Genomic DNA, 56909 nt, shown 5'->3' with positions numbered 1-56909 from the left:
GAGCGTGACTTTTGTTTAAGCCTCATGGTTAACCATAGGTCACGCCAAGCGATCAGGTACGCCAAAACTTATACCAAAAAATAATATTGTACAGCTATTGGTGTCGGCGTAGCCTGTACCCAACGGTAAAACGAGGCCTCCCATGACTGTCCCCATCGCGATCATCGGCACCGGCATCGCCGGTCTCTCCGCCGCCCGAGCGTTACAAGACGCCGGGCACGTTGTACAACTCTTCGATAAAAGCCGCGGCAGCGGCGGCCGCATGTCCAGCAAGCGCAGCGACGCCGGCGCACTGGACCTGGGCGCCCAATACTTCACCGCCCGCGACCGACGCTTCGTCAACGAAGTGCAGCGCTGGCAAAGCAACGGCTGGGCCGAGCAATGGAAGCCGCAGCTGTACAACTTCAAGTCCGGCCAACTCACGCCCTCCCCCGATGAACAGATCCGCTGGGTCGGCACGCCACGCATGAGCGCAATCACCCGCGCCCTGCTCGATGACCTGCCGGTGGAGTTCGGTTGCCGTATCACCGAAGTGTTCCAAGGCAAGCAACACTGGAACCTGCTGGATGCCGACGGCGAAAACCACGGCCCCTTCAGCCACGTGATCATCGCCACGCCCGCCCCCCAGGCCACTGCGCTGCTGGCCGCCGCCCCCAAACTGGCGAGCGCCGCCGCCGGCGTGAAGATGGACCCGACCTGGGCCATCGCCCTGGCCTTCGACAAGCCCCTGGATACACCAATGGAAGGCTGCTTCGTGCAAGACAGCCCACTCGACTGGCTGGCGCGCAACCGCAGCAAGCCCGGGCGCGACAACACCCTCGACACCTGGGTGCTGCACGCCACCAGTACTTGGAGCAAGGCCCATCTGGACCTGTCCAAGGAGGCGGTGATCGAACACCTGCACGGTGCCTTCGCCGAATTGCTCCACAGCGCCATGCCCGCACCCTCCTTCAGCCTGGCGCACCGCTGGCTCTACGCACGACCGTCCAGCGCCCATGAATTCGGGGTGCTGGCCGACGCCGACCTGGGCCTGTACGTGTGTGGCGACTGGTGCCTCTCGGGCCGGGTGGAAGGGGCATGGCTCAGTGGCCAGGAAGCCGCGCGACGGTTGATCGAGCACCTGCAATGAACCGCATCAACCCCGCCAAACTGCTGCTGTCGAAGTGGACGGCAGCCCGGCCCCGCAACAAAGAAAAGCACTTCCTGGTGACCGAGCTGTTTCGTGACGAAGAAGGCACCGTGCTGGAAATCGAGCTGCAAGCCGTGATGACCAAGCGCACTGATCGCCTGGCCTGGCAAACCCTGCAAAATGCCGAGGATTGGCAAATCGGCTGGAAATAGCTCCCGAGCAAATACTTGTACAAATAATTTGACTTGTACAGCATCAAACCTATGATGAGATTTGGTTGTACAGATTTTATTTTTTGTACAGGAATCTTGCAGAGGTTTGGCCATGCCCACACCATCGTCCATCAAGCCGAAGATTGGCATCAGCGCCTGCCTGCTGGGCGAGAACGTGCGTTTCAATGGCGGTCACAAGCAATCCCAGCTATGCAGCGAAGTACTCGCCGAGTATTTCGACTTCGTGCCGCTGTGCCCGGAAGTGGCGATCGGCCTGGGTATCCCCCGTGAAACCATTCGCCTGGTGGGTGATGCCGAACAGCCCCAGGCCGTCGGCACCGTACACCGCGAGCTGAATGTCACCGCGCCGCTGGACGCATACGCCCGCAAAATGGCCGCCGAACACACCGACCTGTGCGGCTACATCTTCATGCAGAAGTCGCCATCCTGCGGTCTGGAACGCGTCAAGGTCTACCGTGAAAACGGTGCGCCGGTGGAGGGCGGCGGGCGTGGTATTTACGCCCAGGCGTTCTGCGCGCGTCACCCGAACCTGCCTGTGGAAGAAGATGGCCGCCTGAATGACCCGGTACTGCGGGAAAACTTCCTGACCCGCGTCTTCGTCTATGCCAGTTGGCAGCAACTGCTGGCCGAGGGCCTGACCCGCCACCGCTTGCTGGCTTTTCATTCGCGCTACAAGTATTTGCTGATGGCCCACAGCCTGATGCATTACAAGAGCCTGGGCCACCGCCTCGGCAGCATGACCAAGGACGTCGACCTCGACGAGTTGGGCGCCTGCTATTTCAGCGACTTGATGACCGGCCTGAAAAAGTGCGCCACCCGCGGCACCCACACCAACGTGCTGCAACACATCAGCGGCTACCTCAAGCAGGCCATCAGCGCCGAGGACAAACAGGAAATGCAGACGGTCATCAGCCAGTACCACCAGGGCATCGTGCCGCTGGTAGTGCCGTTGACCCTGCTCAAGCATCACTTTCGCCAACACCCGGACCGCTACATCGCGCAGCAGGCCTACTTGCAGCCGCACCCGGAAAATCTCAGCCTGCGTAATGCGATCTAAACCATGAAAAGCGTCATGACCGCTATCTTGCAAGACGAACCCGGCGCAGACATCGCCCAAGCCCTCGAAGACGGTTGGCTGCCGATCCGCGAAGTGGCGCGCCAGACCGGTGTCAACGCCGTGACCCTGCGCGCCTGGGAACGCCGTTATGGCCTGATCGTGCCCCAGCGCACGCCCAAGGGCCATCGGCTGTTCAATGCCGAGCATGTACAACGCATCCACACCATCCTCACCTGGCTCAATCGCGGCGTACCGGTCAGCCAGGTCAAAGGCCTGATCGATTCCGCTCAAGCCCTTCCAGATGCCGTAAAGAACGAGTGGCAAGCCTTGCGCCAGAACCTGGTGCAGGCCGTCAGCGAGCTGGCCGAACGCCGGGTGGACGATGTGTTCAACCAGGCCATGGCGCTGTACCCGCCGCGCACCCTGTGTGAGCAACTGCTGCTGCCGCTGCTGCAGGAGTTGGAGCAACGCTGGCAAGGCCAGTTTGGCGCACAGATGGAACGGGTGTTTTTCCTGTCCTGGCTGCGCAGCAAATTCGGTGCACGTATCTACCACAACAATCGCCAGTTGCACGGCGCGCCACTGTTGCTGGTCAACCACTCCGACCTGCCCCTGGAGCCGCACCTGTGGCTCAGCGCCTGGCTGGCCAGCAGCGCCGATTGCCCGGTGGAAGTCTTCGACTGGCCATTGCCCACCGGCGAATTGGCCCTGGCGGCGGAACACCTGCAACCGCGTGCCGTGCTCCTGTATTCGAGCAAGGCCCTGCAATTGCCCGCACTGACCAAGCTGCTGGGCGGAGTCAGTTGCGCAAAACTGCTCGTCGGACCCACGGTCTGCATCCACCAGGCCGAGCTGGCCGTATTAACCCAAGACACTCCTGAATTGTTCGTGGCCGAAGACCCGCTGTCGGCCCACCAGCTCCTGATCCAGCGTGGACTTATTTAAATGCACTTGATCTGGCTGCGCACCGACTTGCGCCTTCACGACAACACCGCCCTGGCCGCGGCCTGCCAGCGAGGCCCGGTGGCGGCCGTGTACCTGATCACGCCCGAGCAATGGCTGACCCATGACGATGCGCCGTGCAAAGTGGATTTCTGGCTGCGCAACCTGCAGCACTTGAGCCAGGCCCTGGGCGCACTGAACATTCCCTTGCTGATCCGCCACGCCGCCACCTGGGACCAGGCCCCCGCCGTATTGAGTCAACTGTGCCGGGAACTGGCCGTGGAGTCGGTGCACGTCAACGAGGAATACGGCATTCATGAAAGCCGTCGCGATGCTGCTGTCGCTGAGGCGCTGGAAGCCGGCGGCGTGACGTTCCACAGCTACCTGGACCAACTGCTTTTCCAACCCGGCAGCGTGCTGACCAAGACCGGCACCTACTTCCAGGTGTTCAGCCAGTTCCGCAAGGTCTGCTACGCTCGCCTGCACAGCGCCCTGCCGCGCTTGGTCGCGACGCCACAGGCCCAAAGCCCGATCCCCCTCAAGAGCGATCCGATTCCCGAACAGGTCGAAGGCTTTGAGCCACCCAGCGGGACCCTGCGCGCCCTCTGGCCCGCCGGCGAAGACGAAGCCCGCCGCCGCCTCGACGCCTTCGCCGACCGGCAGATCAGCTACTACAAAGACGAACGCGACTTTCCGGCCAAGCCCGGCACCAGCCAGCTCTCCGCCTACCTGGCCGCCGGCGTGGTTTCGCCGCGCCAATGCCTGCACGCCGCACTGCAAACCAATCAGGGCGAGTTCGAAAGCGGCGACATCGGCGCCATCACCTGGATCAATGAACTGCTGTGGCGTGAGTTCTACAAACATATTCTGGTCGGCTACCCACGGGTCTCCCGTCACCGCGCTTTCCGCCCCGAGACCGAAGCCCTGGCCTGGCGCGATGCACCCAAGGACCTCGCCGCCTGGCAGCAAGCCCGCACCGGCCTGCCGATCATCGATGCCGCGATGCGCCAATTGCTGGAAACCGGCTGGATGCACAACCGCCTGCGCATGGTGGTGGCGATGTTCCTGACCAAGAACCTGTTGATCGACTGGCGCGAAGGCGAGCGTTTCTTCATGCGCCACCTGATCGACGGCGACCTGGCGGCCAATAACGGCGGCTGGCAATGGAGCTCATCCACCGGCACCGACTCGGCGCCGTACTTTCGGATTTTCAGCCCGCTGAGCCAGTCGGAAAAATTCGACAGCGAAGGTGTGTTTATCAAGCACTGGCTGCCGGAACTGGCCACGCTGAACAAAAAGGAAGTACACAACCCGCAAACCGCCGGCGGTTTGTTTGGCGTGGCAGATTATCCGCGCTCGATTGTCGACCTGAAAAAATCCCGCGAACGCGCCCTGGCGGCCTTTCGCAACCTGCCTTCACGCCAGGAGGTCGCCGAACATGAGTGACTTCCTGCCCCGCTTCGCCCAGGCCTTCGCCTCGCTGGACAAGCACAACCTGCAGTTGCTCGACGGCCTCTACAGCAAGGACATCGCGTTCACTGACCCGCTGCATGAAATCCACGGTCTGACTGCGCTGCACACGTATTTCGCCGAGCTGTACAGCAACGTAAGCCAGCTGCGCTTCGACTTCCACGGTTTCGACCAAGTGGCCGAAGGCGAAGGTTACCTGCGCTGGAACATGAGTTTCTGCCACCCACGCCTGGGCAAGGGCAAGGTCATCCGCGTGGAGGGCTGCTCGCATTTGATGTGGCGTGACAAGGTGTACCGCCACCGCGATTACTTCGATGCCGGCGCCCTGTTGTACGAACACCTTCCCGTGCTGGGTGGGGTCGTCAGTTGGTTGAAAAGGAGAGTGGGATGAACGCACTGCCGCCCCGTCGTTATTGGCTGACCGGTGCCAGCAGTGGCATCGGGGCTTCCCTGGCCGTGGAGTTGCTCAACAGCGGCGCCCACGTGGCCCTCAGTTCGCGCACCAAAGGCCCGCTGGAAGCGCTCGCCCAACGTTACCCCGGCCAGGTGCTGGTGGTGGCCGGCGACCTGACCAATAGCCAGACCGTGCGCGAGATCGGTGAACACATCGGCGCGGCCTGGGGTTCGGTCGACACCGTAATCCTCAACGCCGGCACCTGTGAATATGTTGACGCCAGGCAATTCGATTCCTCGATTATCGAACACGTGGTGCGCACCAACCTGCTGGCCAGCAGTTACTGCATTGAAGCGGCGCTGCCGTTGTTGCGCGCCGGGCGCACGCCACACCTGGTGGGCGTCGCCAGCGCCGTGACCTACCTGCCGATGCCACGGGCCGAAGCGTATGGCGCATCCAAGGCTGGGCTGCGCTACCTGTTCGAATCCCTGCGCATCAGCCTGTCGCCCGAGAACATCGACGTCACGGTGATCAGCCCGGGCTTTGTCGACACCCCGCTCACCGAACGCAATGACTTCCCGATGCCCCTGAGCTGGTCCGCCGACAAGGCCGCGCGGCATATTTTCGCCAAGCTGGAGAAGCGCCCGCTGGAGATCGCCTTCCCTGCGCTGTTTATCGCCACGCTATGGCCGCTGTCGAAACTGCCGAACCGCGCGCAATTGATCATCGGCAAACGCATGTTGCGCAGCCCGCCCCCGAAGAAGGACGACCTGTGAAGATCGCCATTATCGGCAGCGGCATCGCCGGACTGACCAGCGCCTACCTGCTCAGCCGCCGTCACGACATCACGCTGTTCGAGGCGGGCGAGCGTATCGGTGGGCATACCCACACGGTCAACGTCACCGTCGAGGGCGAACCCTATGCGGTGGACACGGGCTTCATCGTGTTCAACGACTGGACCTACCCCAACTTCATTCGCCTGCTGGGGCAGATCGGCGTCACCTTCAAGCCCACCGAAATGAGCTTTTCGGTGTGCGACCAGAGCAACGGCTTCGAGTACAACGGCAACAACCTCAACAGCCTGTTTGCCCAGCGCCGCAATATCCTGTCGCCGGGCTTCTGGGGCATGCTGCGTGACATCCTGCGCTTCAATCGCCAGGCGCCACGGGACCTGCAAGAGCAGCGCATCAGCGCCGAGATGACCCTGGGCGACTACCTCGAAGCCGGCGGTTACGGGCCGCGATTTATCCGGCATTACATCGTCCCGATGGGCGCGGCGATCTGGTCGATGTCCCTGGCGGACATGCTGAACTTTCCGCTGCAGTTCTTTGTGCGCTTCTTCAAGAACCACGGCCTGCTCTCTGTGAACAACCGGCCGCAGTGGTGCGTGATCGAGGGCGGTTCCAGTCGTTATATCGAACCGCTGACCCGCAGCTTTCGTGAGCACATCCGCCTCAACTGCCCCGTGCACCTGGTCGAGCGTGACGCTGAGGGAGTGATTATCCACAGCGCCGCCGGCACCGAAGCTTTCGACAAGGTGGTGTTCGCCTGCCACAGCGACCAGGCACTCGCCTTGCTCAACGAGCCGAGCCAGGCCGAGCAGGAGATCCTCGGCGCCCTGCCCTATGCCGACAACGACGTGGTGCTGCACACCGACACGCGCCTGCTGCCCGACCGCCAACTGGCCTGGGCCAGTTGGAACTACCGGCTGAGCGGCCACGCGCAGACCCAGGCCGCTGTCACCTATGACATGAACATCCTGCAAGGCATCGACAGCGCCACCACCTTTTGCGTCAGCCTCAACCAGACGTTGCTGATCAACCCGCTGAAGATCCTCGCACGCTACACCTACGCCCACCCGCAATACAGCCTGGCCGCCGTGGCCGCGCAAGCGCGTTGGGAGGAACTGAACGGCACGCGACATACCTGGTATTGCGGCGCCTATTGGGCCAACGGTTTCCATGAAGACGGTGTGGTCAGCGCCTTGCGCGTGGCCGAAGCCTTTGGGGAAAGCCTGTGAACAGCGCCCTGTACAGCGGCTGGATCGCCCATCGGCGGTTCGCCCCCAAGGCCCACGCCTTTCGCTACCGCATCGGTCTGCTGTACCTGGACTTAAGTGAACAGGACGAAGTGCTCGGGCTATCGCCCCTGGCCGGCGCAAGTCGCCTGGCGCCCTTCGGTTTTCGCCAGCAGGACTACCTGCATGAATTAACGCGCCACGGCATGAGCTTGACCGATGCCGTGCGCCAGGAAGTCGGCAAGGCTCTGGGGCATACACCCCAGGGCGTTATCTGCCTGCTGACCCAGGCCCGCAGTTGGGGCCTGGCTTTTAATCCGGTGAGTTTCTTCTACTGCTTCGAGGCCGATGGGCAACTGGCCGCGATCCTGTGCGAAGTGACCAACACCCCATGGCGCGAGCGCTATCACTACGTGCTGCCGGCCCAGGCCCTTGGTGCGGAGGAGCACCAGCACTTCGCCGTGGCCAAGGCGTTTCACGTGTCGCCGTTTTTGCCGCGCGACCTGGAATACCGCATGAGCTTCAGCCCGCCCGCCGCCAAGCTCGGCGTGCACATGGCCGATTGGCAGGGCGAGGTGAAAGTCTTCGATGCCACCTTGAGCCTGCACAAAGAAACGCTGAACCGCGCCAGCCTGCACCGTTACCTGTGGCGCTTTCCGTGGATGACCGCCAAGACCTGCCTGGCCATTTATTGGCAGGCCCTGCGCCTGTTGCTCAAGCGCACACCGATTTTTTCCCATCAGGCCGCCGACGGCGCCTCTCGCACAGCTGTCGGGTACACCAAGGATCGACGCCATGAAATCCCCTAGCTTATCGGTCAAGACCAACCGCCTGAACGTCAACGGCATGACCAGTGCGCTGCTGCGCAAGGGCGTGCTGCGCCAACTCAGCCAACTGCGCCATGGCCAGTTGGTGGTGATCGAGGACGGCGAGCGCCAGGTATTCGGCGCACGGGAAGCGCACCTGCTGGGGGAAATCCAGATCCTCGATTCGGCGGTATGGGGGCTGGTGGCGGCCAACGGTTCCATCGGCGCCGGCGAAGCGTTTATCCATGGGTATTGGAGCAGCCCGGACCTGACCGCAGTGGTGCGGGTGATGGTGAGTAACCTGGATGTACTCGACGCGATGGAGGGTGGCCTGGCGAGACTGGCGCGGCCGTTCACCCAAGGCCTGCACTGGCTCAACCGCAATACGCGCAAGGGCTCGCAGAAAAACATCGCCGCCCACTACGACCTCGGCAACGACCTGTTCGAAGAATTCCTCGACCCGACCATGATGTATTCGGCCGCGCAGTTCCTGACGCCCGACGACACCCTGGAGCAAGCGCAACTGAACAAACTGGAACGCATCTGCCAGAAGCTCGCGCTCAAACCCACCGATCATCTGCTGGAAATCGGCACCGGCTGGGGCAGCATGGCGCTGTATGCGGCGCAGCATTATGGCTGCAAGGTCACCACCACGACCTTGTCCAAAGAGCAGTTCGCCTACACCGAAAAACGCATCGCGGCCCTGGGCCTGCAAGACCAGGTCACGTTGCTGCTGCAGGACTACCGCGACCTGACCGGCGAGTACGACAAGCTGGTGTCCATCGAGATGATCGAAGCGGTGGGCCATCGCTTCCTGCCAACCTACTTCAAACAGTGCGCGCACCTGCTCAAGCGCGATGGCCTGATGTTGCTGCAAGCCATCACCATCCGCGAGCAGCGCTTTGAGCAGGCGAAGAACAGCGTCGACTTTATCCAGCGCTATATCTTCCCCGGCGGCGCCCTGCCCAGTGTGCAGAACATGCTGCACATCGTCAGCCGCGACACCGACATGAACCTGTTGCACATGGAAGATTTCGGCCTGCACTACGCACGAACCCTGCGCCTGTGGCACGAGAACTTTCGCCACGCCCACGGCCGTCTGACGGAGTTGGGCTACGACGAATATTTCCTGCGGTTGTGGGAGTTTTACCTGTGCTACTGCGAGGGCGGCTTTATGGAGCGCAGCATTGGCACCGCGCAATTGCTGTTGGCCAAACCGTCGGCCATCAACCCACCGTTACTCGGGCGCTTCAGTGCTTAAACCACTGGCCAATGCCGTGCTGTTCCAGTGCGGGTGGTTTGCCTGTGTACTCGGTGGCGATAGCCCTTGGTTGCTGGTGGGGCTGGCGGTGCTGGCAATCCACCTGCTGTGGATAAGTTCGTGGGCCCAGGACGGCGCGCTGATTATCCGCGTGACGCTGCTCGGCACGGTACTGGATACGATGCTGCGCAGCCTGGGCGTCTTTCAATTTAGCGAGCCGGGACCACTGATTCCGTTGTGGCTCATCCTGCTGTGGGCAGTGCTGGCCACCACCCTGCGCCATTGCCTGGCCTGGAGTGCACGGCCCTCGTGGCGTGCGGCAGCATTGGGGGCGATCGGGGGGCCGCTGTCGTATTACGCCGGGAGCCAGTTGGCGGGCGTGCATTTTGGCTACGCAGTGCTACCCACCATGGCGGGGCTCGCGCTGCTTTGGGCAGTGGTGTTCGTCGGACTGCACCGGCTGGCGCGCTGACGCCTGTCAGACCTTTCACACCTGCGTCCCCCGCTTGCCTTACACTGCGCGCCTATGACCAACATCCCGCACACTCAAATCACCGAACCCGCCGTCACCTGCTCGACCTGCGCGGCCTGCTGCTGCCAGCTGGAAGTGATGCTGATCACCGACACCGGCGTGCCGGAGCGCTATATCGACACTGACGATTGGGGCGGTGAAGTGATGCTGCGCCTGGACGACGGCTGGTGCGCGGCACTGGATCGCGACACGATGATGTGCACGATCTACGAGCGTCGGCCGCTGATTTGCCGCGAGTTCGAGATGGGTGCACCGGAGTGCCTGACCGAACGCGAAGGAATCGCCACGGCCTACCGCTGATCTCAGGCCAGTGGAGACCCAAATGTGGGAGGGGGCTTGCTCCGATAGCGGAGTGTCAGTCGCAGAATTTGCCAACTGATCCATCGCCATCGGGGGCAAGCCCCCTCCCACACTGTTTTGCAGCGTTCCTGGGAATTACAGCGGCATGGTGTAGTGCAGCGAGTAACTTTCTACACCGTCGTTGTTGCTGCTGATCCCGGCATTGGAGTAGTGCGTGGCGCGAATGCCCACTTCATGCCCACCGGTGAAGCGCAGGCCGAAACCCAAGCGGTCTTCGAACTGAAAAGCCTGGCCGATGTTGTTGTCTTCCAGCTTGGTACGGGAAAACACCGCTACGCCGATCCCGGCTTCGATGTAGGGCTTGACCGACTGGCCGGCAAACTCATACACGAATACCGGCGAGAACGACAGGCTGCTGGCGCCTGCACGGTCATCACCTTCCCAATAGGTATAGGCGCCGCTCCAATAGCCGGTCAGGCGACCGACGTCACTCTGCATCCAGCTTTTGTCCCAATCCGAGGTCAGGCCCAGCCGATAGGTCAACGTCGAATCACTGGTGCTGCCAACCCCAAACTCCAGGCCTGCGGCCTGGGTCGAAACAGAGTGTCCCACCACTACAGCCGCAATCGCGGCCAAACAGAACAAGCGCTTCATAAGAAACAGTCCTTTGAAAACGAAGTTGTATGATTTTTTACAGGCCATCTCGCTATAGAAGCTGACGCACACTCAGAAGTTCAGCGACATTTCACGAAATTTTCACGACCCGAAGCTTCGCACAACTCCAGAATGTTTCCATAGTGTCGGTAGGATATTTCTTAGGTGATACACATCACCACTGGTCCAGAACTGTGTCGGCTCAGGATCGCCGAGGGCCAGCAGATCGCGTTCGCCCAGCAAACGCTTGAGCTGCCGCGCGACGGCAGCGCCGGTGTCGATGAGGATGATGCTGGCGGGCAGCATCTGCGCCAGAAGCGGCTTGAGGAAGGGATAGTGGGTGCAGCCGAGGATGATGGTGTCGCAGCCGGCGCTGAGCAGCGGGTCGATATAGGCCTGCAACAACTGACGCAGGGTCGGGCTATCCAGATCACCGGTTTCAATCAGCTCCACCAGGCCCGGGCACGGCTGGGTGATCACCCGCACATCGGTGGCAAACCGATCGAGCAGCGCGGCGAACTTGGCGCTTTGCAGGGTGCCGGTGGTAGCGAGCACCCCGACCACGCCACTGCGAGTGGCAGCAGCAGCGGGCTTGACTGCGGGCTCCATGCCCACCAGGGGCCAATCGGGGTAGTCCTGGCGCAAATCCGCAACGGCCGCGACGGTGGCGGTGTTGCAGGCGATCACAAAAGCCTTGGCACCCTGCTCGCGGAAAAACTCGGCAACCGACCGGGAGCGCTCAAGAATGAACGCGGGGGTTTTCTCACCGTAGGGGATATGTCCGCAATCGGCGACGTACAACAGTGACTCATGGGGCAGCAATTGCTGAATCTCATCCAGCACCGACAAGCCGCCGACGCCGGAATCGAACACACCGATCGGCGCGTCCTTACCCATGTCGCGTCCCGCAGACACTGCAACCGGGATCACGCTTGACCCGCAATTCGCGAAAGCGAGTGCTCAATGCGTCAATCAGCAGCAAGCGCCCCACCAGCGGCTCGCCGAAACCAGCCAGCAACTTCAAGGCCTCCAGGGCTTGCAGGCTACCGACCAGGCCCACCAGTGGGCCGACCACGCCCGCTTCGCTGCAGGTGAGTTCAGTGTCACTGCCGTGCCCGTATAAACAGTGGTAGCACGGGCTGTCGGCCCGACGTGGATCGAATACTGACAACTGCCCTTCAAGACGAATCGCCGCGCCGCTGATCAATGGCTTGCACGCCGCCACGCAGGCGGCATTGACCGCCTCGCGGGTGGAGAAATTGTCGCTGCAATCGAGTACCACGTCCACGGCCGCCACGGCCGCCGCCAAGGTATCGGCATCCAGCGCGATGCGATGGGCGACCAATTTGATTTCAGGGTTGAGGGCGCTCAGGCGATGGATGGCCGAGTCGACCTTGGCCTGCCCGACGCTGTCGGTGTCATGGATGATCTGGCGCTGCAGGTTGGTGAGGTCGACGGTGTCGAAATCCGCCAGGTGCAATTCGCCGACGCCGGCGGCGGCCAGGTACATCGCCACCGGGGCGCCCAGGCCACCGAGGCCGACAATCAACGCACGGGCGTTTTTCAGGCGCAATTGGCCGTCGATGTCGACATGCTGCAACAGAATCTGTCGGCTGTAGCGCAACAGCTCCTGATCGGTCAGCACGGCCAGCGTCCCAGGGAGATGCGTTCGTGACCGCCAAGGTCGATGCGGCTGTGCACCTGCTCGAAGCCTTGGCTCAGCAACAGGTCGCGCACCGCGGCGGCCTGGTCGTAACCGTGCTCCAGCAGCAGCCAGCCGGCGGCGTTCAGGTGGGCCGGGGCCTGGGCGGTGATCAGCCGCAGATCGTCCAAACCATCATGGCCCGCCACCAGGGCGCTGGCCGGTTCAAAACGCACATCGCCGGCCACCAGGTGCGGATCGTTGTCGGCGATGTAGGGCGGGTTGCTGATGATCAGGTCGTAAGTGTGGCCTGCCAGGGCGCTGAACCAATGGCTGTTGAGCACCGTGGCGTTATTAAGGTGCAGGCGCTGGCGATTGCGCTCGGCCAGGGCCACGGCTTCCAGCACGCGGTCGACGGCCGTGACGTGCCAGGCCGGACGCTCGCTGGCCAGGGCCAGGGCGATGGCGCCGCTGCCGGTGCCCAGGTCGAGGACCTTGACGGGGGTGGCCGGTAACAATTCCAGGGCCGCTTCCACCAGCAGCTCGGTGTCCGGACGCGGGATCAGCGTGTGGGGCGCTACCTCCAGGTCCAGCTTCCAGAAACCTTGCTGACCGAGGATATAGGCCACCGGCTCACCGGCGCGGCGGCGTTGCAGGTAGCCGGCAAAAGCCAGGGCGTGTTCGCTGCTGACGATTTTTTCCGGCCAGGTGTGCAGGTAGCTGCGGGACTTGCCCAAGGCAGCCGCCAACAACAGTTCGGCATCCAGGCGCGCCGTGGGCGAGTCGGGCAAGTCGGCGGCGCGCAGCAGGCTGGCGATAATGGTCATTTATTCACCTATCGCCGCCAGTTGATCGGCCTGGTATTCGGCGAGCAATGGCTCGATCACCGCATCCACGCCACCAGCGAGAATCTCGTCCAGCGAGTAAAGGGTGAGGTTGACCCGGTGGTCGGTGACCCGGCCCTGGGCAAAGTTGTAGGTACGGATGCGCTCGGAGCGGTCGCCCGAGCCCACCAGCAATTTGCGCTCGCTGGCAATCGCGTTGGCGGCGGCGCTGGTCTGCTGGTCATTGAGCTTGGCCGATAGCCAGGACATGGCCCGCGCACGGTTCTTATGCTGGGAGCGCTCTTCCTGGCACTCCACCACGATGCCCGATGGCAAGTGGGTGATACGGATCGCCGAGTCCGTCTTGTTGACGTGCTGACCACCGGCGCCCGACGAGCGGTAGGTGTCGACCCGCAGGTCGGCCGGGTTGATCTCGATAGCTTCCTGCTCGTCCGGCTCAGGCAACACGGCCACGGTGCAGGCCGAGGTGTGGATACGGCCCTGAGATTCCGTCGCCGGAACCCGCTGCACGCGATGGGCTCCGGACTCGAACTTCAGCTTGCCATAGACGTTGTCGCCTTCGACCCGCGCAATGACTTCTTTATAGCCGCCGTGCTCGCCCTCGTTCTCGGACAGGATCTCGACCCGCCAGCCGCGACGCTCGGCATAACGCGAATACATGCGGAACAGGTCGCCGGAGAAAATCGCCGCTTCGTCACCGCCGGTACCGGCACGGATCTCGAGAAACACGTTGCGCCCGTCATTGGGGTCCTTGGGCAGCAGCATGCGTTGCAGGTCGCCTTCCAGCTCGGCCAACTTTTCCTTGGCTTCGCGGACTTCTTCCACGGCCATTTCACGCATGTCCGGGTCGCTGTCCTTGAGCAGTGCCTGGGCACCTTCGAGGTCGGCCTGCACTTTGGTGAGGTTTTTGTAAGTAGCCACAATGGGCTCAACTTCGGCGTATTCCTTGGAATAGGCGCGGAATTTGGTCTGATCGGAGATGACCTCGCCATCGCCGAGCAAGGCGGTCAGTTCTTCGAAACGGTCCTGGAGGACGTCCAGTTTATTGAGCAGTGACGCTTTCATTGCGATTTTTTATCCGAAGAGCTGGGCGCGCCCTCACCGAGGGCAAAGAGTTCCTGGGCCATGGCCAGCGCATCGAGGCGGCCTTCGGCAGTCAGTTTTTTTAATTGTACGCTGGGCGCATGCAGCAGCTTGTTGGTCAGGCCGCGGGCCAGTTGCATCAGCACCTCCTCGGCGCTGCTGCCGTTGGCGAGCAGGCGCTGGGCCTTGATCAACTCTTCATCACGCAGGCGTTCGCCCTGCTGACGATACGCCTTGAGCACGTCCACCGCTGCCAGTTCACGCAGGCGCACCATGAACTCTTCGGCGCCGATGCTGACCATCTCCTCAGCAGCCTGGGCAGCGCCCTGGCGACTCTTGAGGTTTTCGGCCACCACTTCATGCAGATCGTCGACGCTGTAGAGGTAAACGTCGTCCAACTCGCCGACTTCGGGCTCGATATCCCGCGGAACGGCGATGTCGACCATGAAGATCGGCTTGTGCTTGCGCAGTTTCAGCGCGCTTTCCACCGCGCCCTTACCGAGAATCGGTAGCTGGCTGGCGGTGGAGCTGATGACGATATCGCTGCGCACCAGTTCGGCCGGGATGTCCGACAGCAGCACCGCGTGGGCGCCGAACTGCTCGGCGAGGATGCTGGCGCGCTCCAGGGTACGGTTGGCGACCACGATGCGCTTCACGCCCAGGTCATGCAGGTGGCGGGCAACCAGGGTGATGGTCTCGCCGGCGCCGATCAACAGCGCCTGGCTGCGCTGCAAGTCACTGAAGATCTGCTTGGCCAGGCTGACGGCGGCAAACGCCACGGACACCGGGTTTTCACCGATGGCAGTATCGGTACGCACCTGCTTGGCGGAATTGAAAGTAGCCTGGAACAGCCGGCCCAGCAGCGGACCGACGGTGCCGGCCTCGCGCGCCACGGCGTAGGCGGACTTCATCTGGCCCAGGATCTGCGGCTCGCCCAACACCAGCGAATCGAGACCGGATGCCACACGCATCATGTGACGAACTGCCGCATCGTCTTGGTGCACATAGGCGCTCGCGCGCAGGTCTTCGAGGCTTAAATGGTGATAATCGGCCAGCCAGCGCAGTACCACATCCGCTGAAAGATGTTCCTGCTCTATATAAAGCTCACTGCGATTGCAGGTCGAAAGGATCGCAGCTTCGCGGCTGTCGGTGAGACGGCAGAGCTGCTGCAAGGCCTCAACCAACTGCTCTGGCGTAAACGCCACGCGCTCGCGCACGTCTACGGAAGCAGTCTTGTGGTTAATACCGAGTGCGAGGAAGGCCATTCAATATCGCTGATGATGTCGGGAAGCCGACAATTGTCCTACTTCGAAAGATTCAGAACAACCACCGTCGTCTATTGTCCTAATGCCTTGTGTCTATAAACGCATCAATTGAGACTCGGTTATGTTTGACCGAAGGCTTGTGTCATGATGATCCGACCGCAGGTTAGTCGTCCTCTTCCTATATGAATAGATCCTCCGCGTTGCTCCTTGCTTTTGTCTTCCTCAGCGGCTGCCAGGCCATGGCACCCGTGTCGCCGGACGGTACACCGCCGGTGGAAGACAGCACCCCCGCCCCTGAAAAGCCCAAGGTTTATTCCTCGTTCAGTGAAGAAACGGTGTTCAGCCTGCTCAGTGCGGAACTGGCCGGCCAGCGCAATCGCTTCGATATTGCGCTGGATAATTACGTGACCCAGGCCATCAACACTCAGGATCCGGGGATTTCCGAGCGGGCGTTCCGTATTGCCGAGTACCTGGGGGCCGATCAGGCCGCACTGGATACCTCGCTGATCTGGGCAAAGAACGCGCCGGACGATCTGGAAGCCCAGCGGGCAGCGGCCATTCAACTGGCACGCGCCGGGCGCTATGACGACTCCATGGTCTATATGGAGAAAGTCCTGCAAGGCAAGGGTGACACCCACTTCGACTTCCTCGCGCTGTCGGCTGCCGACACCGACCAGGACACCCGCAACGGCCTGATGAAGAGCTTCGACCGCCTGCTGCAAAAACACCCGAAAAACAGTCAACTGGTGTTCGGCAAGGCCCTGCTGCTGCAACAGGATGATGAAGCCGAAGCCGCATTGAAGCTGCTGGAACAGAACCCGCCGGAAGACGGCGAGATCGCGCCGATTCTGCTGCGCGCGCGCCTGCTGCAGAACCTCAACCGCGGCAAGGAAGCGATTCCACTGCTGGAAAAAAGCATCAAGAAATATCCGGACGACAAGCGCCTGCGCCTGACTTACGCGCGCACGCTGGTGGAGCAGGACCGCATGGAGGACGCCAAAGTGCAGTTCGCCAACCTGCTCCAGCAATACCCGGATGACGATGAACTGCGTTACTCCCTGGCGCTGGTGTGCCTGGAAGCCAAGGCCTGGGACGAGGCCAAGGGTTATCTGGAAGAGCTGATCGAGCGCGAAAGTCATGTCGACTCGGCGCACCTGAACCTGGGCCGCATCGCTGAAGAGCGCAACGACCCCCAGGCCGCCCTGCTTGAATACGCACAAGTCGGCCCCGGCAACGACTACCTGCCGGCCCAACTGCGCCAGGCCGACATCCTGATGAGCAACGGGCGTACCGATGAGGCAGAAAAACGCCTGGCTGCTGCACGGGATGCCGAACCGGACTACGCGATCCAGCTTTACCTGATCCAGGCGGAGACCTTGTCAGCCAATAATCAGGGCGAGCGCGCCTGGAAGGTGCTGCAACAAGCCTTGCTGCAATTCCCCGACGATTTGAACCTGTTGTACACCCGCGCCATGCAGGCGGAAAAACGCAATGACCTGGCGCAGATGGAAAAAGACCTGCGCCTGATCATCAAGCGCGACCCGGACAACGCCATGGCCCTGAATGCCTTGGGCTACACCTTGTCCGACCGCACCACGCGTTACGACGAAGCCAAGGTATTGATCGAACAAGCGCACAAGCTCAACCCGGAAGACCCGGCTGTACTGGACAGCCTGGGCTGGGTGAACTATCGCCTGGGCAACCTCGACGAAGCCGAACGCTTGCTGCGCCAGGCGCTGGAGCGCTTCCCCGATCAGGAAGTCGCTGCACACCTGGGCGAGGTTCTGTGGGCCAATGGCAAGCAGCGCGAAGCCCGCCAAATCTGGGAAAAATTCCTCAAGGAACAACCCGAAAGCCCCATCCTGCGCGGCACCATCAAGCGCCTGACCGGATCCGAGACCCTTTAAGCTTATGTTCTTGCGCCACGTTATCGTTTTCAGCTTCATTGCCCTGCTCGCCGGTTGCGCGGGCTTCGGTGCCCGCGAATCCGTTGAGGGCCAGGGCAACCCGGCGCAATGGAAGCAGCACAAGGATCAGCTCGGCAGCATCGACGGCTGGCAGATCGAAGGCAAAGTGGGGGTGCGTGCGCCGAAAGACTCCGGCAGCGGCACCCTGTTCTGGCTGCAACGCCAGGACTACTACGACATTCGCTTGTCCGGCCCCTTGGGGCGCGGCGCCGCTCGCCTGACGGGTCGCCCAGGACAAGTCAGCCTCGAAGTCGCCAATCAGGGTCGCTATGAGGCCACATCGCCCGAAGCGCTGCTGGAAGAACAGATTGGCTGGAAACTGCCTGTCTCGCACCTGGTGTGGTGGGTCCGCGGCTTGCCCGCGCCGGACAGCAAGAGCCGCCTGAGCCTTAACGGTGACAGCCGCCTGGCCACCCTGGAACAAGATGGCTGGCAGGTCGAGTACCTCAGCTACGTGGAACAGGGCGGTTATTGGCTGCCCGAACGCATCAAGCTGCATGGCACCGACCTGGACGTCACACTGGTGATCAAGGACTGGCAACCGCGCAAGCTGGGGCAATAACGTGACCGTAGAAAGACTGACCCTCCCCTCACCGGCCAAACTCAATCTGATGCTGCACATTCTCGGTCGCCGTGAAGACGGCTATCACGAGTTGCAGACGCTGTTTCAATTTCTCGACTACGGCGATGAGCTCACCTTCGCCCTGCGCGACGATGGCGTGATCCAGTTGCACACTGAATTCGAAGGCGTGCCCCACGACAGCAATCTGATCGTGAGAGCCGCCAAAAAACTCCAGGAGCAGTCCAGCTGTTCCCAGGGCATCGATATCTGGATCGATAAAATTTTGCCCATGGGTGGCGGAATCGGTGGTGGCAGCTCGAATGCCGCGACCACACTGCTGGGACTGAACCACTTGTGGCAACTGGGCTGGGACCATGATCGCCTGGCTGCACTGGGCCTCACGCTAGGCGCCGACGTCCCGGTTTTCGTGCGTGGACACGCCGCTTTTGCTGAGGGCGTGGGGGAAAAACTCACCCCGGAATACCCCGAAGAGCCGTGGTATGTCGTGCTTGTCCCGCAAGTATCTGTAAGTACAGCAGAAATTTTTTCAGATCCGCTGTTGACACGTAACTCTCCTCCCATTAAAGTGCGCCCCGTTCCCAAGGGAAACAGTCGAAATGACTGCTTACCGGTTGTAGCAAGGCGTTATCCAGAGGTACGTAACGCTTTGAATTTGTTAGGTAAATTTACCGAAGCAAAATTAACCGGAACTGGAAGTTGTGTGTTTGGGGGCTTCCCAAGCAAAGCTGAAGCTGATAAAGTCTCGGCCCTTCTTACAGAGACCCTTACAGGGTTTGTAGCAAAGGGAAGCAACGTTTCGATGTTGCATCGCAAGCTGCAAAGTCTGCTCTAAAAGGAATCGAGTACTGGGTACTCGTTGCAACAGATACAGGGGCGTCGCCAAGCGGTAAGGCAGCAGGTTTTGATCCTGCCATGCGTTGGTTCGAATCCAGCCGCCCCTGCCATTTTCTAATACTCATCCAGGTTACCCTCAGCCTCTAGGTACTGCGCGTGTCCAAGATGATGGTCTTTACGGGGAACGCCAACCCCGATCTGGCTCGACGTGTCGTACGTCAGCTGCATATCCCTCTCGGTGACATCTCTGTCGGTAAATTTTCCGACGGCGAAATTACAGCCGAGATCAATGAAAACGTCCGCGGTAAAGACGTATTCATTATCCAGCCGACCTGCGCTCCGACCAACGATAACCTGATGGAACTCGTCGTGATGGCTGATGCCTTCCGCCGCTCCTCAGCGACTCGAATCACAGCTGTAATCCCTTACTTTGGTTATGCCCGCCAGGATCGCCGTCCGCGTTCCGCACGTGTGGCTATCAGCGCGAAAGTCGTTGCTGACATGCTGACCGTGGTAGGTATCGACCGTGTTCTCACGGTTGACCTGCACGCTGACCAAATCCAGGGGTTCTTCGATATTCCGGTAGATAACATCTACGGCTCCCCAGTATTGGTGGATGACATCGAAGACCAGCGCTTTGAAAACCTGATGATCGTGTCCCCGGACATTGGTGGCGTCGTGCGTGCACGGGCTGTTGCCAAATCCCTGGGCGTGGACCTCGGGATCATCGACAAACGCCGCGAGAAAGCCAATCACTCTGAAGTGATGCATATCATCGGTGATGTCGAAGGGCGTACCTGTATTCTGGTTGATGACATGGTCGACACCGCCGGCACCCTGTGCCACGCGGCCAAAGCCTTGAAAGAGCACGGTGCAGCTAAAGTCTTCGCCTACTGCACACACCCTGTGCTGTCGGGTCGAGCGATCGAGAACATCGAGAACTCCGTGCTGGACGAACTGGTGGTGACTAACACCATCCCGTTGTCCGCCGCTGCTCAAGCCTGTGCGCGTATCCGTCAACTGGATATCGCGCCGGTAGTTGCCGAAGCGGTTCGCCGCATCAGCAACGAAGAATCGATCAGCGCGATGTTCCGCTAAGGGTCAAACCTTCGGAACACCTCACTGACGAAAAGCGCCCCGCCCCAGCATACTGTTGGGGCGGGGCTTTTTTGCCCATATCGCCTTTAGCGCTGGTCGCAAACGCTGGGGCGAATGTGGTTATTTTGGAGATACAACATGAACGATTTTACTCTGAATGCTGAAGTGCGTTCCGACCTGGGGAAAGGTGCGAGCCGCCGCCTGCGTCGTCTCGCAAGCCTGGTTCCAGCTGTAGTTTACGGTGGCGACAAAGCCCCTGAATCCATCAGCATGCTGGCTAAAGAAGTTGCCAAACTGCTCGAAAACGATGCGGCCTACAGCCACATCATCGAGCTGAACGTTGGTGGCAAAAAGCAGAACGTCATCATCAAGGCCCTGCAACGTCACCCAGCTAAAGGCCACGTGCTGCACGCTGACTTCGTACGCGTCGTAGCGGGTCAGAAACTGACCGCTATCGTACCTGTGCACTTCGTGGGTGAAGAAGCTCCGGTCAAGAAAGGCGGCGAAGTCTCGCACGTTGTTGCTGAAATCGAAGTGACCTGCCTGCCGAAAGACCTGCCTGAGTTCATCGAAGTCGACCTGTCGGCTCTGGAAATCGGCGACATCATTCACCTGTCCGACCTCAAGGCCCCTAAAGGCGTTGAGTTCGTTGCACTGGCTCACGGTGATGACAAAGCTGTTGCAAACGTACACGCTCCACGCGTTGCTCCAGAAGCTGAAGAAGGCGCTGCAGAGTAATTCACTCTGTATTGCCGGAGCTTGAGGAAACATCGCGGACCGAAACGTAGCGAGAAAGCGGGCGATAACGCGAAGTTTATCTCTGGATAAGTTAGCTCCTGTCGTCCACTTTCGCCGCACTCAGGTCAGGCGATGTTATCCACAACTCCAAAGGAAGGGCCCCTGTCGTGACTGCCATTAAACTGATCGTTGGCCTGGGAAATCCAGGCGCCGAATACGAACAGACCCGGCATAACGCGGGGGCCCTTTTTGTTGAGCGCATCGCCCACGCCCAAGGTGTAAACCTGGTGGCCGATCGCAAATATTTTGGCCTGACCGGGCGCTTCTCGCACCTGGGTCAGGATATTCGTCTGTTGATTCCCACCACCTACATGAACCGCAGCGGCCAGGCTGTCGCGGCGCTTGCGGGCTTCTTCCGGATCAAACCCGAGGAAATCCTGGTGGCCCATGACGAACTGGACCTGCCACCCGGTGTTGCCAAGCTCAAGCAAGGCGGCGGGCATGGCGGGCACAATGGCCTGCGCGACATCATCGCGCAGTTGGGCAATCAGAATAATTTTTACCGCCTGCGGCTCGGCATAGGCCACCCAGGCGTCGCGAGTATGGTTTCAAATTTCGTCCTGGGTCGTGCGCCACGCGCCGAACAGGAAAAACTCGATGCCAGCATCGACTTTGCCCTCGGCGTGCTGCCGGATATCTTCGCCGGTGAATGGAACCGCGCGATGAAAAACCTGCACAGCCAGAAGGCCTGACTTTTTTCCGAGGGGAAACACCATGGGATTCAATTGCGGCATCGTCGGCCTGCCCAACGTCGGCAAATCCACCTTGTTCAACGCTTTGACCAAGTCCGGTATTGCGGCGGAGAACTTCCCCTTCTGCACCATCGAACCCAACAGCGGCATCGTGCCGATGCCCGATCCGCGCCTGGAAGCACTGGCGGCCATCGTCAATCCCAAGCGCATCCTGCCGACCACCATGGAGTTCGTCGACATCGCAGGCCTGGTAGCCGGCGCGTCGAAAGGTGAAGGCCTGGGCAACAAGTTCCTGGCCAACATCCGTGAAACCGATGCCATCGCCCATGTGGTCCGCTGCTTTGAAGACGAGAACGTGATTCACGTCTCCAACAGCGTCGACCCGAAACGCGACATCGAGATCATCGACCTGGAACTGATCTTCGCCGACCTCGACAGCTGCGAGAAGCAACTGCAGAAAGTCGCGCGCAACGCCAAAGGCGGCGACAAGGACGCAGTGGTCCAGAAAGGCCTGCTGGAACAGTTGATCGCGCACTTCACCCTGGGCAAGCCGGCACGCAGCCTGATGAAGACCATGGGCGCTGACGAGAAGGCCGTGGTCAAGGGCTTCCACCTGCTGACCACCAAGCCTGTGATGTACATCGCCAACGTCGCTGAAGATGGCTTCGAGAACAACCCTTTGCTCGACGTGGTCAAGGCCATCGCCGACGAAGAAGGCGCCATCGTGGTGCCGGTGTGCAACAAGATCGAAGCGGAAATCGCTGAGCTGGATGACGGCGAAGAGAAAGACATGTTCCTTGAGGCCCTGGGCCTGGAAGAACCTGGCCTGAACCGCGTGATCCGCGCCGGCTACGAAATGCTCAACCTGCAGACCTACTTCACCGCCGGTGTCGAAGAAGTCCGCGCCTGGACCGTAAAAGTCGGCGCCACTGCGCCACAGGCTGCCGGAGTGATCCACACCGACTTTGAAAAAGGCTTTATCCGCGCGGAAGTGATCGCCTACAACGACTTTATCCAGTTCAAGGGTGAGGCCGGTGCCAAGGAAGCGGGTAAATGGCGCTTGGAAGGTAAGGAATACATCGTGAAAGATGGCGATGTGATGCACTTCCGCTTTAACGTATAAACGTCACGCTTAATACACCAATAAAAAGCCGATGCATTGCATCGGCTTTTTTGTGGGCAAGTATTTAATTTTATCTAGCCTTCATATCCGAATATTAAATACTTTCAGACTTATCCTATTTGACTTGCTTATTCCTCGCACCCACCAAGAACAATGCGACTTCATCGCTACAACAGAAAGACACTTTCCTACAGCAATTGCCCGTCGCCCCCCCTTTAAGAATGAATGACAGCCCCTATAATCTACGCCACTGGTCATCGCGAGCATAACGTCCTTTTAACAATGAATTAATAGCAGGAAGGGAACATCTTTCAATGTCGACAACCTTCAACATGGAAAATGAAACGGCATTTTCACTCATCGAAGGCCCAGATATTGAAAACACACTAAACAACACGGCTACCCTCAACATTGACATTTTGTTACTGGGGGAAACCGGTACAGGCAAAGATACGCTAGCACAACGGATTCATCTTCTATCGGGACGGCGAGGTAATTTTGTTCCCGTGAACTGTGCAGCCATCCCGGAAAGCCTCGCGGAAAGCCAATTGTTCGGCGTCAACAGCGGCGCCTATACCGGGGCGATGCAATCCAGGGCAGGTTTCGTCGAGGCTGCCCACCTGGGCACGCTTTACCTTGATGAGATCGACAGCATGCCATTGAACCTGCAGGCCAAGCTGCTACGCGTGCTGGAATCACGCGGCGTGGAGCGACTGGGTTCGACCCGTTTCATCCCTGTGGACATGCGCGTCATTGCGTCTGCCCAGCACTCGCTGCACCAGATGGTCGAACACGGCACCTTCAGGCGTGACCTGTATTTTCGCCTGAACGTCGTGAATATTCAGCTCCCGGCACTGCGGGAGCGACGCGAGCGCATCATTCCGTTGTTCCTGGAAATAATCCGGCAAGAAGCAGACCACTTCAAATGCACCGCCCCGCCGCCTTCGGACGAGCTGCTGCAACAACTGCTACGCCACACCTGGCGCGGCAACGTGCGTGAACTACGGTCAACGGCCAAACGGTTCGTGTTGGGCTTGCCACCGCTCTCCCCCATGGTGAGCAGCCAACAAGAAGCCCAGGCAACCCTTAAGGAGCGCTTGCAACAAATTGAAAAGGCATTGATAGAGGAATCGCTGCACCGCCATCAGCACTGTGTAAATACAGTTGCGGTGGAGCTGGGAGTTGCCAAGCGCACGTTGTACTACCGGATGAAACAACTGGAGATATCGCAGGGGTAAAGCTAACTGCTTTCAAAAAGGCAATATTTTCCTGTAATAGTTATACATGCGCATCACGCATACGCTACGTCAATTGTTCAACCCCCTGAACACCAAAACATCTAGAAACATTTAACCCAATAATCAAATGGAACAACTTCCTCCCGGCATACCACTTATCCAATGCCGAGGTTAATTTGAAAGGAAACCTGCCCCCCCTCTCACCTCGACCGTCGGCCAATCAATGACCCTTGAATATTAATATCTGGAGCATTTTCATGAGCGGAATCGGAAATTCTTTTGCAACAGCCCCATATTACGGCGCTAGCAACACAACGCTTCCGAACACAAATAATGGTGCTAGTGCTGCTGAGGACAACTTTCAGATGGGTGAAGCAATCAGCGACTACACCACTAAAAAGCAACTCGAAGCCAGGCTAACATCTGGTATCAACCAGGCAGCCAAAAGCTTCCAATAAAGGCGACTTACCTCTCGGGAGTATCAGCCCGAGAGGTACCCTCAATTCAAATTTTAGCCTTCACTAATACACCTAATAAAAATCTCCTGCAGACGCTTATCCTACAGGTACTCTATGAAATTAGAAACATACGTAGATTCCACCAAAGATACCGCTGTCAATACCGCCCATGCAACACGAGATGAGTCAACATGCAGTAGAGATTCCTGCTTTTTTACCTCCATTCTCGAAGACGCGCCAGGGGCAAGCTCATCGCCCGCTGCCCGCTATATGTCTCCTGTGTTGACAGATGCCTTAGCGCACTTAAGAAACTCGAAAAAACACATGGCCAATCTACTGAAGTCAACCAGCAACGAATTAGACATAGAGAAATTCAGAAAATACCCAAGTCTTCTTTCCAATGTTCAACTGACGTCCCAACTGTTAGTAAAGTGCCTTGCCAAGACGACTCAAGGCATCGACAAAATATCGAACTTACAATGATATTCAATGAATAATTTTTTGTCTGTCGCACTACTTTTGGCTGTTGTACTTGTGTTGAACGGCTGCAGCGACCGTGTCGAACTTCATCGCCAACTCTCTGAGCAAGAAGCCAATGAGGTCATAGCAGAATTGGCAGATAAACACATTCGCGCACAAAAAAAACCGGCCAAAGATGGTGTTGTCGTGACGGTAAACACAAACGACATCGGACGCGCAGTACGAACATTGGAAGCCGTTGGCCTGCCTCGAGTGGCCAGAACGACGATGGGCGATACATTTCGCAAAGAGGGCGTTATCTCAACGCCATTGGAAGAGCGGGCACGCTACATCTATGCCCTGTCACAAGAGCTTGAAGCTACGCTTTCCAACATTGACGGTGTCATTGTTGCCCGAGTACACGTGGTGCTGCCGGAACGCATCGCGCCAGGTGAGCCGGTCCAGCCCGCATCCGCTTCGGTGTTCATAAAACATGACTCACGCATGGACCCAGATAACATCAACTCACGCGTTCGCAGGATGGTGGCAAGCAGTATTCCTGGCATGGCCACAGCGATGGATAACCCGCGGAAACTTACCGTTATATTTGTGCCCGCCACCACTTATAAGGAGCAGCAACGCCTGGTGTATTTCGGCCCTTTCCTGATACCTGGCGAGGATCTCGTTTTTTGGCAAAACAGCCTGATTGTTTCTATGCTCGGGGCCATGGCGACAGCGGTCGCAGCAGTATTCATTTACCGTCGACGTCATCGTTTTGGGCAAGAGTCACCTGTAGTCAGCCAATCAAGCGGACAGGCTCATGACGCTTAGGGTTGACCACTCAATGAGTGAGCAGTTGGCCTGGGCTCAATGGTGGGCATTCCCTTGGAAGTATGCCCATGAAGACTGGCGGAGCGGCCCACACGCTGCAATTGACGAACTTTGCCAGGGCAGACTGATGATGCCGGGTGACTTCTTGGGTGTGGCGGCCTGTTTACCTCCTCGCCCCCACCCAACCGCACTGCGACTGGCCCTTGCTTCAAATGAAGAAATCAACCTGGCGCTGACACTGGTTCACGACACCTTCAATCCTGAAACGACGTCCGCCTTGAGCGACAGCCATCACCTGTGGTGCGTACGTCTTTCCAAGGCTCTGCCCCCGGCCATGCTGGCGCCCGATGCGGATCCTTTACACCTGCTCCATAGCTGGCTTGCCCCCCCGATCTGGCAGCGCCTCAGGTTGCGCTTCTCCCGCGAACGGGCGCGCGGGGTTGAAAAGAGACATCTGCGTCTTGAGAACGCAAACAACCGACTAGATACGCTCTGGCAGGCAGTGGTCTGGCGTGCCACGTCATTATCAGGTGAGCCGATCCCCCCGACTCAAACGGACCAGGAGATCAGTAATGTTATGCCGACGCACCATTGAGCTGTTCAAGGATGCGCCTAGGTTGCCATGCAGCCTAATTCCACGGGAAGAACTTGCAAACTGGAAGCAGGCTGACCATCTATTGAAAAACGCGAGTGCTCAAGCCGAACAACTGCTGAGCCTGACAAGAAAAAAATGCGAAGCGTTGCATGAGGAGACTTCGCTGGAAATATGGCAACGCGCTGATGCCCAACTCAAACGGTGGGAGCGCGACCGTCAAGCCATGTGCGACAAACTCGAACAATATGCCAACTCGGTTACCAATGAGGCTATTCGTCACCTGCTTGATGAGACGGTCGCCTCCAGTAGACTGACGGCTCTTTTAAAGCAACTTCTAGCGATTCAAGTCCCGGAGGTCAGCGCAACCCTACTCTGCAACTCGCATGACTTCGAACAGATAAAAAAACATTTTGCCTCTCATGCAACCGCCGTCTGGAAACTTCATGCTGATGAGACGATTGCACCTCAAACACTGATATTAAAAACTGATGAGGGAGACTTTCGTATCAGTTGGAGCTCAATGCTTGGTACTTTTTTCAAACAAGGCGAAGCGTTTCGAATCGATGTCTAATATCTGCAGACTTAAAACTGTAAACGCTTAGCGGCAAAGCTCATCGCCCAACAAACACCTTAACAATGAAACTAAAGGAAACCCATGCACTCATCTAAATCGATTTCAGAGCAAGCCCTCAAATACGCAACGTCTTCCTATAAAGATTTTGACTCATTCCCTATCGATGGGACGAAGAGTGTCGAGGATGCAGAACGATTCTATAAGTTAGCCGAGCAAATGACAGTTTCCAACTCACTTTACATGGATAACCTTCGGGTTGAGCATCAGTGTTTAAAACACTGCTTTGATAGCTTTCAGTAAATGAAAGACTTGGTCTTTACTTGGTTAGACAGTCATGCAGAATCCCTCGCATTATTTGAGGGCGAGGACGAAATTACTTTAAGACGTCAAGGAGACTTCGTTTTATTGGGGGCTCAACTGACCGCTAGCCATTCAGACAACACGACCTTGCAAAATTGGTTGCGCCTAGGCGCAGCCAGCCTAGCTTTTTTTCAGGGCGTATTGAGTCAAAAAGCAGACAGTGGTGCGCTCTGGTTGATCCAGACCTTGCGAAGCGGGCAGGGAAAACAACACGTGCTCGATTGTCTCGAAACCCTGCTCAACCAACGAGACACATGGCGTGCCACGTTCGCCCGCACTGCTCGCCCCGCGCAAAACCTTAAATCCACCTCGCTACGTTCACTCTTGTACTAACCAGAGAACTCTCCATGAATAACAAGACCCACAAGCGCCGCAGCTTGGGCCAAGATTCGTCAGTTGTGTCGTCCCGACGAACATCTCGATACAGCATCGTCCTGCTTTCCTGCCTGCTGAGCCCAGTGGAAAATAGCTTCGCCGCCATCCCTCCCGAATGGAAAAACACCGCCTACGCCTATGAAGCCGAGTACAAACCCCTTCGGGAAGTACTCGAAGACTTCGCCCAGACCTTCGGCACACAACTTCAAGTCGAGGGCCTGCTGGAAGGCAACGTCAATGGCAAGATCCGCGCCAATACCCCGCAATCGATGCTCGACCGTCTCGGTGTAGAGCACCGTTTCCAGTGGTACCTGTACAACAACACCCTCTATGTCAGTACTTTGGACCAGCAGGAATCAGCGCGCCTGGAAGTCTCTTCCGAAACCATTGCCGACCTTAAGCAGGCGCTGACCGATATCGGCTTGCTCGACAGTCGTTTCGGCTGGGGTGAGTTGCCCGAAGATGGCGTAGTGCTCGTCTCCGGTCCTCGACGCTACATCGAGCAGATCAAGCAGTTCAGCAGTCAACGCCGTTCACCGGATGAAAAACAGAGTGTGCTGAGTTATCCGCTGAAGTTCGCAAATGCAGCGGACCGCCTGGTGGATTATCGCGGCGAGAAGCTCACCATCCCCGGGGTGGCCAGCATTTTGCGCGGCTTGTTGGAGCCGCGCTCCTCCTCAACGCTTGCGGGGCTGAGTCAACGTCCCACCTCACAACCCGCGCCGCTCACGCCCACCATTCCCCGGTTGGGCAACCCATTGCTGGGCCAGATGCTCGGTGATAAAACCAGCCCGGCACCACTGGACATCGGCCCCGCGCTCACCCCACGCGCCCCGGTCTCCAATAGTCGGATTCGCGTCGAAGCCGATGTGCGCAATAACGCGGTGCTGATTTATGACTTGCCGGAACGCCAGGCCATGTACCGCGAGCTGATCACCCAACTCGATGTGGCGCGCAAGCTGGTGGAAATCGACGCGATCATTCTCGATATCGAACGCACGCAGTTGCGTGAGTTCGGGGTGAACTGGGGTTTCCAGAACAGTCGTTTCCGCGGCGGTGCCAACGTGTCACCGGGCACCTCGTCGCAGCTGTCGATTGAAAATCGCGATCGCTTCTATGCCGATATACGCGCATTGGAAGCCAAGGGACTGGCAACCATGGTCTCCAACCCTTCGGTGCTCACGCTGGAAAACCAACCGGCGGTGATCGACTTCAACCGCACGCAATACCTGACGCCCGGTAGGGAGAACGCAACCATTTTGCCGGTCACCGTGGGCACCAGCTTCCAGGTAGTGCCACGCGTCATCACCAGCCGTGGCGGCCATCAGATCCACTTGGTGGTGGATATTGAAGACGGCAATTTCGACGAGACCAACCCCCTCCCCGGCAACCTTGACGTACGCCGAGGCAAAGTCAGCACCCAGGCTGTGATGGCGGAAAAACGTTCATTGGTGGTCGGCGGTTTCCACGTGACCGAAAACACTGACAAGCACAACAAAGTGCCTCTGCTGGGTGATATCCCCCTGCTGGGCAAGGCGCTGTTTTCCTCGACCGAACGGCAGAACAATCGGCGTGAACGCCTGTTCATTCTCACCCCGCGCGTCATCGGTGACCAGGCCGATCCGTCGCGCTACCTGCCACAGGACGACCAAGTCGAATTGCAGGCAGCCCTCGCGCCGTTGGCGCGGCGCTATAGCCCTCACCAACCGGTGATCAAGCGCAGCGATATCATCAGCACCCTGGCGCATTTGGTCAGCGGTGAAGTGCCCAAGGCGTTCAAGGCGGCACCGATGCCGCTGGGGCTGAATACCCTGTGCAACACCCGCGACTTGCTGGCGCTGAACACCGAACGCAGCCAGTGGTATGCAGGCCCTGAGTACAACGTAGCGGTGGTGGTGTTGCGCAACCAGTTCAAACGCAATGTGCGTATCGACGAAAAGGAGTGCAGTAACTCCCAGACCCTGGCCGTCAGCGTATGGCCGCGCGCCTGGCTCAAGCCGGGTGAAGAAGCCGAGGTATTTATCGCCATGCGCCCTGTGGTGAAGGATGAACACCTCAGTGTGCCCCGCCCCTCCTTGATCACTCCTGCTCAAAAGGCTACCCCATGAAACACCGCTTATTTTGCGTCACCCTGATTGGCACTGTACTGCTCGTCGCCGGCTGCACCCCCACCTGCAAGGGTGACTCGTGCTCTCGCCCGCAAGCGACCAAGGACAAAATGGTGATCTGGTGGCCACCGCAGATGCGTGTCGAGCCTGGCCCCGCCGGTGAGCGAAAAGACTACCAGACGGTATCTCTGGAACGATGAGCGTGAAGGAAATGCCCGACGCACAACGCCAGGTGTTTCTGGACAGTCTGGTGAGCGGCGCTGCCGCTCACCTGCCGCTCGCTCCCGGTATCAAGCTGTGCGCGCTGCAAGGCGGCAATCAGTCGGGGGTGGCCTTGCATATCGCCCGTGAAGCGCAACAAACCGGGCAACTGCAATGGGTACTGGAGCGACGCTTTGAGTACGCGTCGCTATACGATGGCTTTTTCATCTACCTCGATGCCCAGTATGCCCTGGTGATCTGGCACGCGCTGCCTGCAGCGCGTAACACGCTGGACAAGATTTTCAGCCGGATGTTATCGCTGGCCAACCTCGGCGCCCTGGACGCGCCTTCCAGTCGCTGATCAACGCCGCTCAAGCTCCGGCAATTCCAGGGTTTCGCGCTTGGCTTCGTCATCCAGCTCACGCAAGGTGCGATAGATCAGCGCAACGGCCTGCAAGGTTTCGCGAGGAATGCTTGCGCCGAGCGGTTTCGTATAGAGCGTGCGGGCCAGCCACACACACTGGATCACCGGCACCTTGGCGGCCTTGGCTCGTACGATCAACGTGCGGGCCTCGGCGTCGGTGCCTTTGCCGATCAGTAACGGCAGCGGCGTCTTACCGGGCCGGTAGTACAAGGCGACCGCAAAGTGCGTCGGGTTGACCACCAGCATATCGGCCTCCTCCAGTTTGGGCAGCTTGACCTTCGGCTCCTCCTGGGCCAACTGGTACGCCAACGAGCGGCGCTGGCCTTTCACATGGGGGTCGCCTTCCATGTCCTTGTACTCCTTGACGACCTCGACCTGGGTCATGCGCATGCGTTTGGCGAAGAAGTGTTTCTGCAAGGCCAGGTCAATCAGGGCCAGCACCAGCAGCAACCCAAGGCAGGCGTGCAGCAGATGGCGGAACAGGGCGATCAGCGCCAGCAGGTAACTTTGCAGATCGCTGTTTGCCAAATTGATCAACACTCCCAGCGAAGGCCAGACCACCAGGTACACAATCAGGCCGATAAGAAATGCCTTGGCGATGCTCATCAACAGACTCATCACCGACTGGGCAGAGAACATTTGCTTGATCTGGCTGACCGGGTTGAGGCGATTGAAATCGAGCTTCAGCGCTTCCGGGGCGAACAGCAATCCGAATTGCATCCAACTGCTGATCAGCTTCGCCGTGATCGCCACTGCGACCATCAACAGGGCAAACGAAGCAAACATGACCAGCCCTTCAACCAGCACCTCCTCCAACGCGCGTACAAACGGCTGGTTCAAGCGCGACATCGGCAACACCATCAATTGCTGGAAGCGCTGAAGACTGGTCTCGGCGGTTAACAAGGCGATCTCACTGATGGCGGTGAGCACCACTAACCTGGGAACATCCTGGCTCTGGGCGACCTGGCCTTTCTTGCGCTGGTCGCGCAGTTTCTTGGCTGAAGCCGGGTGTTTTTTTTCCCCCGAATCACTCATGGAACTGAGGCCTTGAAGAGAAGCCCCAGCGAGTGTTTCAGGTCACCCAACTGGAGCATGCGCCCGACAATCAGGTCCTGCAGCAGCGCAAAGTACAACAGCACAATACCAATACCTGCCAGGCTCTTGACCGGCGGCGCCAGCGTACTCACCTGTAATTGCTGGCTGTAGACCCCCAGCAACGCAATACCGAACTCCAGCAGCAACAGCACCGCAATGAAGGGCGCGGCGTACAGCATCATGTGCGTGAAGGTATCGCCCAGCAGGCCGACAAATACACTCATGCCATTGGGCGCAGGCAGCGGAAACCACACGGTGGGGGGCCAGATCAGGTAACTGTCCCAGATCACCTGCGTTACCGCGCCCAACCCCAGGCTGACCATCAGCAGAAAAATCGCCAGCTGCTTGAACAAGTGCCCGATGGGCGTGGCATCCGGCCCCAGCGAAGGGTTGAGCTGACCACCGGCAAGCGCACCGCGTTGGTTATCCAGCAATGCCCCCACTGCTTCGAACATCCAGAACGGCATCGCCAGCAACACTCCCAGCAACAACCCCAGCGCCACCTCCTTGAGCACCAACCCACCGAGCATGAGCGCCGAGTAATCCTGGCCCTCCAGCGCCGCATGGATACCAGGCGCGGGCAGCAATGCCATGACCATCACAATGGTGTGCCGAGGCATGCCGCGTATGTGCTGAAAACAAAACGCCGCCACCAGGATGGCACAGGGGTAGATACGCGCCATGCCGATCACCAGGCTGGGCAGGAATTCGAGATAGAGCAGCACAGGCGAGGCCTCAGTTCAGGGCCGAGCGGCCGATCATCTCGAAGGTGAGGTTGATCAGTTGGATCAACTCCACGCCAATCCAGCGCCCGGTCATGATCAGCGTGATACCCACCGCCACCAGCTTGATGCCAAAGGGCAGCGTCTGGTCCTGTATCTGCATCAGTGCCTGCACCAGGGACGTCAGCACACCCACCACCACGGCTACGATCAACGGTGGCGCCGACAACACCACCACCAGCAACATGCCCTGTTTGAACAGCACGATCGGTTCCATAAGCCACTCAGAGATAGGAGAGGAACAAGCTGTCGAGCAGCCGCGACCAGCCGGATACCAACACGAACAACAGCAGTTTGAGCGGGAGGGAAATGGTCATTGGCGAGACCATTTGCATACCCAGCGCCAGCAGCAGGTTGGAGACAATCAGGTCGATCACGATGAAGGGAATGTAGATCAGGAAGCCGATCTCGAACCCTGCCTGCAATTGCGACAGCACGAAGGCCGGAATCAACAGGATCAGGTCCTCGCGCTGCACCTCCTGCGCCATCTGTGCGGGCCACAGCCGCGCGGTATTTTCCAACAGATGCGTCAGCACATCCGGGTCCACGTTGCGCAGCATGAAGGCACGCAACGGCTTGATGGCTTCCCCACCCGTCTGCAGTACCGTTTGCACATTGCTCATGTCCAGGGGCGAAGCCTTGACGCTCTCGGCGATCTCGTAACCCACCGGCGCCATAATGAACAACGTCGCTGCCAACGCTATGCCGTTGATTGCCATGCTGGGCGGCACCTGCTGCACGCCGATGGCATTTCGGGTAATCATCAGCACAATCACGATTTTCAAAAACGATGTGCAGATGACCAACAGCAGGGGCATCAACGTCAATGCCCCAAGAAAAAGCGCGAGAACGAGGGGGTCGAGCCCCTGGAGTATCATCGGCCGAACAGCACACGAGATAACTGCAAGCCCAGGCGCCCGTCGACTTCCACCAACTGCCCCTGGCCAATAGGCCGATCACCGTAGTACAGACCGGCCATACCAGGGGCATAGCCGGTAATGCCCAGCACCGAGCCGGGTGCGAGATGACGTAGCTCACCCAGCGTAAGGTTCAGCGTTCCGCAGCGCACATTCAGCGCCATGCTCAACTCATCGAACGGCTCATGGCCAAACACATCCTCCACGGGCTCCCCCTCCTCATATTCCGAATAATGGGGCGCTGTAAAATCTTCGTCCATGGACGTGTCCTCGATAGAAGTAAGGGTCAGGCACAAAGGGCCAGTGACATCGTCAATGCAGCCATGCAGCCGCTGCTTGCCAGCCTGTATGTAGCCGCTGCCCTGGGCTTGAAAAAAGGTCTGTTCAAGCAACAGCACATCACCGGTACGCAGGCTACGAGCCTGTGCAATCGGCAACTGCAAACGCCCAAGGATCACGGCAATTGCCAGTTGGAACCGCGTCGGCATCGGCCCGGCAGTGGTGCGCCATAGCCCGGCATCGCACAACGCCAGGAAGGTTTCAGGGGCCAGCCACAGATAGCCCACAACGCGCGACGCCCCCAGGGTTACGCTGAGCCGGCACCCAAACCCCTTGGGCCGATCGGTCTCCAGCAATCGCATATAACCCAATAACGCACTTACCTGCGGGCTCAGGTGATGCTGGAACAACGCCCAGAACCAGGACTCCGGATCGTTGCCGGACGGGGCCAATGTCACCGGGCACTCGCCCAGCAGGCTGAGTAACGGCCCCGCTTCCGCGAGCGCCAGGACGCCACACGCGGTTTCGAAGCAGAACACTTCGGCCCCTAAAGGTGCTCGTCCAGGTTCCAGCCGCAGCTCGCCGTCCTCGCCGGCGACCTGAAACCCCAGGCGTAAGCCGCGCCCCAGTCGACGGCGTGCGGCAACCGTGTCGCTCTTGATCAAGGGAAAGGTCAAGTGCGGCACTCTCATGCGCAGCCGGTACTAGGCACAAGCAGGTTGACCGGCAACCCCAGCACTGCCGAGAACCGGTCCTCACACTGTTGCCGCACGCCGCTGAGCCAACGCGCCGTGGCGTCATGTTCCGCTTCCAGCTCGATGCTCCAGGCACTCTGCTCACGGCGAACGCTGGCGTTGATCCGCCCCAGCCGGGGCAAGTACAACACCGCCTGCAGCGGCCACTGGGAACCGGCCTGTACACGAGGGGCCAATTGTTCGGTGAGGGCCTCAACCATGGAGGCACCGGCCGACGCCTTGATTCCCGCTAAGGAAGCTCCCGATCCAGTGCCTTCATCGTTATCGGCAAACAGTTGAGCGAACAGTCGCCCTTGTTCCCAAGGCACTACGCTCGTAGCGCCCGGCTCCCGCTCCTCGCGCACTTCACGCGGACGTGGCCGCTCAAGGGGTTCATTTGAAACCTGGGTCATGTCGGCTCCTGAGCCAGAAGTAGGGATAACTCCTGAAGTTTCTCCACCTGCCGCAGACACTCGGTGACGTGCTTCTGAGCACTCCCGACGCGGCTTTCCTTTTCGTCCTGCTGGCCTTGTAATTGCGCCAGTTGGCCTTGGTCCCGCCGGGTACCGGCAGATAATGTTCGTTCCTGTGCGCCCCACGATTTCAAGGCCTTCAGGCTCAGCACCTGACCCTGATGCCGACTGAGCAATTCAGCACTTTGCCGAGCCTCCTCCTGCCGAGTCTGCTCAAGCGCATTCTTAGCCTGCTGGATATGTGCGAGCAGGGCCTGCTGGGCGCGCTTGGCCTCACGCAGGGCGCGCTCGGCGCGGTCAGCCCTGTGCCTGCGCAGGCGCCGCAGCGTCTCGACTTCGCCGAGAAGCACATCAGAATGGGACATGGGCGGTCAGATCCTTAAGTTGCTCCAGCGTCGTCAACATCGGCGTAGGCTCACGCAAGTCCTGGCGCAGGAACCCGTCGACCGCCTGACGGCTGTCCACCGCCAAATCGGTCAGGGCATCGCTGCCAGGTTGATACTCCCCCAGCTTGAGCATCAGCTCGATCTGTTGGTACGCCGACAACAACCGTCGCAATGCCGTACCCGCCTGGATGTCCTCCGGCTCTGCGACGTTGCTCAAGATCCGTGAAAGGCTTGCCAACACATCCACCGCCGGGTAGTGCCCACGCTCGGCAAGCTTGCGGGACAGCACGATATGCCCATCGAGCAGCGAGCGAACTTCATCGGCCACCGGATCGTTCATGGAGTCCTGCTCAATCAGCACTGTATAGATCGCGGTGATCACACCGTCACGCGTCAACCCGGCACGCTCCACCAGCCGTGGCAGCAGGCTGTATACCGAAGGAGGCAAACCTCCGCGCCCCAGGGGTTCGCCGGCAGCCAGGCCGATCTCACGCTGGGCCCGGGCGAAACGGGTCAAGGAGTCAATCAGCAGCAATACCCGTTGCCCCTTGCGCCGAAACCCTTCGGCCAATGCCGTGGCCGTGAACGCGGCCCGGGCGCGCTCCATGCTGGAACGATCGGAGGTGGCGCACACCAGTACCGCCTTGGCGCGCAACTGGTCATCGAGCTCATGGTCAAGAAATTCACGCAGCTCCCGCCCCCGCTCGCCGATCAGCCCGAATACGATGACATCGCACTCGACGTTACGCGCGATCTCGGCCAGCAAGGTGGTCTTGCCACAACCGGCCCCGGCGAACAGGCCTACACGCTGGCCCTCGCCAATCGTCATCAGGCCATCGATCGAGCGCACTCCGGTGGCCAGTGCACGGTTAATCCTCGGCCGCTCGGTGGGCAACGGCGCTTCACACAACACCGCACTGGTATCCGGTAAGTCAGCCTCGACAAACGCACTCACGCCCTGCCCCGTAATCGGCCGTCCGAAACCATCCAGCACCTGGCCCAACAGGGCCTCGCTGACCTGGACTCGATGGGATACCCCAAGGCGCTCCACGCCAGCACCTACCCGCACGCCTTCCAAATTACCCAAGGCACTGAGCACCGCGTCCTGCTGATCGAAGCCGATGATCTCGGCGAGCATATAGTCGCCCGGACTTTTTTCCACCTGGCACAAGTCACCGATACGCGCCTGGGGTAGCCGGCACTGCAGCAGCATGCCGTTGACGCGCTGGATTCGGCCACTCACCGTCACCGGCGCGAAGCTGCTCAATGACTGGGACTGGCGCTGCTGCCAGGCTTCAAGACGCGCCTGCAGATCCGCACTCACCAGCGCACCTCGTAACGCTGCGCACCCTCGAAGACCACCTTGCTGTTGTCGATCAGCACCAATCGCAGCCCTTCCACTTCGTCGCCCACAAACAGTCGGCCGCCCTCCTCCAAGACCACGTGACCGTTCGGCCCGCCGACGATCTGCACAATCCTAAATGGCAGTGTGCCATCACGCACACGCACACGGCTGATCACCGGCACCGAGCTGTCGAATTGCTCACCAAAACGGCTGAGCATGCGCGCTACCAGCTCAACGTCGTCCTGGGAGACATCTCCGCTGAGCGCCACCTGGTCATTGATCACTTGCAAGGTGACCCGCTGGCTCAATTCACGCTCGCTGAGCATCTTCATCAATTGCTGGCGTACTTCAAAAGACGAGGCCAATTCCTGCTTCTGAACCACGGGCTGCATCAGCGAAGCCTGTGCCTCACGCTCCCCTGTGGAGACCATGCCCACTGCCACGATAATTACCGTCACCACCAACACCAGGCTGATCAGGCGCTTTTGCTGCGAGTGCGAGATTGACGATAACTTCATCCCTTGCGCAGGCGCATTGGCCGGTAGCGGCGCTACCGTCGCAGGGGCTGTGGGTTGGGGCCAGGGCTGCTCGGCCAAGGTGACGCACAGGCGCACCCCTCCCACTGAAAACGGCACGTTCAGTTCCAGTTTGGCGATCTGCGCCAGTACCTGGCCTTCGGGGTCTCGCAACAGCCCGGCTTCGGCCTGCACCAACCAGTTGGCGTCGATAAACCGCAGGCGCGCATGCTGCTCGACGACCCCCGGGTCGTTCAGCATCAGGTCAGCGTCCGCGTGAGCGCCAATGCTCCACTGCTCCCCAAACAACGGTAACGCAGCGCCCTGACGCAACCCGTCAAGCACCCTTAACTCAAACATCAGCGAGACCTCCACGCTGGCCATGGCCAAATACTCATGCCACCGCACCACGCATCAGCTCGTCCTGGCCAAGGTCAATGCGCCCCAGCACTTTGACCTTGGAGGTGCTCCCCAACTCGGCGAATGAGAGCACCGGGACATGGTTGAACTCTTCCAGCAGCAAGGTACGCAAGGGACTACGCAGGTCCTGCGCCACCAACAGCACACTCTTGCTCTTGGCCCTTAAGGTAAAGGCCTGGGTGAGCAGGGTGATCAACACAGCGCTATGGTCGTCGTCAAGGGCGAAAAACACCCCGGTCTGGGTCTGGCGCAATGCCTCGCGCAGGATGTTTTCAGAGTGCGGTGAAAGCAGCCAGGCATGCAGGCCGTCGGCCTCGCTGTACTGGTGAAAAATCTGCGCCTTGAGCGCAATACGCGCGTAGTCGGCCAATGCTTCCGGCTCACGCTCATGCTGGCCATACTCGATCAGCGATTCGACAATCAATCGTACGGCCCGCAGCGGTACACCTTCGCTGGCCAGACGTTGCAGCACTGATGAAAACCGCGATAGCGGCATGATTCGCTGCAGTTCCTGCACCAGCTCCGGCTGGTTGTGCTCCAGCCAGCTGAGGATCGACTTGCTCTCCTGGATCCCCAGGAACTGCGGTCCACTGAGCATCATGGCCTGCTTCATGCGTTCGATGATCAGACTGGTCGCAGTAAAGCGTTCCAGTTGCGGGTCATCGAGCAGTGGATCATCCGGTGCCAGCCAGACCCAGTCCTGTTCATCACGCTCGGCCAGCCCGGGTATTCCATGCTCAGGCTCGACCGTCAAGGCGTTACGCTCGACGGCCAGATAGTTGACAACCGAGGCCTTGACCATCGGCACTTCATGCACACAGAAACGCATTTCGTCGGCGGCCAGCGAGTCATCGAGTTCGACTTCGAATGGCGGCAGGGTCAGGCCAATATTGGCAACCAGTGCATTTCGGGACTGGCGAATCCCATGAATAAGCTCCGCCACCTCAGGCGTCCCACGCAAAACCGGGGGGAACAGCAACAGGTAAGGGCGCGACGGATCGAACCCGCGCAAGTCCTCTTTTCCGTTCTCTTCAGGACGCACGGCTTCGGCGGCTGCGGCCGCAGGCTCTGCTTGTCGCTGACGCTGGCGCATCAGGTAATACCCCAGGGTGCCGGTTATCAGCGAAATAAGGATAAATACCCCGGTCGGCATACCGGGCACTATCGCAAACGCGAGCATGCCCACCGAAGCGATTATCCAGCTCTTGGGCTCGCTGGTCATTTGCCGGGCAATTTCGGCGCCCATGTTACTGACACCTTTGCGCCCCTCCGGCGCCACGCGGGTGATGATCATGCCGGCGGTCAGGGAGATCAGCAGCGCCGGAATTTGTGCAATCAGGCCATCGCCGATCGTCAGCACCGAATACAATGCCATTGAATCAGCAGCGCTCAAGCCGTGCTGGAACATGCCCGTAGAGAAGCCGCCCAACAGGTTGACCACGACGATGATCAACCCCGCGATAGCGTCGCCCTTGACGAACTTCATGGCCCCATCCATCGCGCCGAACAATTGGCTCTCACGGGACAATTGCTCACGTTTGTCCCGCGCTTGTGTGCCGTCAATCAGGCCGGCACGCAAGTCACTGTCGATGGACATCTGCTTGCCCGGCATCGCGTCCAGGCTGAACCGCGCCGCGACCTCGGCAACCCGTTCCGAGCCCTTGGTGATCACCAGGAAGTTAACCAGGGTCAGGATCAGGAAAATCACCATCCCCACTGCCAAGTTGCCCCCCACCACGAAATTACCGAAGGCCTCGACGATGTCACCCGCATCCTGCTCCAGCAGGATCAGACGCGTGGTTGCAATCGACAGGGCCAGTCGAAACATGGTGGTCAACAACAGGATCGACGGAAACGACGAAAACGCCAGGGGGCCCGGCAGGTAAAGCGCAAGCACGATCAACAGGCACGAAATGCAGATATTCAGGGCGATCAAAATGTCCACCAGCCAGGTGGGCAGCGGCACAATAAAGATGAATACGATGGCCATGACCACCACCGCGCCCAACACTTCGGCGCGCTGTGCCACTTTGAGCAATACACGGTTGATGGCCGACAGAGCGGTCACGTCATGGTCCTCGGCTCACCGGCAAATCGTGTAGGCCCGCGCAAATGCCGGTCCAGTTCATCCACCACCACCACAAGCCGAGCCAAGGTATCCCGTCGTACATGACTGTCAGACCACAAGGCCAAGGGCAACTGCTGGAGCAGCGGGTATAGCGTCTGGAGGGCTACCACTTGCCGGAGGGATGAGCTCCCTCCCAGATCATTCGCCAGTCGCAGGACCTCAGCAGCCTCAATGCCGCTGCCGGCGTAAGCCAGCAGACGCTGCAACAAGCCTACCGCGTCATGTTCGATGCCCAAGCGCCCGATCAACGCATTGCACCCGGCCAACACGGAGCTCAACTGCCCGCAGTCCCGCAGGCCCAGCAGCAAAGTGCGCAACAGGGGCGTGGGCATTGACGACACCTTGGCCGCAATGTCATCCGCCAAAGCCTCACACATCACCTTGAGCCCGACGTGGAACTGCTCACCGCCGTATACACCCAGCAAAGCCTGCATCATCGTCGACAGGGACTGGCGCGTGACCACACTGCCGTAGTAGAGCACACGCATTGCCTGGCGCTCCTGAGGGTCGAGCCCGGCAGACTGCAATGCCAAGGCGATGTTCAGGCCTGCCTGGATCTCCCCTTTGAAACGGGCTTCAAGCTTGGCAATGGCATCGCGCGCCAACGTAGCCTCGGACTGACGGTCCTCGCTGCCTGCGTTGGTCACCATATGCTTGAGCACCACGAACGCGCGCGCGGGGTCCCCGTCCGCAAGCTTCAGCAATTTTTCGAGAGTAGGTTTGTCCCGCAATTGCTGCCTGAAGAGTACTAAAAGTAAAGGCAGCTTCTTCTTGGCCGGATGGCCCAACTGATCATAAAGTTGCGCAAGCTGCGCGACTGGGGGCACGCGCACCGTCATCTTCCGCTCGCTCAGCGCTCGGCTGTTGAGCTCCACCTCCTGGCCGAACAGATGTGCAAGCTCATCGATGCCCTTCGCGGGTGCGGACACTGAGGCATGGCTGATAGCCGCCCGATCCAGGGGGCGGATTGTTTGCACATCGTTGTTGGATTCGACTTTCATGAACACGCCAGTACAGGAAGAGTGTTTCCCTGTGTGGCAATGTCTCCCCATGCAGTTCCATCGAAATCCTCTCCCAATACGAATTTGATAAAACTTGCAAAAGCCTTCAGCGCTCCGTGCAAATCATTGCAAAAAAAACCATTGATTCAGAATATTTATATATATAAATCATCAAGTTACGATTTTTTTCCGATTGGCACAGGGAGTGCTAAAGGGACCTGTCGACACCCGCTCGACTGCGTCTACCCTAAGGAAAAAAAACATGAATCTCCCCATTGAAGCTTTAGCTCACCTCGTTGGCAGCTCGCCTCAATTCATGCATCACCTGACAGACGACCAGCAGAAAAAGCTCAGGCGCTTCATTCACAAACGCGTACTCAACCCGGAAGATGCGGATGATCTTCTGCAACTGACGTACCTGGAAGCCTGGCGCAACCGCGAGCGTTTCTGCGGCAACGCCTCGCTCAGCACCTGGATGTGCGGCATCGCACAGAACCTGATTCGCAACCACTTCAGGCGCATGTATGCCAAACCCGTGCATTGCGAATTTGATGAGTCGTTGTGGCATGGACAGGAAGAAAACAACAACCTGGATTGGGAATTTGAGATCAACCGCCGCCTGGAGAACACCCTGAGCGCCATTGACCACCTGCCGACGGAAATGCGCAGGACGATGTACGCCTCGCTGGAAACCGACGGCAGCTACCAGGACACAGCCGACGTATTGGACATCCCTATCGGCACCGTTCGCTCACGACTGTCACGAGCACGCGAACAGCTCAAGCGCACCACCCAGAACCCGTTTCAATCGTAAATCCGGCTGACTGGCCAAGCGTTGGGCGACAGGGATATCTGCCCAACCGAATCAGACCTTTTTCGTGCGTGCCAGGAAGATCACCAATAGCCCTGACAGCGCCGCACTGATCCCGCCAAGACCGAACATCAGCCCAACTGCCAGCAGGGTCAACGAGCTGGTTTGCCCGGCAGTCGAGGAATTGCTTGACGTCATGGGGGTCGCTTCACAGCAGACGTGAATCAGCAACCACTCGTCGCCCAACTCGCGCGTTTCCGATAAACAATTGAAAGCGTAGATAAAAACTCAAAATAAATGCTTGACGCATTCCCGTTCTACGCGAATAATGCGCGCCACTTGGCTACATAGCTCAGTTGGTTAGAGCATAGCATTCATAATGCTGGGGTCCGGGGTTCAAGTCCCTGTGTAGCCACCAAGTACCGATCCATAGATGTCTACAGCAGTCTATGAATCACCTCAAGAAGCCCGCCTCGTGCGGGCTTTCTTGTTTCTGGCTGTTCACCTCTGTCTATCCCTATCCTTCCCCTCCGTGTATGCCCCCATGCATGCTTCAATAAAAATTGAACTGGAGGCCTACTTGGATGAACCGCAGCGCTATTAAACGCCGCCCTCTATCCGATACCGCACTAGTCAACCTCGCTTGAAAATCGCTGCCTCAGAGACTGCCTTTCTTACGTTCGGGTTTGTCCCAAACCGGCACATGAGACTCAATATCTTTTTGGACCACCATTTAGGTCAGCATCGGTGCGGTTCCATGTCCTCGATAACTTGACTGCCAGGGCTGCCAGTCGACAGCGTGGCAGCCTGCCAATAGGGTATCTCCCAACAGCTATCCGTAGAATTGTTCGTGGTTCGCGAACAGTTATTTCGCCGAGACCGGCCTTGTTGGGCCGTGGTGGCAATCGCTAATGTAGTGGTGTCCGAAAACAAAAAAAAAGGGGCACTTGCGATGAAAGTACAGACCATCTCCCGCGCGTTGCAAACTTCACTTCATGCTGTGGTGAACACTTGCAATAGCCCATCCGCATTGGCCAAAACCAACCGCCGACACTCCGCGACTTATACGTAGCAGGCAGCGATCCTTACGCCGTGAATCGCTACTTTTAATTAGCACATTTTCTATCTACGAACGCCTAGCAGAGTCGTGGCACATCTGGCACGCCTCATGAATTCGCGCACCTTGAAGTTACCAAGTGCGGCTGTTGATGCAATTTAAATTGCGCGTCCGTGCTGCCACCAATACAAGGAACACATGATGCCTCTGGATATTGAGTCAGCTGAATTGATCAACGCGCTGGCTGAACTTGGCCTAAAACCAATTCATCAGATGACGCCTGCTGAAGCGCGCGGTGTTATGGCATTTGCACGCTCGGTCACACAAGCCCCAACTATGCATCGCGTCGAAGATGTTCAGTTGGAAACTGCGCGTTTGCGTGTCTACACCCCCTTTAAAATGACACAGGGCGTGATCCTGTATCTGCACGGCGGCGGATGGGTATTAGGTGAGCTCGATGACTTCGATCATTTCGCCCGCCTGCTGGCGCAGAAGTCCGGATGCACTCTGGTATTGCTCGAGTACCGCCTGGCTCCCGAGTTTCCCTACCCCGCGGCCTTGTCGGACGTCGAACTCGCCCACCAATGGGTCAACGACCACCGCCATAGGCTGACCGGCTCAGATCAGGCGCCGCTGATCATTGCCGGAGACAGCGCCGGTGGCAACCTAGCTGCGGTTGCAACGCAACGGGCCTTGCACAGCCAGCTAGCCCGTTGGGATGCGCAGGTGCTCATCTACCCGGTCACCCAGTCGAACCTCGACCTGCCTGGCTACCACGACGCGGATCGCCAACTTCTGCTGTCCCGTGAGGACATGCGCTGGTTCTGGAACCATTACCTGAATGAACCCAACCAGCGCCCACATCCCAGCACTTCTCCTCTCAATACTGATGATCTGCAGGGGCTACCGCCAGCGATTGTGGTAACGGCCGAGTTTGATGTGTTGCGCGAAGAGGGCGAGGCGTATGTCGAGCGTCTGCGCGCGGCGGGTGTCCAGGTTAGTCACCGCCGTTTCGATGGGCAGATGCATGGATTCATGACGCTCATGACATTACGCGCCAGTGAGCAGGCCCTGGACTGGGTCGCCGATCAGATTGCCCAGCGTTTAAGAGTGCTTTGAAACACGCCTCACTTTTTTTGAAGCGCCACCTAACAATAAAACCAGGTACATCTATGAACACTTACAACCAAACGCTTTCGGCTATGGCTTTGGATGAGCCCACGCTCAGAACCCACCTGCGTGAGGCCGATATTCCGACACTGCTCATGTGCATCGCTCACCTGACCGGCGATCTGAAACTGCTCAAGCCCGAGTGGAGGCCAGTGTTGGTGATGGGCGATCCGAAAAGCAGCATGCCCCCCGAACAAGAGGAACAGGTTCGCGAGCTCTGCGTGGAGAAACTGATCGAGTTCAAAAACAGCGGTCGCTCGGTGCCAGGACGTCCCACAAAGGACGAGTTGATCACCATCACGACCTGGTTGATGGGCCCAGGCGTTGACGCCTATCTGCCGATATTGGCCGAAGAATTGGTCAGCGCCGACGACGATCCCCGCGCGCCGCGCTGGCACAAGGAGCATGTGGCCCCCGAGCGCGACTTCAAAGTAGTGATCATCGGTGCGGGCGAAAGTGGCATGGTTGCGGGGCTACGTCTGAAGCAGGCGGGCATTCCTTTCGTCATCTACGAAAAAGGCAGCGATGTCGGCGGTACCTGGCGGGAAAACACCTACCCAGGCTGCCGTGTAGACATCAACAGCTTCTCCTATAGTTTTTCTTTTGCGCGGGCCACTTGGGACGACCATTACAGCACCGCCCCGCAGGTATTCAGCTATCTACAGAATGTGGCTAGGCAGAATGGGCTGTACGAGCACATCGTGTTCAATGCCGAGGTGACTGACGCCCACTGGAACGAGAACACTCAGCACTGGAAAGTCAGCGTCAATCAAGCCAGCGCAACCCAGGACATCCATGCCAACGTAGTGGTCTTTGCTGTCGGCCAATTGAACCGTCCGTTGATTCCGGCGATACCAGGGATCGAAAGCTTCCAGGGGCAAACCTTCCATTCCGCCCAGTGGGATCATGATGCTGATTGGGCCGGAAAACGCGTAGCGGTCATCGGCACAGGCGCAAGCGCCGTGCAGTTCATTCCTCACCTGGCCAAAACCGCAGCGGACCTGAAAATCTTCGCACGCACCAACAATTGGCTGCTGCCCACGCCGAACCTGCACAGCCGCGTTGCCGACAGCGCCAAATGGCTGCTCGACAATCTTCCTAACTACAGCCTGTGGTTCCGGGCAACGGCAGTGCTGCCCCAAACCATCGGGTTTGTTCACGCCGTAACCGTAGATCCGACTTACCCGCCTACCGAGAAAGCTGTCTCGGCGATCAACGAGCAGTTACGTCAGGACCTGGGCGGCTGGATGGAAGCCCAAATTGCCGACCGACCGGACCTGCGTGATGTGGTGATCCCTGACTCCCCTGTTGGCGGCAAGCGCATCATCCGCGACAACGGCACTTGGATTTCAACGCTCAAGCGCGACAACGTTCGCCTTGTCCGCGAACCGATCGAATCGATCAATCCTAAAGGCATCTACTGTGTGGACGGCACTCACCATGAGTTCGATCTGATCGTCTACGGCACCGGTTTCCAGGCCTCGAAGTTCCTCATGCCCATCCGTGTCACTGGGCGCGATGGCTTAGATCTGCATACCGAATGGAAAGGCGACGACGCACGGGCCTACCTGGGGGCGACTGTTCCTGGCTTCCCGAACATGTTCTGCATGTACGGCCCCAATACGGGGCTGGTGGTCAGCAGCACGATCATTCAGTTCTCGGAATTCACCGCGACCTACATCACCGATGCAGTTCGCCTGTTACTGGAGGGCGGGCACACGAGCATGGAAGTAAGGCCGCATGCTTGCGAGGCCTACAACCAGCGAGTCGATCAAGGGAACAGCCTACGGGCATGGGGTTTTTCCAAAGTCAACAGTTGGTACAAGAACAGCAAAGGCCGCGTAACTCAGAACTTCCCTTTCGATGCGGCGGAGTTCTGGCGGCGCACCCATGAAGTTGACCCCAGCGACTACTTCCTTTCCTGAGCACATGCACTAACGCCAGTGCTGTAGATACACCTGAACTGTTGGCGCCGATGTTCCATGGGCGCCACTTATCACAGTGCGTGATGGTCAAGCTTTTAGCGGGGTACACAGATGAACAGTAAAGTTGAGCGTTCTGCGCTCGATGCAATCAGTGCAAAAGCTCGCCACTTTATCGAGTCGTCCAAAGGGCACTACATCAATGGCCACTGGCTGCGCGCAGGGGCAACGTTTGAAGTTATCGACCCAGCGACCGAACTGCCACTTGGCGAGCTCTATGAAGCGGATGCCGATATCGTTGGTCTGGCGGTAGATGCAGCCCGCTATGCCTTCGAGGAAGGCTCCGCGTGGCGCACCATGGGCCCCAGCGAGCGCGAACGCATCCTGCATAGCCTCGCCGATGCGATCGAAGCTGATAGCGATGTGCTGGCTGATCTGATTGCCGCTGAACTGGGGCTACCAAGAGGGGCCGCGCTCGCCTTCGAAGTTGCGAAAGTCATTGATGTGTTTCGTTATTACGCCGGCTTTCCCAGCAAGCTCACCGGCGACACCATCGAGATTGACCGGGCAACGGACGATGCAGAATTCTTTGCCTATACGACACATGAGCCGGTTGGCGTTGTAGGGGCGATCCTGCCGTGGAATGCACCGCTGCTGGTGGGCTCCTGGAAAATCGCACCGGCCCTCGCCGCTGGATGCACGCTGGTCGTCAAGCCTGCCGAGGATGTGTCGCTGGTGATCCTGCGGATCGCCGAACTGGCGAGCAAAGCCGGCTTGCCGAACGGCGTGCTCAACGTGGTGACTGGCCGTGGCGCGGTAACCGGCCAGGCATTGATCGAGCATAGAGGGATCGACAAGTTCGCGTTCACCGGCTCAACGGACATCGGAAAGCGCATCTACAGGGCCGCCGCTGACCGCCTGGTTCGCGTCAGCCTGGAGCTCGGCGGCAAAAATCCCGTCATCGTGCTGGCCGATGCCGACGTCAATGCCATTGCCCCGGCATTGTGTATGGCTGCGTTCGCCAACTCGGGACAAATTTGTGTGTCCGGCTCGAAGGTCATGGCACATGCCTCGATCGCGAACGAGCTACTTGAGGCGATGGCTTCATTCGCCAAGACACTGGTGCCGGGCTCGCCCTTTGATCCCGAGACGGTCATTGGTCCAGTGTGTTCGAAAAAGCAGTTCGATCGGGTAATGGCCTATATCAGGCAAGGTGAAAGAGAAGGAACTGTAATCGTCGGGCAACAGCAGTCGACATCTCCCGGCTTTTTCATCAACCCGACGATCATCACCGATCTCCCCGCGCAATCGACGTTGCTGAGTGAAGAGATATTCGGCCCGGTCATCACGATTGAAACCTGGACGGATGAGCAAGACGTGATCGATCTGACGAATCGCTCTGTCTACGGGCTGTGCGCCACGATCTGGGGCAGCAATCACGGCCATATCCAGCGCTTGGCGAAAAGGCTGCGTACCGGCACCGTTTTTATCAATTCCCCTGCCTTCCCACCGGCCAACATTCCTACAGGAGGTTTCCGTCAGTCCGGCGTTGGACGTGACCTGGGTAAAAAAGGTCTCGAAGGCTTTCTCGAACCCAAGTCCGTTATCGCGCGTATCAACTAAGGAGTTTCTGTCATGTCCATGCTCGCAGAAAAAGATCGTGATGTTGAAATGGCTCTCGATCAAAAGTTTCTCTCCTTGAGTGCAGGAAGAACAGCGCCTCCGGGTGGTTTCCTGTACTCACAAGCATACAACGCCAAAGCCGGCAACGACCTGCGGAAAGCGTTCAAGATGGTCACAGGCGTCAGTGCCGGTTATGACGAGAAGCAGGCGTTCAAGATTGCCATGTCGGGCTGGGTTGGAGATCCGTTATCGGATGTCGCCATCCTCAAGATCCGTCGAGAAGGCCGCGACGTCCACGCCGTCATGCAGAGCTTTCTGAATGAGGGCATCAAGGGCGTCAGCAATGCCCCCGAAGAGCTCGAGCAAATCTGGCAGCAGGTCAGCGCGCCACCACCATGGGTGGACTGGAAGCGTATCGAGAACGGCGCGAAAATCTATCGCCGATTCGGTGTGGAGGGCCATAGGTATCAGGGCATCAGTTCGCTGGACATGTACCGCGTGCTGTCGATTGCCAGAACGCTGATGTCGACCGGTCAGTACGCCGACGACACCGCCTACAAGCGCTTTCTTCTGACCTGCAATTTTTGGACGCAGATCTCCGAGCCCAATGGCATGAAGATCTTTAATGAAGGCTGGAAGGTCACACTGAGGGTGCGTTTGCTGCACACACTGATTCGTCGGGCAGTGTTCGGTTCGCCCCGCTGGGAACACGAGCAGTTTGGCATGCCGATCAACCAGAGTGGAATGTTGACCGCCCCGCTCATCTCCTCGGTGATGATGTGCAAGTCCCTGCAGATACTGGGCTACAAGGTGACCGACGAGGAAGTCGAGGACGTGATTCACCTGTGGCAATACGTGGCCTATATCATGGGTTACCAGCAGGAAAATGTGTTCCCGTCCGACATCAAAGGCGCGGTGCAGGCTATGCACGATTCCTTGCTGCTCAATCCCCCCAGCGAAGACCCCGATTGCATTCGACTCGGACGATCCTTTCTCGACAGCTTCAAGCCCTCCAAAGATGCAGCGCTCATGCAGCGCGCCCGGCAATGGGTCGACTACAAGATCGGCATTGCCCACTCGGCATTTTTTGTCTCGCCCGATACTCGCCGGGCAATGGGCACGCCCAATCCTTGGCTTTGGGCGGCGCTGTATGCCTCCACTCAGTTTCCCAAAAACCGTATTCAGGATTTGCGTCGCCTGAGCAGCCCGAGTTATGCGGCAGCACTCGATGAAAAGGTGCGCGCGGCGAGAAATCACTGGTTGCAAACCCAGCTCACGGACGCAGACATGAACTACAGGCCAAAGTCGAAGTACTGAATAGCGCTATCCCATAGGGATAAACGGAATGTTGGGCCAGGCGTTTTATATGACAGCAGCTCAACGTGCTTAACCGTAAACAAGAGAATAATAAAAATGAAGCGTTCTACCTTCGTGCAAGTGTTTTTGTTCCTTTTCCCAGGCGCCGTTTATGCCGGCGGTTTTGACGGCCTGGCAATTGGTGTCCAGCCCATTTTTGAGTCGGGGAATTACGTCGAGCTGACTCATCACTGGCTCAGGCCCAACATCGAGGGAACCGACTCGGCGGGCAACGACACTGGAAACCTGGTCCGCAGACTGGACAGCACCAGCGGGGCCTTCAAGTTCGATGTCAGTGACAGTTTCTCCCTGGCACTTCTGACTGACGAGCCTTATGCGCGCAGCCCCTACTACCGAAAAGGGCCTGCCGAGGGGCTCAAGGCTTCCTATAAAAGTCGCGATTGGACGCTGGTCGGCCGCTATAAGCTGACACCTGAGTTGAGTGTCTATGGTGGGCCTTTCTCGCAGACCCTGGAAATTGCCGCCCACCAACCACAGCAACTGGCCGGGGTGGCCTACACCTTGAAAACCGACGGCGATACCCGTTATGGCTACACCTTGGGAGTGGCCTATGAACCCATGCCGTTTACCCGGGTATCCCTGACGTACCGCTCGAAGGTGCAGCACAAGGTAGAAGGCACCGAGAACGGAATGGATTCGACCATCCGTCAACGCACACCTGAGTCGCTGACACTGGATGCGCAAATCCCCATCAGCCAAAGCACGCTGCTGTTTGGCTCGGTTTTTTGGGCCAAGTGGACCGGTGTGAGCCTTGCTCCCCCGTTGTTTACCGCCACCTTCGGTATGCCGGTAAAGGTGTTCGAAAATGACACCATTCGTTATACGCTGGGTGCTGGATATCGCATCAATGAAACTGCAACATTAATCGGTGCTTTTATCTATGAAAAAGAGAAAGAAGAGTTCTCTCCACTTGCCCCCACCTCAGGGATCAAGGCATTGAGCGTTGGGTTGAAGTATGATGTGGGTCACGGATTCAATGTCACACCCATGGTGACCTATAGTAAGTTTGGAGACATGTCGAGTCCGGTATTTGGAGAGTATCGTGACAACACCATGACGATCTACTCGTTGAAAACCAGTTATAACTTCTAACTAGGTTCACTAGTGCTAGCGTGCTGTCTCACAAATAAATTGCCTCATGCCTGTGAGGCCATTGCCTCACAGGCCCGTTGTATCTTGTTCAAAATATCTTCCCCCTTAGCGCTCCAGACGTAGCGAGTCGGCTGCACATTTCGCAGTGCTGGGAACGTGGTGATCGAGCTTTCCAGTTCGCAAACCGAAACTGCCGTCACGCAGGTACACCGTGATATAGCGAAAGAAGCGTTCAACCTCTCAAGCCATGCCCTCACTTGGGATGCTGGTGCGTGGCATAGTTGTCGGCGATCAAATGCAACTGAAGATGCCTGGGCGTTTCGCGATTAATCCTTTATAGCTCAGGTTGGAAACTTTCGGAGACAGCACACTGATGCATCACGAATTATGATGCTATATGAGATGGCATGTTCTTTCACACCGTCACTCTTTGACGGAAGAGCCTCATGACGTGTCCTACTGAGGTTCACAGTTTTGTAGATGTACAACCTTGAATATGGTTTGCGAAAAACCTGGTACGTGTTTTCCGAAGAGTTCGGTATGAGTGAGCCTACCTCACTTACCCAATCAATCCTTTCGCTAGCAACGGTTGATCCCATTTAGGATTAGTACCGATGTTTTCCGCCAAAAAGTCAATTAACGTACCCACCTTTAGCGCTCGACGCTGTGCTTCAGGATAAACGGCCACGAAGTCCAGAGTCGGCAAGCGGTATTGGCTCAGTACTGGGGACAACCTACCGCTGATCAAGTCATCGCTGACGATCAGTGAGGGCAGACAGGTGATCCCTGCTCCGCTCAGTGCGTAGTCGCGTATCAGGTGAAGAGACGACGAGCGCAACTGACCGTGAAGAGTGATTTCAAGAGCCTCGGCTCCTCGATTGAATTGCCAGCGGTTTCGCGATGCATATCCACTGTACAGCGCAATGCGGTGGTCGTGCAGGTGCAAAGGGTGCTCCGGTGCGCCATGCTGTTCAAGGTATTCCGGAGCTGCGCAAAACAAGCGGTGAATAGTAAACAGCTTTCGCATCATAATCCGCTCGGTAGTTGCCGGCATTAGCTGAAAGGCCACGTCAAACCCTTCCTCGATCGGGCCAATGACACGGTCATTGACCACAACATCAAAATCGATATCCGGGTATTGCTTGGTGAACCCGGCCAGTAATGCACCAAGGTGCCCAATTGCAAATCCCTGCAGTACTTGCACACGTAACTGCCCAGTCAGATTCGAACGTTGATGGCGCATCTTTTCAGTCAAACCATGAAAGGAGGCAACGATGTCTGCACATTCTTGATAGTACGACTCGCCCACATCGGAAAGCTTTACTTGCCGGGTACTACGATGAAACAAGGGAGCGTTTATAAACTTCTCCAATTGTTGTACTCGAAGCGTGACAACTGAGCGGGTAACACCAAGTTGCTCGGCGGCCTTGGTGAAACTTCCCGCTTGTGCGACTCGTACGAAGGCTTCAGTGCTAAGCAGACGATCCATTATTATTCTCCTGAGTCGATGTATGTCGACTGGCTTCTGCGAAGGCTATCACAGCGCAGTGACGCGTGCAGATGGGTCTGCCTGAAGGTGGGGCTCCCGACATCCGCCATTAAGTTTTGGGCAAAAGGTTCAGAACTCGGATTTTACCTAGCAGCGTGCGACGGAGGTATTTTCATCCATCAATATTCGAGTGTTTTAGGAAAACCGACTTTTTCAACAGAATCGGCCGCTCTCTATCGTTCGCCACTACGGCGCCAAAATTGGCGCCCAGGCTTAGTCGGGGAGTACTTTCCTGTCGAACATGTACGAGACTGGATTAATCACTCTCCGGTTGGCGAGTGATGTTGGCGCTGATTGAAAACTGACCCACTCTGCCGATTGAAAAATGCCCTAGGACAAATTGCCGATTTATCATCAGCAGCCCTGTTCAGCATCAAAGAGATCGAAAGCCCAGCACACAGATATATAAAGAGGGCAATTTTCGGTCAGGATCAATGCGACTTCCCAGGGCGCCTCGCCTCCTCCCCCCCACACCATCGCTGCGCACTGGTATGCCGAACATTTATACCTGTCCTTTTTAACCAAACGGTTGTCCATTCGAGCCAAGCGCGCTTCATCTCCCCTAGATAATTTTCACTCCATGCCGTGTCCCTACAAACACAAATGACGAGGTGTCTCATGCATCTACGAGAACAGCAGCGACTATCCGATTCATCCTGGTTTTTACAGAGATGGGACATGGCCCCCGAAGAGTTTGCCACTTATCTATTGCAACTCGGGACCTTGGTGCTGCAACGCCGATGGAGTGGTACCAATCGTAAAACACCAACCTCCACGGGGATCTAGAACAGCGAACCGTCAGTTAGAGACAGAAATAAAGGAGCTCCCAGCCATGGGCAATATCTACTCCCATGGCCGCAAGAGCAGTTCCGATGTCGGCATTCTGCGTCGGCTGTAAGCACGGCTTTCTAAGCCGTTGTCCGTCTAGACCAAACGATTGTCCTTGCCAGCAAAGCGTGCACTCGACAGCAGATCTAATTTGGATCCGTCGCAAGCTCTCGTGCCCCTTATCAACCGCGCGGAACGCGACATTGAGCGAATAAGATCGTCCCCAGCCGAAACGGAGAAACCGCATCATGACCGACCAGCAACCCTCCATGGAACAACAGCCCTCCCTCTATACGCGTCTTGGGGGCTACGACGTTATTTATCAGTTCGCAGGTGCAGTTTTGAGGAAGACCATGGGGCATCCCGCTATCGGCCACATCTGGGCCCACATGTCCGAATCAACATTCCAGAAGGAACACATCAATTTTGTCGACTTCCTTTCTGAACACTGGGGTGGCAGCGCCAAATACAGAGGTAGGGACATGGTCACCGCGCATCGCGGAATGGGTCTTACCGAGGTGCACTGGCAAGCTGTGCTCGATTGTCTTGAGGAATGCTACAACGACTACGATCTGGCACCGGACCTGCGCAAAGAGGTCAATGACTTTCTAGTCAAGTTCAAACCAGCCGTGATCGGTAGCCCCTCCTACCGCGACGTTGTACTCGCACACCCCGAAATGGACCCCGCCAAAGGAATGAAAAGCGTTGGGGTAATTTGGCCGAAACGAGGGAAGTAACCTGCAAAAGAGCTGTCGGCAGAGAACACTTCTTGAAGATCATTATCAACCTGCCAAGACTGTCAGGAATCTTAATGAGCAAATTCAGGAACCCGCTTGCCGTCCTGGCCATGGCCCGCAGGGAGCGACCGGAGCAATTGCAATGACGACTCGAGGATTAACTTCAATGGTTGGCGGCCGATGTCACAAAAAACCGGGACCTCGACGCGCGGGCTTCATGTGCAGCATCGCTCGGCCCACTTGATTATCTGGCGCCGGATACCGGTATTGCTGCACTCGTCGAGGACCTGAATATTGAAGCCTTCAAGGTGCAGTGGCAGGTCAATGGTGTTGGTGCACTGAACACGCTTTCCACTCTGAGTCAGAAACAGATAGACGTTCCTTCTCAAGCAGGTAGCTGTCCTGCTCAAACAAGTAGTTGTCCTGTTCGACCAAGCAACGGCGTGGCCCCCCAATTAATTTAATTGCTCAGCACAATGACAGCGCCGCATTCGAGGCTTCTGTCGATTGGCGAACGCTGTAAGCCTGCTCCACCGCCGGCTCAAAAACGTTGTGCGTCGAACGTTGCTCTTCATCCGTATAAGCAGATCAGGAAACAACCGACGAGTGAACCGATATCCCTGGGATCGCTTTCGACGCATGGCGAACGGTTCTCCATCGGCAAGTAATGCAGGGAGCGATTTCATCAACTTCAGAGGGGGCAAAGACATGATCCATACGCACGAACATCATCATGATCACGACCACACTGAGCCACCGGAGGCCATAGCGCTACGCGTCAAAGCGCTCGAGTCCCTGCTGACGGAAAAGGGTCTGGTCGATCCCGTAGCCATGGATGCTTTGGTGGACACATACCAACACAAGGTCGGCCCGAGAAACGGCGCCCAGGTGATAGCGAAAGCCTGGTTCGACCCCCTGTACAAACACAGGCTGCTGGAAGATGGCACCGCAGCCATCGCCGAGCTGGGCTTTTCTGGTGTTCAGGGTGAAGACATGGTGGTAGTGGAGAACAGCCAGACCGTGCACAACGTGACGGTATGCACACTGTGCTCCTGCTACCCGTGGCCGACCCTGGGCCTGCCACCGGTCTGGTACAAGTCCGCCCCTTATCGCTCGAGGATAGTCATTGACCCGCGCGGCGTGCTGGCGGAGTTCGGTCTGACGATCCCTGATGACAAGGAAGTTCGCGTCTGGGACAGCAGCGCTGAGCTGCGCTATCTGGTATTGCCGGAACGTCCGGCGGGTACTGATGGCTGGAACGAGGAACAACTGGTCGAACTCGTGACTCGCGACGCCATGATCGGCACCGGACTGCCTAAGAATCCGGATCAAGTAGCCTGAACCTGAGAAGGAGAAAACCCATGAATGGTATACACGACCTGGGCGGCATGCATGGCTTCGGCCCAGTGCTCACGGAAGAGCACGAACCCATCTTCCATCATGATTGGGAGCGCAGAGTTTTTCCGCTCTTCGCCTCGCTCTTCGTCGGCGGGTACTTTAACGTCGACGAATTCCGCCACGCCATCGAACGCATGAAGCCGGCCGAATACCTGCAGTCGAGCTACTACGAGCACTGGCTGCACGCCTTCGAGACCCTGCTGACAGAAAAGGGCGTCATCAGCGCCGCCGAACTGCAGGGTACGACCAAACCAACCCCACCGACACAGCCCGTCACGGTTTTAACTCCGGACATCGTCGACGCCGTAGTGCTCGGCGGCGCCTCGTCGCGGGCAAAAGAAGATGTCCCCGGCCAATTCCGAGTCGGTGACCGGGTGCGAACGAAGTGCCTCAACCCAACCAATCACACCCGGCTGCCACGCTACGCGCGCGGTAAGGTCGGCACCATCGTGATTGCACATGGCGCGTTCGCTACCCCGGACACGATGGCCCATGGTTTGGGCGAACAGCCGCAGCAGGTCTATGCCGTACGCTTCAGTGCCGAAGAGCTGTGGGGAGTACGGCGACCCGACAGTGTGTGCATCGACCTATGGGACAACTACCTGGAGGCCGTATGAACACGAGCATGCACCACGACTACAAGGCCGTCGGCCTCCCTCTCGACGATGAAGGCCCGGTGTTCGACAAGCCTTGGCAGGCTCAGGCTTTTTCCCTGCTGGTGCACTTGCACCAAGCCGGCGTGTTCCCCTGGAAGGACTGGGTGCAGGTATTCAGCGAAGAGATCAAGGCTGCCCCGGCGCAACCCGGAGAAAGCGTCAATGACGCCTATTACCGGCAATGGATCACGGCCATGGAAAGGATGGTCACCACCCTCGGCCTGACCGGGATGGAGGACATCGTCCAGCGGGGCGAGGAATGGAGGCAGGCCTACCTGAATACGCCCCATGGACAACCGGTGGTTTTGCTCAATGCAAGTTGTCCGCCGGCCCACGGGCACACCTCTGAGCATCTGCCGCATCGCGAGCCCGTGGCAATCAGCCGAGCCTCTAACTGAGGGCGGAGCAGTTTTTTGTTGTCCTTTTTTACCTAGCAAGCCGCAGAGGCGGCCAAGGAGTCATCGTCATGCATATCGAACCTGGCCTCGTGGAAGCCGGAAAACTCTGGCTGAGCTATGTTACCGCCGCAAGCGTCGGCACCTACACCGTCAAACTCGTTGCGGACGCCATTGGTGAACGAGGTGCCGTCTCGCTGGTAGTTCGCGCCGCCGCCGCCACGGCGCTGGTGTTTGGCTTCTTTGAACTGCTACCCCATCATCCGGTTGGCGTCTCGGAGGTGCATCTCATACTCGGCTCGACGCTGTTCCTGTTGTTCGGTGCAGCACCTGCAGCAGTAGGTCTGGCTTTGGGGCTGTTAATCCAAGGTCTGTTCTTCGCCCCATTCGACCTGCCGCAGTACGGCATGAACGTCACCACCCTTTTGGTACCGCTGTTAGCAGTTGCTGCCCTGGCGCGGCGTATCATCGCGCCAAACACGCCCTATGTTGATCTGAGCTATCGCCAGGCACTGGGCCTGTCGACGGCCTTCCAGTCAGGCATCGTCGCCTGGGTTGCCTTCTGGGCCTTCTACGGGAAGGGTTTCACGGCAGAGAACGCACTGTCAGTCCTGACCTTCGGCAGTGCCTACATGACCGTCGTCATCCTCGAACCGCTGTTGGACCTGGCCGTGCTGGCCGGTGCGAAGGCAACGCATCACCTGCGCAATAGCAGGCTGGTCGAGCGTCGTCTGTACCAGGCCGCCTGAGTCGACAGACGCCAGTCCAGGTCAGACTGTCCCCGGGCATTCGAAGACCGCAATGCTCGGGGCATCAAAGAAGATTCTGGACCGATCCACAACTGTTCGTTCCTGGTTTGACTTCACCTTCTACGCTGGCTGCGAGTCCGCGTGGGGAGATCCCGAACCGCTGCTTGAACAACCGGGAGAAATGCGAAGCATCGTTAAAGCCCCAGCGCAGCGCTACGGCGAGTACGCCAGGATGGCCGGAACTGCAGAGATCGCGAGCGCTGTGCCGCAAGCGCAGTTCCCGGATCAGGCCACTGACGGAAAATGGCTCTTCCTCGAACAGGCCATAGAGTGTCCGGCGCGAGACTTTGAATCGCGCCGCAAGCAGGTCCGGCCCGAGCCCGGGTTCAGATAAATGATCGGCTATATAAGTTTCGACCGCCTGGCGGAAGGCTGTCCGCACCGGTACCCGGTCCTGCTCCTGCGCCTCCAGCGTGGCGCCCAACGCGATGGCAATGACGCCATTGAGCGCGGCGCTGAGCCCATGCTGCGCCTGTATGCCGACGCTGGCGTCCACCTGTTCAAGCGAACGGGCGAAGCGAGCCGCGACCAATCCAAGTCCCGCTTGTCCACTGACGCAGCGCGCTGTCGCCTGGCGCGGTGCCGCGAGCCTGGACACCAGTTGCTCCCTGGGTATACGGAATGACAGCACGCGCCAATCTTCCCTGAAATCGAGAAAGTAGGGACGCGTGGAGTCCACGACGGAGAAGTCACCGGGCAACACCAGTGTCTCCTGCCCATCCTGACGTACCACGCATGACCCTTCCAACTGGAAGTTCGCGAAGCAGAACTCGACCGGGTTGCGGCGGATTTCATCCCAGCGTCGTTGGACAAACTGCGCACGGGAAAACACGCGGGTCTGCGCGCTCATGGAGAGGGGCCGGGAGCTCACCTCGCCCGTGAAGTCCGATCCTGCATGCTCTTGCTTGAGGATGGGATTGAGCGAGACGAAGGCTTCGCAGAGAACCTCACGCCAGTAGCTGAATCTTTCGCGCTGCACGCACGCTTCGGTAGTCCAGATTTGCATCCTGCGGTCACCCCTCAGTGGCGCAAAAGACAATCATCACGAGCGCAAGCCAGCGA

60 protein-coding genes, 2 tRNA genes and 1 pseudogene are annotated in these 56909 nt (G+C 58.4%); 42 read left to right on the top strand and 21 right to left on the bottom strand.

Annotated elements, in window-relative coordinates:
• Positions 1-142: 142 nt before the first annotated feature.
• The 12 genes from ACHPFG_RS04715 to ACHPFG_RS04660 all read left to right on the top strand — a co-directional run bounded on the left by ACHPFG_RS04715 (position 143) and on the right by ACHPFG_RS04660 (position 10141).
• A complete protein-coding gene (locus ACHPFG_RS04715) occupies positions 143-1129 on the top strand; it encodes an NAD(P)/FAD-dependent oxidoreductase (protein WP_431701724.1) in 987 nt (328 codons plus the stop codon).
• Positions 1126-1341 carry a TIGR02450 family Trp-rich protein gene (locus ACHPFG_RS04710; RefSeq protein WP_131698512.1) on the top strand — a complete coding sequence of 72 codons (216 nt, stop codon included), beginning with the start codon at positions 1126-1128 and terminating at the stop codon, positions 1339-1341. Before ACHPFG_RS04715 ends, ACHPFG_RS04710 begins: the two co-directional genes overlap by 4 nt.
• Positions 1342-1453: 112 nt before the next feature.
• On the top strand, positions 1454-2419 hold the full coding sequence (locus tag ACHPFG_RS04705) for a YbgA family protein (protein WP_431701723.1): 966 nt from the start codon (positions 1454-1456) through the stop codon (positions 2417-2419).
• Positions 2420-2434: 15 nt separating this feature from the next.
• A complete protein-coding gene (locus tag ACHPFG_RS04700) occupies positions 2435-3364 on the top strand; it encodes a MerR family transcriptional regulator (protein ID WP_131698514.1) in 930 nt (309 codons plus the stop codon).
• Complete coding sequence (gene phrB, locus ACHPFG_RS04695; RefSeq protein ID WP_431701722.1) at positions 3365-4807, top strand: deoxyribodipyrimidine photo-lyase; 1443 nt, start codon at positions 3365-3367, stop codon at positions 4805-4807.
• Complete coding sequence (locus ACHPFG_RS04690; RefSeq protein ID WP_131698516.1) at positions 4800-5222, top strand: nuclear transport factor 2 family protein; 423 nt, start codon at positions 4800-4802, stop codon at positions 5220-5222. The genes phrB and ACHPFG_RS04690 overlap by 8 nt, the downstream gene beginning before the upstream one ends.
• The gene (locus tag ACHPFG_RS04685) at positions 5219-6001 is read left to right on the top strand and encodes an SDR family NAD(P)-dependent oxidoreductase (protein WP_131698517.1); all 783 of its coding nucleotides are present in this window, start codon (positions 5219-5221) and stop codon (positions 5999-6001) included. The genes ACHPFG_RS04690 and ACHPFG_RS04685 overlap by 4 nt, the downstream gene beginning before the upstream one ends.
• Positions 5998-7245, top strand: coding sequence for an NAD(P)/FAD-dependent oxidoreductase (locus ACHPFG_RS04680; RefSeq protein ID WP_431701721.1), 1248 nt, complete (start codon positions 5998-6000; stop codon positions 7243-7245). The genes ACHPFG_RS04685 and ACHPFG_RS04680 overlap by 4 nt, the downstream gene beginning before the upstream one ends.
• On the top strand, positions 7242-8051 hold the full coding sequence (locus tag ACHPFG_RS04675; protein ID WP_431701720.1) for a DUF1365 domain-containing protein: 810 nt from the start codon (positions 7242-7244) through the stop codon (positions 8049-8051). Before ACHPFG_RS04680 ends, ACHPFG_RS04675 begins: the two co-directional genes overlap by 4 nt.
• The gene (locus ACHPFG_RS04670) at positions 8038-9309 is read left to right on the top strand and encodes an SAM-dependent methyltransferase (protein ID WP_131698520.1); all 1272 of its coding nucleotides are present in this window, start codon (positions 8038-8040) and stop codon (positions 9307-9309) included. The genes ACHPFG_RS04675 and ACHPFG_RS04670 overlap by 14 nt, the downstream gene beginning before the upstream one ends.
• Positions 9302-9781: a DUF2878 domain-containing protein gene (locus ACHPFG_RS04665; RefSeq protein ID WP_431701719.1), complete on the top strand. Its 480-nt coding sequence runs from the start codon at positions 9302-9304 to the stop codon at positions 9779-9781. The genes ACHPFG_RS04670 and ACHPFG_RS04665 overlap by 8 nt, the downstream gene beginning before the upstream one ends.
• A gap of 54 nt (positions 9782-9835) precedes the next feature.
• Complete coding sequence (locus ACHPFG_RS04660) at positions 9836-10141, top strand: YkgJ family cysteine cluster protein (protein WP_016977069.1); 306 nt, start codon at positions 9836-9838, stop codon at positions 10139-10141.
• A gap of 135 nt (positions 10142-10276) precedes the next feature.
• Here ACHPFG_RS04660 and ACHPFG_RS04655 read toward each other — a convergent pair whose 3' ends face one another.
• The 6 genes from ACHPFG_RS04655 to hemA all read right to left on the bottom strand — a co-directional run bounded on the left by ACHPFG_RS04655 (position 10277) and on the right by hemA (position 15630).
• Complete coding sequence (locus ACHPFG_RS04655) at positions 10277-10795, bottom strand: acyloxyacyl hydrolase (RefSeq protein ID WP_131698522.1); 519 nt, start codon at positions 10793-10795, stop codon at positions 10277-10279.
• 102 nt (positions 10796-10897) lie between these two features.
• The gene (gene murI / locus ACHPFG_RS04650) at positions 10898-11692 is read right to left on the bottom strand and encodes a glutamate racemase (protein ID WP_431701718.1); all 795 of its coding nucleotides are present in this window, start codon (positions 11690-11692) and stop codon (positions 10898-10900) included.
• A complete protein-coding gene (locus ACHPFG_RS04645) occupies positions 11685-12440 on the bottom strand; it encodes a molybdopterin-synthase adenylyltransferase MoeB (RefSeq protein WP_131698524.1) in 756 nt (251 codons plus the stop codon). The genes murI and ACHPFG_RS04645 overlap by 8 nt, the downstream gene beginning before the upstream one ends.
• Complete coding sequence (prmC, locus tag ACHPFG_RS04640) at positions 12434-13264, bottom strand: peptide chain release factor N(5)-glutamine methyltransferase (protein WP_339452500.1); 831 nt, start codon at positions 13262-13264, stop codon at positions 12434-12436. The genes ACHPFG_RS04645 and prmC overlap by 7 nt, the downstream gene beginning before the upstream one ends.
• A complete protein-coding gene (gene prfA, locus ACHPFG_RS04635; protein ID WP_027606884.1) occupies positions 13265-14347 on the bottom strand; it encodes a peptide chain release factor 1 in 1083 nt (360 codons plus the stop codon).
• Positions 14344-15630: a glutamyl-tRNA reductase gene (gene hemA, locus ACHPFG_RS04630; protein WP_131698526.1), complete on the bottom strand. Its 1287-nt coding sequence runs from the start codon at positions 15628-15630 to the stop codon at positions 14344-14346. Before hemA ends, prfA begins: the two co-directional genes overlap by 4 nt.
• A 182-nt stretch (positions 15631-15812) precedes the next feature.
• On the opposite strand from hemA, the gene ACHPFG_RS04625 reads away from it, so the two are divergent.
• From ACHPFG_RS04625 to ACHPFG_RS04545, 17 genes are all read left to right on the top strand, one after another.
• Complete coding sequence (locus ACHPFG_RS04625; protein WP_145335447.1) at positions 15813-17537, top strand: tetratricopeptide repeat protein; 1725 nt, start codon at positions 15813-15815, stop codon at positions 17535-17537.
• Positions 17538-17541: 4 nt separating this feature from the next.
• Positions 17542-18159 (top strand): lipoprotein insertase outer membrane protein LolB, encoded by a 618-nt coding sequence (gene lolB / locus ACHPFG_RS04620; RefSeq protein WP_027606887.1) that lies wholly within the window; start codon positions 17542-17544, stop codon positions 18157-18159.
• A gap of 49 nt (positions 18160-18208) precedes the next feature.
• Complete coding sequence (gene ispE, locus ACHPFG_RS04615; protein WP_330216134.1) at positions 18209-19012, top strand: 4-(cytidine 5'-diphospho)-2-C-methyl-D-erythritol kinase; 804 nt, start codon at positions 18209-18211, stop codon at positions 19010-19012.
• Positions 19013-19049: 37 nt separating this feature from the next.
• A tRNA-Gln gene (locus tag ACHPFG_RS04610) sits at positions 19050-19124 on the top strand.
• Positions 19125-19170: 46 nt separating this feature from the next.
• A complete protein-coding gene (locus ACHPFG_RS04605; protein WP_003171603.1) occupies positions 19171-20112 on the top strand; it encodes a ribose-phosphate pyrophosphokinase in 942 nt (313 codons plus the stop codon).
• A 138-nt stretch (positions 20113-20250) separates the two neighbouring features.
• On the top strand, positions 20251-20850 hold the full coding sequence (locus ACHPFG_RS04600) for a 50S ribosomal protein L25/general stress protein Ctc (RefSeq protein WP_131698529.1): 600 nt from the start codon (positions 20251-20253) through the stop codon (positions 20848-20850).
• 167 nt (positions 20851-21017) lie between these two features.
• Positions 21018-21602, top strand: a complete 585-nt coding sequence (gene pth, locus ACHPFG_RS04595) for an aminoacyl-tRNA hydrolase (protein WP_131698530.1) — start codon at positions 21018-21020, stop codon at positions 21600-21602.
• A gap of 22 nt (positions 21603-21624) precedes the next feature.
• Positions 21625-22725, top strand: a complete 1101-nt coding sequence (gene ychF / locus ACHPFG_RS04590) for a redox-regulated ATPase YchF (protein WP_065924046.1) — start codon at positions 21625-21627, stop codon at positions 22723-22725.
• 314 nt (positions 22726-23039) lie between these two features.
• Positions 23040-23963, top strand: coding sequence for a sigma 54-interacting transcriptional regulator (locus tag ACHPFG_RS04585; RefSeq protein ID WP_431701717.1), 924 nt, complete (start codon positions 23040-23042; stop codon positions 23961-23963).
• 257 nt (positions 23964-24220) lie between these two features.
• A complete protein-coding gene (locus ACHPFG_RS04580) occupies positions 24221-24421 on the top strand; it encodes a hypothetical protein (RefSeq protein WP_431701716.1) in 201 nt (66 codons plus the stop codon).
• Positions 24422-24910: 489 nt separating this feature from the next.
• The gene (sctJ, locus tag ACHPFG_RS04575; protein WP_431701715.1) at positions 24911-25711 is read left to right on the top strand and encodes a type III secretion system inner membrane ring lipoprotein SctJ; all 801 of its coding nucleotides are present in this window, start codon (positions 24911-24913) and stop codon (positions 25709-25711) included.
• Positions 25712-25724: 13 nt separating this feature from the next.
• Positions 25725-26306, top strand: coding sequence for a type III secretion protein (locus tag ACHPFG_RS04570; protein WP_431701714.1), 582 nt, complete (start codon positions 25725-25727; stop codon positions 26304-26306).
• The gene (gene sctL, locus ACHPFG_RS04565) at positions 26284-26877 is read left to right on the top strand and encodes a type III secretion system stator protein SctL (protein WP_431701713.1); all 594 of its coding nucleotides are present in this window, start codon (positions 26284-26286) and stop codon (positions 26875-26877) included. The genes ACHPFG_RS04570 and sctL overlap by 23 nt, the downstream gene beginning before the upstream one ends.
• A gap of 303 nt (positions 26878-27180) precedes the next feature.
• The gene (locus tag ACHPFG_RS04560; protein WP_431701712.1) at positions 27181-27573 is read left to right on the top strand and encodes a type III secretion protein; all 393 of its coding nucleotides are present in this window, start codon (positions 27181-27183) and stop codon (positions 27571-27573) included.
• Positions 27574-27587: 14 nt separating this feature from the next.
• The gene (gene sctC / locus ACHPFG_RS04555; RefSeq protein ID WP_431701711.1) at positions 27588-29723 is read left to right on the top strand and encodes a type III secretion system outer membrane ring subunit SctC; all 2136 of its coding nucleotides are present in this window, start codon (positions 27588-27590) and stop codon (positions 29721-29723) included.
• Entirely contained in the window at positions 29720-29923 is a 204-nt protein-coding gene (hrpT, locus tag ACHPFG_RS04550) for an HrpT family type III secretion system protein (RefSeq protein ID WP_131700412.1), read from the top strand. The genes sctC and hrpT overlap by 4 nt, the downstream gene beginning before the upstream one ends.
• 11 nt (positions 29924-29934) lie before the next feature.
• Positions 29935-30285: a transcriptional regulator gene (locus ACHPFG_RS04545; RefSeq protein ID WP_431701710.1), complete on the top strand. Its 351-nt coding sequence runs from the start codon at positions 29935-29937 to the stop codon at positions 30283-30285.
• On the opposite strand, the gene sctU is transcribed toward ACHPFG_RS04545, so the two are convergent.
• The 11 genes from sctU to sctW are packed head-to-tail and all read right to left on the bottom strand — an operon-like array spanning position 30286 to position 40423.
• A complete protein-coding gene (gene sctU / locus ACHPFG_RS04540; RefSeq protein ID WP_431701709.1) occupies positions 30286-31383 on the bottom strand; it encodes a type III secretion system export apparatus subunit SctU in 1098 nt (365 codons plus the stop codon).
• The gene (gene sctT, locus ACHPFG_RS04535) at positions 31380-32168 is read right to left on the bottom strand and encodes a type III secretion system export apparatus subunit SctT (RefSeq protein WP_131700415.1); all 789 of its coding nucleotides are present in this window, start codon (positions 32166-32168) and stop codon (positions 31380-31382) included. The genes sctU and sctT overlap by 4 nt, the downstream gene beginning before the upstream one ends.
• Before the next feature lie 10 nt (positions 32169-32178).
• Positions 32179-32442, bottom strand: coding sequence for a type III secretion system export apparatus subunit SctS (sctS, locus tag ACHPFG_RS04530; protein ID WP_065938437.1), 264 nt, complete (start codon positions 32440-32442; stop codon positions 32179-32181).
• A 7-nt stretch (positions 32443-32449) separates the two neighbouring features.
• Entirely contained in the window at positions 32450-33103 is a 654-nt protein-coding gene (gene sctR / locus ACHPFG_RS04525) for a type III secretion system export apparatus subunit SctR (RefSeq protein ID WP_115486563.1), read from the bottom strand.
• The gene (locus ACHPFG_RS04520) at positions 33100-34113 is read right to left on the bottom strand and encodes a FliM/FliN family flagellar motor switch protein (RefSeq protein ID WP_431701708.1); all 1014 of its coding nucleotides are present in this window, start codon (positions 34111-34113) and stop codon (positions 33100-33102) included. The genes sctR and ACHPFG_RS04520 overlap by 4 nt, the downstream gene beginning before the upstream one ends.
• The gene (locus ACHPFG_RS04515; RefSeq protein ID WP_431701707.1) at positions 34110-34568 is read right to left on the bottom strand and encodes a type III secretion system HrpP C-terminal domain-containing protein; all 459 of its coding nucleotides are present in this window, start codon (positions 34566-34568) and stop codon (positions 34110-34112) included. The genes ACHPFG_RS04520 and ACHPFG_RS04515 overlap by 4 nt, the downstream gene beginning before the upstream one ends.
• Positions 34565-34993 (bottom strand): type III secretion system stalk subunit SctO, encoded by a 429-nt coding sequence (gene sctO, locus ACHPFG_RS04510; protein WP_431701706.1) that lies wholly within the window; start codon positions 34991-34993, stop codon positions 34565-34567. Before sctO ends, ACHPFG_RS04515 begins: the two co-directional genes overlap by 4 nt.
• Positions 34980-36338 (bottom strand): FliI/YscN family ATPase, encoded by a 1359-nt coding sequence (locus ACHPFG_RS04505; protein ID WP_431701705.1) that lies wholly within the window; start codon positions 36336-36338, stop codon positions 34980-34982. Before ACHPFG_RS04505 ends, sctO begins: the two co-directional genes overlap by 14 nt.
• A complete protein-coding gene (locus tag ACHPFG_RS04500; RefSeq protein ID WP_431703437.1) occupies positions 36335-37234 on the bottom strand; it encodes an FHA domain-containing protein in 900 nt (299 codons plus the stop codon). The genes ACHPFG_RS04505 and ACHPFG_RS04500 overlap by 4 nt, the downstream gene beginning before the upstream one ends.
• Positions 37235-37268: 34 nt before the next feature.
• Positions 37269-39362, bottom strand: a complete 2094-nt coding sequence (gene sctV / locus ACHPFG_RS04495) for a type III secretion system export apparatus subunit SctV (RefSeq protein ID WP_431701704.1) — start codon at positions 39360-39362, stop codon at positions 37269-37271.
• Positions 39359-40423: a type III secretion system gatekeeper subunit SctW gene (sctW, locus tag ACHPFG_RS04490; RefSeq protein ID WP_431701703.1), complete on the bottom strand. Its 1065-nt coding sequence runs from the start codon at positions 40421-40423 to the stop codon at positions 39359-39361. Before sctW ends, sctV begins: the two co-directional genes overlap by 4 nt.
• A gap of 262 nt (positions 40424-40685) precedes the next feature.
• Between sctW and ACHPFG_RS04485 the strand changes: the two genes are divergently transcribed.
• Positions 40686-41237 carry an RNA polymerase sigma factor gene (locus ACHPFG_RS04485; RefSeq protein WP_027606911.1) on the top strand — a complete coding sequence of 184 codons (552 nt, stop codon included), beginning with the start codon at positions 40686-40688 and terminating at the stop codon, positions 41235-41237.
• A gap of 51 nt (positions 41238-41288) precedes the next feature.
• On the opposite strand, the gene ACHPFG_RS04480 is transcribed toward ACHPFG_RS04485, so the two are convergent.
• Complete coding sequence (locus ACHPFG_RS04480; protein WP_431701702.1) at positions 41289-41432, bottom strand: hypothetical protein; 144 nt, start codon at positions 41430-41432, stop codon at positions 41289-41291.
• Positions 41433-41575: 143 nt separating this feature from the next.
• Between ACHPFG_RS04480 and ACHPFG_RS04475 the strand changes: the two genes are divergently transcribed.
• The 6 genes from ACHPFG_RS04475 to ACHPFG_RS04450 all read left to right on the top strand — a co-directional run bounded on the left by ACHPFG_RS04475 (position 41576) and on the right by ACHPFG_RS04450 (position 49475).
• Positions 41576-41652, top strand: a tRNA-Met gene (locus tag ACHPFG_RS04475).
• 840 nt (positions 41653-42492) lie between these two features.
• Entirely contained in the window at positions 42493-43410 is a 918-nt protein-coding gene (locus ACHPFG_RS04470) for an alpha/beta hydrolase (RefSeq protein WP_339541732.1), read from the top strand.
• A gap of 53 nt (positions 43411-43463) precedes the next feature.
• Entirely contained in the window at positions 43464-45386 is a 1923-nt protein-coding gene (locus tag ACHPFG_RS04465) for a flavin-containing monooxygenase (RefSeq protein WP_431701701.1), read from the top strand.
• Positions 45387-45497: 111 nt separating this feature from the next.
• On the top strand, positions 45498-47006 hold the full coding sequence (locus tag ACHPFG_RS04460; RefSeq protein ID WP_431701700.1) for an aldehyde dehydrogenase family protein: 1509 nt from the start codon (positions 45498-45500) through the stop codon (positions 47004-47006).
• Positions 47007-47018: 12 nt separating this feature from the next.
• Positions 47019-48323, top strand: coding sequence for an oxygenase MpaB family protein (locus ACHPFG_RS04455; protein ID WP_339541735.1), 1305 nt, complete (start codon positions 47019-47021; stop codon positions 48321-48323).
• Between the two features lie 96 nt (positions 48324-48419).
• Positions 48420-49475, top strand: coding sequence for an OmpP1/FadL family transporter (locus ACHPFG_RS04450; RefSeq protein ID WP_431701699.1), 1056 nt, complete (start codon positions 48420-48422; stop codon positions 49473-49475).
• Between the two features lie 44 nt (positions 49476-49519).
• Here ACHPFG_RS04450 and ACHPFG_RS04445 read toward each other — a convergent pair.
• Positions 49520-49809: pseudogene (locus ACHPFG_RS04445) on the bottom strand (IS630 family transposase); the annotation flags it as partial.
• A gap of 225 nt (positions 49810-50034) precedes the next feature.
• On the bottom strand, positions 50035-50964 hold the full coding sequence (locus ACHPFG_RS04440) for a LysR family transcriptional regulator (RefSeq protein ID WP_339541737.1): 930 nt from the start codon (positions 50962-50964) through the stop codon (positions 50035-50037).
• 1136 nt (positions 50965-52100) lie between these two features.
• Here ACHPFG_RS04440 and ACHPFG_RS04435 point away from each other — a divergent pair.
• The 6 genes from ACHPFG_RS04435 to ACHPFG_RS04410 all read left to right on the top strand — a co-directional run bounded on the left by ACHPFG_RS04435 (position 52101) and on the right by ACHPFG_RS04410 (position 55787).
• Positions 52101-52589, top strand: a complete 489-nt coding sequence (locus ACHPFG_RS04435; protein ID WP_131700425.1) for a group I truncated hemoglobin — start codon at positions 52101-52103, stop codon at positions 52587-52589.
• Positions 52590-52759: 170 nt separating this feature from the next.
• Positions 52760-53053 carry a hypothetical protein gene (locus ACHPFG_RS04430; protein ID WP_431701698.1) on the top strand — a complete coding sequence of 98 codons (294 nt, stop codon included), beginning with the start codon at positions 52760-52762 and terminating at the stop codon, positions 53051-53053.
• Between the two features lie 244 nt (positions 53054-53297).
• Positions 53298-53930, top strand: a complete 633-nt coding sequence (nthA, locus tag ACHPFG_RS04425) for a nitrile hydratase subunit alpha (RefSeq protein WP_431701697.1) — start codon at positions 53298-53300, stop codon at positions 53928-53930.
• Between the two features lie 20 nt (positions 53931-53950).
• Positions 53951-54604, top strand: a complete 654-nt coding sequence (gene nthB, locus ACHPFG_RS04420) for a nitrile hydratase subunit beta (RefSeq protein WP_281114475.1) — start codon at positions 53951-53953, stop codon at positions 54602-54604.
• On the top strand, positions 54601-55041 hold the full coding sequence (locus ACHPFG_RS04415) for a nitrile hydratase accessory protein (protein WP_431701696.1): 441 nt from the start codon (positions 54601-54603) through the stop codon (positions 55039-55041). The genes nthB and ACHPFG_RS04415 overlap by 4 nt, the downstream gene beginning before the upstream one ends.
• Positions 55042-55109: 68 nt before the next feature.
• Positions 55110-55787: an energy-coupling factor ABC transporter permease gene (locus ACHPFG_RS04410; protein WP_131700428.1), complete on the top strand. Its 678-nt coding sequence runs from the start codon at positions 55110-55112 to the stop codon at positions 55785-55787.
• 64 nt (positions 55788-55851) lie between these two features.
• On the opposite strand, the gene ACHPFG_RS04405 is transcribed toward ACHPFG_RS04410, so the two are convergent.
• Entirely contained in the window at positions 55852-56853 is a 1002-nt protein-coding gene (locus ACHPFG_RS04405) for a helix-turn-helix domain-containing protein (RefSeq protein ID WP_431701695.1), read from the bottom strand.
• Between the last annotated feature and the right edge of the window lie 56 nt (positions 56854-56909).

The organism is Pseudomonas sp. BR20 (assembly GCF_050780135.1).
GTDB lineage: Bacteria > Pseudomonadota > Gammaproteobacteria > Pseudomonadales > Pseudomonadaceae > Aquipseudomonas.
The sequence above is the reverse complement of the archived record's forward strand: the minus strand, read 5'-3'. Positions and strand labels throughout refer to the sequence as shown.

Coding starts and splice junctions, on each gene's coding strand:
- ACHPFG_RS04625 (WP_145335447.1), top strand. CDS start 15,813: ATGAATAGATCCTCCGCGTTGCTCCTTGCTTTTGTCTTCCTCAGCGGC.
- ACHPFG_RS04685 (WP_131698517.1), top strand. CDS start 5,219: ATGAACGCACTGCCGCCCCGTCGTTATTGGCTGACCGGTGCCAGCAGT.
- ACHPFG_RS04545 (WP_431701710.1), top strand. CDS start 29,935: ATGCCCGACGCACAACGCCAGGTGTTTCTGGACAGTCTGGTGAGCGGC.
- ACHPFG_RS04520 (WP_431701708.1), bottom strand. CDS start 34,113: ATGAGAGTGCCGCACTTGACCTTTCCCTTGATCAAGAGCGACACGGTT.
- ACHPFG_RS04600 (WP_131698529.1), top strand. CDS start 20,251: ATGAACGATTTTACTCTGAATGCTGAAGTGCGTTCCGACCTGGGGAAA.
- sctO (WP_431701706.1), bottom strand. CDS start 34,993: ATGTCCCATTCTGATGTGCTTCTCGGCGAAGTCGAGACGCTGCGGCGC.
- phrB (WP_431701722.1), top strand. CDS start 3,365: ATGCACTTGATCTGGCTGCGCACCGACTTGCGCCTTCACGACAACACC.
- ychF (WP_065924046.1), top strand. CDS start 21,625: ATGGGATTCAATTGCGGCATCGTCGGCCTGCCCAACGTCGGCAAATCC.
- murI (WP_431701718.1), bottom strand. CDS start 11,692: ATGGGTAAGGACGCGCCGATCGGTGTGTTCGATTCCGGCGTCGGCGGC.
- sctJ (WP_431701715.1), top strand. CDS start 24,911: ATGAATAATTTTTTGTCTGTCGCACTACTTTTGGCTGTTGTACTTGTG.
- prfA (WP_027606884.1), bottom strand. CDS start 14,347: ATGAAAGCGTCACTGCTCAATAAACTGGACGTCCTCCAGGACCGTTTC.
- nthB (WP_281114475.1), top strand. CDS start 53,951: ATGAATGGTATACACGACCTGGGCGGCATGCATGGCTTCGGCCCAGTG.
- prmC (WP_339452500.1), bottom strand. CDS start 13,264: ATGACCATTATCGCCAGCCTGCTGCGCGCCGCCGACTTGCCCGACTCG.
- sctR (WP_115486563.1), bottom strand. CDS start 33,103: ATGATACTCCAGGGGCTCGACCCCCTCGTTCTCGCGCTTTTTCTTGGG.
- ACHPFG_RS04580 (WP_431701716.1), top strand. CDS start 24,221: ATGAGCGGAATCGGAAATTCTTTTGCAACAGCCCCATATTACGGCGCT.
- sctL (WP_431701713.1), top strand. CDS start 26,284: ATGTTATGCCGACGCACCATTGAGCTGTTCAAGGATGCGCCTAGGTTG.
- ACHPFG_RS04450 (WP_431701699.1), top strand. CDS start 48,420: ATGAAGCGTTCTACCTTCGTGCAAGTGTTTTTGTTCCTTTTCCCAGGC.
- sctW (WP_431701703.1), bottom strand. CDS start 40,423: ATGAAAGTCGAATCCAACAACGATGTGCAAACAATCCGCCCCCTGGAT.
- nthA (WP_431701697.1), top strand. CDS start 53,298: ATGATCCATACGCACGAACATCATCATGATCACGACCACACTGAGCCA.
- ACHPFG_RS04655 (WP_131698522.1), bottom strand. CDS start 10,795: ATGAAGCGCTTGTTCTGTTTGGCCGCGATTGCGGCTGTAGTGGTGGGA.
- ACHPFG_RS04710 (WP_131698512.1), top strand. CDS start 1,126: ATGAACCGCATCAACCCCGCCAAACTGCTGCTGTCGAAGTGGACGGCA.
- ACHPFG_RS04705 (WP_431701723.1), top strand. CDS start 1,454: ATGCCCACACCATCGTCCATCAAGCCGAAGATTGGCATCAGCGCCTGC.
- lolB (WP_027606887.1), top strand. CDS start 17,542: ATGTTCTTGCGCCACGTTATCGTTTTCAGCTTCATTGCCCTGCTCGCC.
- ACHPFG_RS04410 (WP_131700428.1), top strand. CDS start 55,110: ATGCATATCGAACCTGGCCTCGTGGAAGCCGGAAAACTCTGGCTGAGC.
- ACHPFG_RS04560 (WP_431701712.1), top strand. CDS start 27,181: ATGAAAGACTTGGTCTTTACTTGGTTAGACAGTCATGCAGAATCCCTC.
- ACHPFG_RS04515 (WP_431701707.1), bottom strand. CDS start 34,568: ATGACCCAGGTTTCAAATGAACCCCTTGAGCGGCCACGTCCGCGTGAA.
- ACHPFG_RS04690 (WP_131698516.1), top strand. CDS start 4,800: ATGAGTGACTTCCTGCCCCGCTTCGCCCAGGCCTTCGCCTCGCTGGAC.
- ACHPFG_RS04670 (WP_131698520.1), top strand. CDS start 8,038: ATGAAATCCCCTAGCTTATCGGTCAAGACCAACCGCCTGAACGTCAAC.
- ACHPFG_RS04485 (WP_027606911.1), top strand. CDS start 40,686: ATGAATCTCCCCATTGAAGCTTTAGCTCACCTCGTTGGCAGCTCGCCT.
- ACHPFG_RS04700 (WP_131698514.1), top strand. CDS start 2,435: ATGACCGCTATCTTGCAAGACGAACCCGGCGCAGACATCGCCCAAGCC.
- ACHPFG_RS04460 (WP_431701700.1), top strand. CDS start 45,498: ATGAACAGTAAAGTTGAGCGTTCTGCGCTCGATGCAATCAGTGCAAAA.
- ACHPFG_RS04585 (WP_431701717.1), top strand. CDS start 23,040: ATGTCGACAACCTTCAACATGGAAAATGAAACGGCATTTTCACTCATC.
- ACHPFG_RS04570 (WP_431701714.1), top strand. CDS start 25,725: ATGAGTGAGCAGTTGGCCTGGGCTCAATGGTGGGCATTCCCTTGGAAG.
- ACHPFG_RS04660 (WP_016977069.1), top strand. CDS start 9,836: ATGACCAACATCCCGCACACTCAAATCACCGAACCCGCCGTCACCTGC.
- ACHPFG_RS04715 (WP_431701724.1), top strand. CDS start 143: ATGACTGTCCCCATCGCGATCATCGGCACCGGCATCGCCGGTCTCTCC.
- ACHPFG_RS04480 (WP_431701702.1), bottom strand. CDS start 41,432: ATGACGTCAAGCAATTCCTCGACTGCCGGGCAAACCAGCTCGTTGACC.
- sctC (WP_431701711.1), top strand. CDS start 27,588: ATGAATAACAAGACCCACAAGCGCCGCAGCTTGGGCCAAGATTCGTCA.
- ispE (WP_330216134.1), top strand. CDS start 18,209: ATGCTGCACATTCTCGGTCGCCGTGAAGACGGCTATCACGAGTTGCAG.
- ACHPFG_RS04435 (WP_131700425.1), top strand. CDS start 52,101: ATGACCGACCAGCAACCCTCCATGGAACAACAGCCCTCCCTCTATACG.
- ACHPFG_RS04465 (WP_431701701.1), top strand. CDS start 43,464: ATGAACACTTACAACCAAACGCTTTCGGCTATGGCTTTGGATGAGCCC.
- sctU (WP_431701709.1), bottom strand. CDS start 31,383: ATGAGTGATTCGGGGGAAAAAAAACACCCGGCTTCAGCCAAGAAACTG.
- ACHPFG_RS04455 (WP_339541735.1), top strand. CDS start 47,019: ATGTCCATGCTCGCAGAAAAAGATCGTGATGTTGAAATGGCTCTCGAT.
- sctS (WP_065938437.1), bottom strand. CDS start 32,442: ATGGAACCGATCGTGCTGTTCAAACAGGGCATGTTGCTGGTGGTGGTG.
- ACHPFG_RS04415 (WP_431701696.1), top strand. CDS start 54,601: ATGAACACGAGCATGCACCACGACTACAAGGCCGTCGGCCTCCCTCTC.
- hrpT (WP_131700412.1), top strand. CDS start 29,720: ATGAAACACCGCTTATTTTGCGTCACCCTGATTGGCACTGTACTGCTC.
- ACHPFG_RS04405 (WP_431701695.1), bottom strand. CDS start 56,853: ATGCAAATCTGGACTACCGAAGCGTGCGTGCAGCGCGAAAGATTCAGC.
- ACHPFG_RS04500 (WP_431703437.1), bottom strand. CDS start 37,234: ATGTTTGAGTTAAGGGTGCTTGACGGGTTGCGTCAGGGCGCTGCGTTA.
- ACHPFG_RS04440 (WP_339541737.1), bottom strand. CDS start 50,964: ATGGATCGTCTGCTTAGCACTGAAGCCTTCGTACGAGTCGCACAAGCG.
- hemA (WP_131698526.1), bottom strand. CDS start 15,630: ATGGCCTTCCTCGCACTCGGTATTAACCACAAGACTGCTTCCGTAGAC.
- ACHPFG_RS04470 (WP_339541732.1), top strand. CDS start 42,493: ATGCCTCTGGATATTGAGTCAGCTGAATTGATCAACGCGCTGGCTGAA.